At 64.0% G+C, this 57,392-nt stretch carries 46 protein-coding genes, 2 rRNA genes and 1 pseudogene (1 of these 49 running past the window's edge); 30 read left to right on the forward strand and 19 right to left on the reverse strand.

The genetic code is table 11. The features are described 5' to 3' along the window. Nucleotides 1-2,438, forward strand: a 23S ribosomal RNA gene (locus tag ACO07Z_RS12765); it begins 383 nt to the left of the window's first position. Between the two features lie 108 nt (nucleotides 2,439-2,546). Next, a 5S ribosomal RNA gene (gene rrf / locus ACO07Z_RS12770) occupies nucleotides 2,547-2,661 on the forward strand. A 647-nt stretch (nucleotides 2,662-3,308) separates the two neighbouring features. Here rrf and ACO07Z_RS12775 read toward each other — a convergent pair. The 3 genes and pseudogenes from ACO07Z_RS12775 to ACO07Z_RS12785 all read right to left on the reverse strand — a co-directional run. Beyond that, nucleotides 3,309-3,764: pseudogene (locus ACO07Z_RS12775) on the reverse strand (NAD(P)-dependent oxidoreductase); the annotation flags it as partial. Between the two features lie 129 nt (nucleotides 3,765-3,893). Next, a complete protein-coding gene (locus tag ACO07Z_RS12780; protein ID WP_421699052.1) occupies nucleotides 3,894-5,393 on the reverse strand; it encodes a tripartite tricarboxylate transporter permease in 1,500 nt (499 codons plus the stop codon). After that, nucleotides 5,393-5,851, reverse strand: a complete 459-nt coding sequence (locus ACO07Z_RS12785) for a tripartite tricarboxylate transporter TctB family protein (protein ID WP_421699053.1) — start codon at nucleotides 5,849-5,851, stop codon at nucleotides 5,393-5,395. Before ACO07Z_RS12785 ends, ACO07Z_RS12780 begins: the two co-directional genes overlap by 1 nt. 90 nt (nucleotides 5,852-5,941) lie before the next feature. On the opposite strand from ACO07Z_RS12785, the gene ACO07Z_RS12790 reads away from it, so the two are divergent. The 9 genes from ACO07Z_RS12790 (at nucleotide 5,942) to ACO07Z_RS12830 (ending at nucleotide 17,730) form a co-directional block, all read left to right on the forward strand. Further along, nucleotides 5,942-6,934, forward strand: coding sequence for a Bug family tripartite tricarboxylate transporter substrate binding protein (locus ACO07Z_RS12790; RefSeq protein ID WP_421699054.1), 993 nt, complete (start codon nucleotides 5,942-5,944; stop codon nucleotides 6,932-6,934). Nucleotides 6,935-6,953: 19 nt separating this feature from the next. Then, entirely contained in the window at nucleotides 6,954-8,291 is a 1,338-nt protein-coding gene (locus tag ACO07Z_RS12795; RefSeq protein WP_421699055.1) for an LLM class flavin-dependent oxidoreductase, read from the forward strand. A 46-nt stretch (nucleotides 8,292-8,337) separates the two neighbouring features. Continuing rightward, nucleotides 8,338-9,477 carry an ABC transporter ATP-binding protein gene (locus ACO07Z_RS12800; protein WP_421699056.1) on the forward strand — a complete coding sequence of 380 codons (1,140 nt, stop codon included), beginning with the start codon at nucleotides 8,338-8,340 and terminating at the stop codon, nucleotides 9,475-9,477. Further along, entirely contained in the window at nucleotides 9,474-11,225 is a 1,752-nt protein-coding gene (locus ACO07Z_RS12805) for an ABC transporter permease (protein ID WP_421699057.1), read from the forward strand. The genes ACO07Z_RS12800 and ACO07Z_RS12805 overlap by 4 nt, the downstream gene beginning before the upstream one ends. A 12-nt stretch (nucleotides 11,226-11,237) precedes the next feature. After that, nucleotides 11,238-12,800: an FAD-dependent oxidoreductase gene (locus tag ACO07Z_RS12810; protein WP_421699058.1), complete on the forward strand. Its 1,563-nt coding sequence runs from the start codon at nucleotides 11,238-11,240 to the stop codon at nucleotides 12,798-12,800. 20 nt (nucleotides 12,801-12,820) lie between these two features. Continuing rightward, complete coding sequence (locus ACO07Z_RS12815; RefSeq protein WP_421699059.1) at nucleotides 12,821-14,194, forward strand: LLM class flavin-dependent oxidoreductase; 1,374 nt, start codon at nucleotides 12,821-12,823, stop codon at nucleotides 14,192-14,194. 25 nt (nucleotides 14,195-14,219) lie between these two features. After that, nucleotides 14,220-15,290, forward strand: a complete 1,071-nt coding sequence (locus tag ACO07Z_RS12820; protein WP_421699060.1) for an ABC transporter substrate-binding protein — start codon at nucleotides 14,220-14,222, stop codon at nucleotides 15,288-15,290. A gap of 64 nt (nucleotides 15,291-15,354) precedes the next feature. After that, a complete protein-coding gene (locus ACO07Z_RS12825; protein ID WP_421699061.1) occupies nucleotides 15,355-16,947 on the forward strand; it encodes a rhodanese-like domain-containing protein in 1,593 nt (530 codons plus the stop codon). 18 nt (nucleotides 16,948-16,965) lie between these two features. Then, nucleotides 16,966-17,730 (forward strand): SDR family NAD(P)-dependent oxidoreductase, encoded by a 765-nt coding sequence (locus tag ACO07Z_RS12830; protein WP_421699062.1) that lies wholly within the window; start codon nucleotides 16,966-16,968, stop codon nucleotides 17,728-17,730. Nucleotides 17,731-17,964: 234 nt separating this feature from the next. Here ACO07Z_RS12830 and ACO07Z_RS12835 read toward each other — a convergent pair whose 3' ends face one another. The 4 genes from ACO07Z_RS12835 to ACO07Z_RS12850 form a co-directional block, all read right to left on the reverse strand. Then, entirely contained in the window at nucleotides 17,965-18,816 is an 852-nt protein-coding gene (locus ACO07Z_RS12835) for a carbohydrate ABC transporter permease (protein WP_244378676.1), read from the reverse strand. After that, nucleotides 18,816-19,700 carry a carbohydrate ABC transporter permease gene (locus tag ACO07Z_RS12840; protein ID WP_244378678.1) on the reverse strand — a complete coding sequence of 295 codons (885 nt, stop codon included), beginning with the start codon at nucleotides 19,698-19,700 and terminating at the stop codon, nucleotides 18,816-18,818. Before ACO07Z_RS12840 ends, ACO07Z_RS12835 begins: the two co-directional genes overlap by 1 nt. A gap of 70 nt (nucleotides 19,701-19,770) precedes the next feature. Beyond that, entirely contained in the window at nucleotides 19,771-21,030 is a 1,260-nt protein-coding gene (locus ACO07Z_RS12845; protein ID WP_421699063.1) for an ABC transporter substrate-binding protein, read from the reverse strand. Nucleotides 21,031-21,202: 172 nt separating this feature from the next. Next, nucleotides 21,203-22,258: an ABC transporter ATP-binding protein gene (locus ACO07Z_RS12850; protein WP_421699064.1), complete on the reverse strand. Its 1,056-nt coding sequence runs from the start codon at nucleotides 22,256-22,258 to the stop codon at nucleotides 21,203-21,205. A gap of 171 nt (nucleotides 22,259-22,429) precedes the next feature. Between ACO07Z_RS12850 and ACO07Z_RS12855 the strand changes: the two genes are divergently transcribed. From ACO07Z_RS12855 to ACO07Z_RS12880, 6 genes are all read left to right on the forward strand, one after another. After that, entirely contained in the window at nucleotides 22,430-22,939 is a 510-nt protein-coding gene (locus tag ACO07Z_RS12855; protein ID WP_421699065.1) for a MaoC family dehydratase, read from the forward strand. 69 nt (nucleotides 22,940-23,008) lie between these two features. Further along, complete coding sequence (locus ACO07Z_RS12860) at nucleotides 23,009-23,677, forward strand: TetR/AcrR family transcriptional regulator (RefSeq protein ID WP_421699066.1); 669 nt, start codon at nucleotides 23,009-23,011, stop codon at nucleotides 23,675-23,677. A 228-nt stretch (nucleotides 23,678-23,905) separates the two neighbouring features. Beyond that, nucleotides 23,906-25,495, forward strand: a complete 1,590-nt coding sequence (locus tag ACO07Z_RS12865; protein WP_421699067.1) for an acyl CoA:acetate/3-ketoacid CoA transferase — start codon at nucleotides 23,906-23,908, stop codon at nucleotides 25,493-25,495. Nucleotides 25,496-25,515: 20 nt separating this feature from the next. Beyond that, complete coding sequence (locus ACO07Z_RS12870) at nucleotides 25,516-26,703, forward strand: dihydrodipicolinate synthase family protein (protein WP_421699068.1); 1,188 nt, start codon at nucleotides 25,516-25,518, stop codon at nucleotides 26,701-26,703. Continuing rightward, a complete protein-coding gene (locus ACO07Z_RS12875) occupies nucleotides 26,700-27,533 on the forward strand; it encodes a shikimate dehydrogenase family protein (RefSeq protein ID WP_421699069.1) in 834 nt (277 codons plus the stop codon). The genes ACO07Z_RS12870 and ACO07Z_RS12875 overlap by 4 nt, the downstream gene beginning before the upstream one ends. Further along, complete coding sequence (locus ACO07Z_RS12880) at nucleotides 27,530-28,366, forward strand: sugar phosphate isomerase/epimerase family protein (protein ID WP_421699070.1); 837 nt, start codon at nucleotides 27,530-27,532, stop codon at nucleotides 28,364-28,366. Before ACO07Z_RS12875 ends, ACO07Z_RS12880 begins: the two co-directional genes overlap by 4 nt. A 306-nt stretch (nucleotides 28,367-28,672) precedes the next feature. Here the strand turns inward: ACO07Z_RS12880 and ACO07Z_RS12885 are convergent, their stop codons facing one another. The 4 genes from ACO07Z_RS12885 to ACO07Z_RS12900 all read right to left on the reverse strand — a co-directional run bounded on the left by ACO07Z_RS12885 (nucleotide 28,673) and on the right by ACO07Z_RS12900 (nucleotide 34,103). Continuing rightward, complete coding sequence (locus ACO07Z_RS12885; RefSeq protein WP_421699071.1) at nucleotides 28,673-29,548, reverse strand: macro domain-containing protein; 876 nt, start codon at nucleotides 29,546-29,548, stop codon at nucleotides 28,673-28,675. A 3-nt stretch (nucleotides 29,549-29,551) separates the two neighbouring features. Then, nucleotides 29,552-30,244 (reverse strand): TIR domain-containing protein, encoded by a 693-nt coding sequence (locus ACO07Z_RS12890; RefSeq protein ID WP_421699072.1) that lies wholly within the window; start codon nucleotides 30,242-30,244, stop codon nucleotides 29,552-29,554. An 18-nt stretch (nucleotides 30,245-30,262) separates the two neighbouring features. Further along, nucleotides 30,263-32,905 (reverse strand): AAA family ATPase, encoded by a 2,643-nt coding sequence (locus ACO07Z_RS12895; protein ID WP_421699073.1) that lies wholly within the window; start codon nucleotides 32,903-32,905, stop codon nucleotides 30,263-30,265. A 325-nt stretch (nucleotides 32,906-33,230) separates the two neighbouring features. Beyond that, nucleotides 33,231-34,103, reverse strand: coding sequence for an EamA family transporter (locus ACO07Z_RS12900; RefSeq protein WP_421699074.1), 873 nt, complete (start codon nucleotides 34,101-34,103; stop codon nucleotides 33,231-33,233). A 608-nt stretch (nucleotides 34,104-34,711) separates the two neighbouring features. On the opposite strand from ACO07Z_RS12900, the gene ACO07Z_RS12905 reads away from it, so the two are divergent. Beyond that, a complete protein-coding gene (locus ACO07Z_RS12905; RefSeq protein WP_421699075.1) occupies nucleotides 34,712-35,011 on the forward strand; it encodes a hypothetical protein in 300 nt (99 codons plus the stop codon). A gap of 1,322 nt (nucleotides 35,012-36,333) precedes the next feature. On the opposite strand, the gene ACO07Z_RS12910 is transcribed toward ACO07Z_RS12905, so the two are convergent. After that, nucleotides 36,334-37,194, reverse strand: coding sequence for an RHS repeat-associated core domain-containing protein (locus tag ACO07Z_RS12910; RefSeq protein WP_421699076.1), 861 nt, complete (start codon nucleotides 37,192-37,194; stop codon nucleotides 36,334-36,336). A gap of 885 nt (nucleotides 37,195-38,079) precedes the next feature. On the opposite strand from ACO07Z_RS12910, the gene ACO07Z_RS12915 reads away from it, so the two are divergent. From ACO07Z_RS12915 to ACO07Z_RS12925, 3 genes are all read left to right on the forward strand, one after another. Further along, the gene (locus ACO07Z_RS12915) at nucleotides 38,080-38,952 is read left to right on the forward strand and encodes an EamA family transporter (RefSeq protein ID WP_421699074.1); all 873 of its coding nucleotides are present in this window, start codon (nucleotides 38,080-38,082) and stop codon (nucleotides 38,950-38,952) included. A 574-nt stretch (nucleotides 38,953-39,526) separates the two neighbouring features. After that, nucleotides 39,527-40,363 (forward strand): pyrroline-5-carboxylate reductase, encoded by an 837-nt coding sequence (proC, locus tag ACO07Z_RS12920; RefSeq protein WP_421699077.1) that lies wholly within the window; start codon nucleotides 39,527-39,529, stop codon nucleotides 40,361-40,363. 37 nt (nucleotides 40,364-40,400) lie between these two features. After that, nucleotides 40,401-41,324, forward strand: a complete 924-nt coding sequence (locus ACO07Z_RS12925) for a DMT family transporter (protein ID WP_421699078.1) — start codon at nucleotides 40,401-40,403, stop codon at nucleotides 41,322-41,324. A gap of 11 nt (nucleotides 41,325-41,335) precedes the next feature. On the opposite strand, the gene ACO07Z_RS12930 is transcribed toward ACO07Z_RS12925, so the two are convergent. The 4 genes from ACO07Z_RS12930 to ACO07Z_RS12945 form a co-directional block, all read right to left on the reverse strand. Then, on the reverse strand, nucleotides 41,336-41,878 hold the full coding sequence (locus ACO07Z_RS12930) for a hypothetical protein (protein ID WP_421699079.1): 543 nt from the start codon (nucleotides 41,876-41,878) through the stop codon (nucleotides 41,336-41,338). Between the two features lie 14 nt (nucleotides 41,879-41,892). Continuing rightward, nucleotides 41,893-43,938: an FAD-dependent oxidoreductase gene (locus ACO07Z_RS12935; RefSeq protein ID WP_421699080.1), complete on the reverse strand. Its 2,046-nt coding sequence runs from the start codon at nucleotides 43,936-43,938 to the stop codon at nucleotides 41,893-41,895. A gap of 76 nt (nucleotides 43,939-44,014) precedes the next feature. Next, nucleotides 44,015-45,337, reverse strand: a complete 1,323-nt coding sequence (locus tag ACO07Z_RS12940) for an NAD(P)/FAD-dependent oxidoreductase (RefSeq protein ID WP_421699081.1) — start codon at nucleotides 45,335-45,337, stop codon at nucleotides 44,015-44,017. 39 nt (nucleotides 45,338-45,376) lie between these two features. After that, on the reverse strand, nucleotides 45,377-46,165 hold the full coding sequence (locus ACO07Z_RS12945) for an aspartate/glutamate racemase family protein (protein WP_421699082.1): 789 nt from the start codon (nucleotides 46,163-46,165) through the stop codon (nucleotides 45,377-45,379). A 216-nt stretch (nucleotides 46,166-46,381) separates the two neighbouring features. Here ACO07Z_RS12945 and ACO07Z_RS12950 point away from each other — a divergent pair, with 216 nt between their 5' ends. The 9 genes from ACO07Z_RS12950 (at nucleotide 46,382) to ACO07Z_RS12990 (ending at nucleotide 55,233) form a co-directional block, all read left to right on the forward strand. Further along, nucleotides 46,382-47,062: a GntR family transcriptional regulator gene (locus ACO07Z_RS12950; protein ID WP_421699083.1), complete on the forward strand. Its 681-nt coding sequence runs from the start codon at nucleotides 46,382-46,384 to the stop codon at nucleotides 47,060-47,062. A gap of 248 nt (nucleotides 47,063-47,310) precedes the next feature. Then, nucleotides 47,311-48,063 carry an SDR family oxidoreductase gene (locus ACO07Z_RS12955; RefSeq protein WP_421699084.1) on the forward strand — a complete coding sequence of 251 codons (753 nt, stop codon included), beginning with the start codon at nucleotides 47,311-47,313 and terminating at the stop codon, nucleotides 48,061-48,063. A 37-nt stretch (nucleotides 48,064-48,100) separates the two neighbouring features. Next, entirely contained in the window at nucleotides 48,101-49,348 is a 1,248-nt protein-coding gene (locus ACO07Z_RS12960; protein ID WP_421699085.1) for an NAD(P)/FAD-dependent oxidoreductase, read from the forward strand. Nucleotides 49,349-49,356: 8 nt separating this feature from the next. After that, nucleotides 49,357-50,253 carry an ornithine cyclodeaminase family protein gene (locus ACO07Z_RS12965; protein WP_421699086.1) on the forward strand — a complete coding sequence of 299 codons (897 nt, stop codon included), beginning with the start codon at nucleotides 49,357-49,359 and terminating at the stop codon, nucleotides 50,251-50,253. Nucleotides 50,254-50,350: 97 nt separating this feature from the next. Next, a complete protein-coding gene (locus ACO07Z_RS12970; RefSeq protein WP_421699087.1) occupies nucleotides 50,351-51,331 on the forward strand; it encodes a thiamine pyrophosphate-dependent dehydrogenase E1 component subunit alpha in 981 nt (326 codons plus the stop codon). A gap of 1 nt (nucleotide 51,332) precedes the next feature. Further along, a complete protein-coding gene (locus ACO07Z_RS12975; RefSeq protein ID WP_421699088.1) occupies nucleotides 51,333-52,307 on the forward strand; it encodes an alpha-ketoacid dehydrogenase subunit beta in 975 nt (324 codons plus the stop codon). A gap of 28 nt (nucleotides 52,308-52,335) precedes the next feature. Next, nucleotides 52,336-53,613, forward strand: a complete 1,278-nt coding sequence (locus ACO07Z_RS12980; RefSeq protein WP_421699089.1) for an acetoin dehydrogenase dihydrolipoyllysine-residue acetyltransferase subunit — start codon at nucleotides 52,336-52,338, stop codon at nucleotides 53,611-53,613. 11 nt (nucleotides 53,614-53,624) lie between these two features. After that, complete coding sequence (locus tag ACO07Z_RS12985) at nucleotides 53,625-54,338, forward strand: SDR family oxidoreductase (protein WP_421699090.1); 714 nt, start codon at nucleotides 53,625-53,627, stop codon at nucleotides 54,336-54,338. A 7-nt stretch (nucleotides 54,339-54,345) separates the two neighbouring features. Further along, complete coding sequence (locus tag ACO07Z_RS12990; protein ID WP_421699091.1) at nucleotides 54,346-55,233, forward strand: hypothetical protein; 888 nt, start codon at nucleotides 54,346-54,348, stop codon at nucleotides 55,231-55,233. Between the two features lie 72 nt (nucleotides 55,234-55,305). Here ACO07Z_RS12990 and ACO07Z_RS12995 read toward each other — a convergent pair whose 3' ends face one another. From ACO07Z_RS12995 to ACO07Z_RS13005, 3 genes are read right to left on the reverse strand one after another with little or no spacing between them, the layout of a single operon-like run. Beyond that, nucleotides 55,306-55,830, reverse strand: coding sequence for a hypothetical protein (locus tag ACO07Z_RS12995; RefSeq protein WP_421699092.1), 525 nt, complete (start codon nucleotides 55,828-55,830; stop codon nucleotides 55,306-55,308). A 27-nt stretch (nucleotides 55,831-55,857) separates the two neighbouring features. Next, a complete protein-coding gene (locus tag ACO07Z_RS13000) occupies nucleotides 55,858-56,247 on the reverse strand; it encodes a Rid family hydrolase (protein ID WP_421699093.1) in 390 nt (129 codons plus the stop codon). A 45-nt stretch (nucleotides 56,248-56,292) separates the two neighbouring features. Next, a complete protein-coding gene (locus tag ACO07Z_RS13005; RefSeq protein WP_421700809.1) occupies nucleotides 56,293-57,120 on the reverse strand; it encodes an SDR family NAD(P)-dependent oxidoreductase in 828 nt (275 codons plus the stop codon). Nucleotides 57,121-57,392 lie beyond the last annotated feature (272 nt).

Below are 57,392 nucleotides of genomic sequence, written 5' to 3' on the forward strand. Positions count from 1 at the left end.
CTTAGTGGGTGATAGCCCCGTACACGTAATGCAAGCATTCATCCTCGAGTAAGGCGGGACACGAGAAATCCTGTCTGAACATGGGGGGACCACCCTCCAAGCCTAAGTACTCCTCAGCGACCGATAGCGAACAAGTACCGTGAGGGAAAGGTGAAAAGCACCCCGACAAGGGGAGTGAAAGAGTTCCTGAAACCGGATGCCTACAAACAGTAGGAGCCCAAGGTTCGTCCTGGGTGACTGCGTACCTTTTGTATAATGGGTCAGCGACTTAGTCTGGCGAGCAAGCTTAAACCGATAGGTGTAGGCGCAGCGAAAGCGAGTCTGAACAGGGCGTTCAGTTCGTCGGATTAGACCCGAAGCCGAGTGATCTAGCCATGAGCAGGTTGAAGGTGCGGTAACACGCACTGGAGGACCGAACCGGTGCCCGTTGAAAAGGTCTCGGATGACTTGTGGCTAGGGGTGAAAGGCCAATCAAACTCGGAAATAGCTGGTTCTCCGCGAAAACTATTTAGGTAGTGCCTCGCGTGAATACTCCAGGGGGTAGAGCACTGGATGGGCTAGGGGGATTTACCATCTTACCAAACCTAACCAAACTCCGAATACCTGGAAGTACTGCGCGGGAGACAGACGGCGGGTGCTAACGTCCGTCGTCGAGAGGGAAACAACCCTGACCTACAGCTAAGGCCCCCAAGTCGTGGTTAAGTGTGAAAGGATGTGAGAGTCCGAAAACAACCAGGAGGTTGGCTTAGAAGCAGCCATCCTTTAAAGAAAGCGTAACAGCTCACTGGTCTAGGATTCTTGCGCCGAAAATGTAACGGGGCTCAAACCACGCGCCGAAGCTTAGGGTTCATCTTCGGATGAGCGGTAGCGGAGCGTTCCGTAAGCCTGCGAAGGAGGACCCGTGAGGGCCTCTGGAGGTATCGGAAGTGCGAATGCTGACATGAGTAACGACAAACAGTGTGAGAGACACTGTCGCCGAAAGTCCAAGGGTTCCTGCGTAAAGCTAATCTGCGCAGGGTTAGCCGGCCCCTAAGGCGAGGCCGAAAGGCGTAGTCGATGGGAATCAGGTGAATATTCCTGAGCCTGTGGGTAGTGACGAATCCCGTGTGTTGTCAGACGAATTGGTTCTGTTCTGGCTTCGAAGGGGTTCCAGGAAATAGCTCCCACAACATAGACCGTACCCGAAACCGACACAGGTGGACTGGTAGAGTATACCAAGGCGCTTGAGAGAACTATGCTGAAGGAACTCGGCAATTTACCTCCGTAACTTCGGGATAAGGAGGCCTCCATTCTGGGCAACCAGTGTGGAGGGGCACAGACCAGGGGGTGGCAACTGTTTAGCAAAAACACAGGGCTCTGCGAAATCGCAAGATGACGTATAGGGTCTGACGCCTGCCCGGTGCCGGAAGGTTAAGAGGAGAGGTGCAAGCTTTGAATCGAAGCCCCGGTAAACGGCGGCCGTAACTATAACGGTCCTAAGGTAGCGAAATTCCTTGTCGGGTAAGTTCCGACCTGCACGAATGGCGTAATGACTTCCCCGCTGTCTCCAGCATAGACTCAGTGAAATTGAATTCCCCGTGAAGATGCGGGGTTCCTGCGGTCAGACGGAAAGACCCCGTGCACCTTTACTGCAACTTTGCACTGGCATTCGTGTCGGTATGTGTAGGATAGGTGGTAGGCTTTGAAGCGAGGGCGCCAGCTCTCGTGGAGCCATCCTTGAAATACCACCCTTATAGATATGGATGTCTAACCGCGGTCCGTCATCCGGATCCGGGACATTGCATGGTGGGCAGTTTGACTGGGGCGGTCGCCTCCCAAAGAGTAACGGAGGCGCGCGATGGTGGGCTCAGACCGGTCGGAAATCGGTCGTCGAGTGCAATGGCATAAGCCCGCCTGACTGCGAGACTGACAAGTCGAGCAGAGACGAAAGTCGGCCATAGTGATCCGGTGGTCCCACGTGGACGGGCCATCGCTCAACGAATAAAAGGTACGCCGGGGATAACAGGCTGATGATGCCCAAGAGTCCATATCGACGGCATCGTTTGGCACCTCGATGTCGGCTCATCACATCCTGGGGCTGGAGCAGGTCCCAAGGGTTCGGCTGTTCGCCGATTAAAGTGGTACGTGAGCTGGGTTCAGAACGTCGTGAGACAGTTCGGTCCCTATCTGCCGTGGGTGTAGGAATATTGAGAGGATTTGTCCCTAGTACGAGAGGACCGGGATGAACGTACCTCTGGTGGAGCTGTTGTGGCGCCAGCCGCAGTGCAGCGTAGCTATGTACGGACGGGATAACCGCTGAAAGCATCTAAGCGGGAAACCCACCTCAAAACGAGTATTCCCTTGAGAACCGTGGAAGACGACCACGTTGATAGGCCGGGTGTGTAAGTATGGCAACATATTGAGCTTACCGGTACTAATCGTTCGATTGGCTTGATCGTTCTCATCCTCGATGGCCATCCCATCAAGGATCAAAGACATCCAAAGACCAGGCGCAAACGCGCCGACCCTAACGGGTCCTTGCTTCGCAAAATGCTGTGCTTCGCCGGCCTGGTGGCCATTGCGAGGAGCCCCAACCCGATCCCATCCCGAACTCGGCCGTTAAACTCCTCAGCGCCGATGGTACTATGTCTCAAGACCTGGGAGAGTAGGTCGCTGCCAGGCCTGCTAAGCACAGCAAAACAGCTTCTTCACACCCCAATCAAAACCCCGCCCGTGAGACATCACAGGCGGGGTTTTGCTATGGGGACGCGGCTGAACTACCGCAGCCACGCGTCCCGACCAGAGCCGGCGCGCCGACGGGCGACGAAGTGTGCCGATCGCAAAGCGACATCCGCTCGGCAGCACAACCTGCGAAAGCCGGCGGCTGCGCGACCGGCCGGTCCGCCACGGGCATCACAAGCCAGGAATTCTCAGTCGACCCCCGTCCGGTTCACCACCACGCTGAACCGAGGCGCTTCCATGCATGCGCCACTTCCGCGCCTCGTCGCCGCGCCCCCTCAGGGGGCATCCACACGATACAGATCGGCTGCGACCGGCCTTCCCGCTGTCGCGGGGTGGGGCTCTCACCGCCGCGCCTCAACACTTGGCCGTCCCGTCACCACACGCTCCGCGCCCCACCGGCCACCATCTGCAGAGGTGACAGCTCCGCACCGGCGACCGTTTCCTCTGGCTCTCGCGCCCGCGAGTGGCGGCGGGCGACACAACAAAAAGGGCGCGCCGTGGTTCACACGGCACGCCCAGTCGAGTCTTTGGGAGAGTGGCCGTCCGTTCGCGGCGGACGACCGATAGTCGGCTTATTGTTGGGCGACCTACACCGCCTTCTTGAACTTCGCCGCTTCTTCCGAGCCGCCGGTCGCGTTGCCCTTGGAATAGGAATGCGCACCGACACCCGCGAGGTTGCCGCCCTGGACGATGAGGTATTCGTCCCGGATCGCCCGGCCCTCGAAGAAGCATTCGAGGATTTCCCGCGTGCCGGCGGCGTAGCGGGTCTGGGCGGTGAGCGAGGTGCCGGACATGTGCGGCGTCATGCCGTTCCACGCCATGGTGCGCCAGGGGTGATCGGCCGGCGCCGGCTGCGGGAACCAGACATCGCCGGCATAGCCCGCGAGCGTGCCGTTCTCCAGCGCCCGGGCAATGGCGTCGCGGTCGCACAGCTTGCCGCGCGCGGTGTTGACGATATAGGCGCCGCGCTTGAACAGCTTCAGCGTCTCCTCATTCACCATATGCTCGGTCTCGGGATGCAGCGGACAGTTCAGTGTCACCACTATGTTGCAATGTCCGACGTGCCGACCGGATGTGCCTTCATCACGGTCGATGAGGCGGGCGGTTAGCAGGTCATCTCCGTTAGAGGTCTCGCAGGCGGTCGAAAAGCTTCGTTACCAATCGGCCGCTTGCTACTCGACGAACACCTCAGCGCGGCGGCGTTGCACCATCGGCACAAGGGCGAGCAGCAGAAGGGCTCCCGCAGCCAGCAGCAGGGTAAGGCTGATCGGCTTTTCGACGAAGGTCGAGATATCGCCGTGCGCCACCAGCATGGCGCGACGGAAATTCTCCTCCAGCATCGGTCCGATGATGAAGGCGAGTAGCAGCGGCGTGGGCTCGCATCCGAGCCGCGAGATGGCGTAGCCGAACAGCCCGGCCACCACGAGCACCAGCACGTCAAAGGCCGAATTGTTCACTGCGTAGGCGCCAATGCAGCAGAACAGGATGATCGCCGGGACGAGATGGCGATAGGGAATCCGCAGGATTGAGACCCAGATGGCGATCAACGGCAGATTAATGATCAGCAGCATGGCGTTGCCGATCCACATCGAGCACACCACGCCCCAGAACAGATCGGGCCGCTGCGTGACCACTTGCGGGCCGGGCGAAATGCCATGGATGGTCATCGCGCCGATCATCAGTGCCGTGACCGCGCCAGACGGCATGCCGAGCGTCAGCATCGGAACGAAGGAGGTCTGCGCCGCGGCGTTGTTCGCGCTTTCCGGCGCCGCCAACCCCTCGATCGCGCCTGTGCCGAAGCGCTCGGGCGTGCGCGAGATGCGCTTCTCCAGCATATAGGAGGTAAAGGAGGCGAGCAGTGTGCCGCTGCCGGGCAATATGCCGAGCACGGTGCCTACGCCCGTGCCGCGCAGGATCGGCAGGGCCGACGCCTTGAGGTCCGTCCATCTAGGCCAGAGCCCCGTGATCCGCGTGCGCAGCACCTCGCCGTCGCCCGGTGATTCCAGCGTGCGCAGAATCTCGGCGATGCCGAACAGACCCATGGCGAGCGGGATGAAATCGATGCCGTCACGCAGCTCCTGGATGCCGAAGGTGAAGCGCGCCTTGCTGGTCTCGACATCGGTGCCAATGAGACCGAGCGCGAGGCCGATCAGCACCATCACCAGCGCATTGAGCACCGAGCCCCGGCCCATCACCATCACGGCGGTGATGGCGAGCACCATCAGCGACACATTCTCCGCCGGGCCGAACATCAGTCCGAGTTCCGACAGCGTGCCGGCCGATCCTGCGATGAAGAAAGTCGAGACGGTGCCGGCGAAGAGCGAGCCGATGGCCGCAATCGCCAGCGCCACGCCGGCGCGACCTTGCTTCGCCATCTGGTGCCCGTCGAGGGCGGTGATGATGCCCGATGACTCGCCGGGCATGTTGACGAGTATGGCGGTGGTGGAGCCGCCATATTGCGCGCCATAATAGATGCCGGCGAGCATGATGAGCGCGCCGACGGCCGGCAGTTCGAAAGTGATCGGCAGCAATATGGCGATGGTGGTCGCCGGCCCGATTCCGGGCAGCACGCCAACCAGCGTGCCGAGCAGAACGCCGATGAGGCAGAACAGCAGGTTCTGCCAGGTGAGCGCAACATCGAAACCGAGCGCGAGGTGACCGAGCAGTTCCATCACAAGAAGGCAGGCAGCATGGGCAGCGGCAGGCCAAGACCGAGCGAGAACACTCCGCCCGCTACCGCAGAAAGCCCGCCGGCGAGCAGGGCTCGCTCGCCGATGTGGTCACCATCCTGCGCCAGCGAACTTACGAACACGGTGACGATGGCGCTGGCGATCAGCCCGATCGGCTGAATCAGCACGGCAAAGGCGAGAACGCCAAGGCCGATGGACGCCGTGCCGCGCCAGTGCAGCGGGGGTTCATCGCTCACAGCTTCGCGCCTTTGACGCGCGGTGACACAAGCCCGCGCGGCAATCGCTGCAGCGACCAAAAGCAATCCTACCGCGACAGCGCGCGGCACGAATCCCGGCCCCATACGTAGCGCGGTGCCGACCGAAAGATGGCTGCCAAACACTAGCAATATCAAGGCGAAAGCCGCAGCAAGTACCGCTACGGAAAGGTCGCGGAACAGCATGGTCGATGATCTCCAGTCAATAATCTATTTTTGCTATAGACAATTGGCTGTGTCAAACTAGCATGGCGAGACACCGGAGATGACCTCGTTATGAACCGCTCTCTTTGCACCATCCTCGCGGGTGCCGCCCTCGCCATTTCGCTCGCCACGCTTCCCGCTGCCGCGCAGGAGGTCGACCTTTCGAAATATCCCGAGCAACCGGTGCGGATCATCGTGACCTCCTCTGCCGGTGCGAGCGCGGATGCCTTGGCGCGAACCGTCGGGCGCGAGCTTGGCAAGATCTGGGGCCGGGATCCGGTGGTCGAGAATGTCCCCGGCTCGAATGGCAATATCGGGCTGGAGCAGGTCGCCAATTCCAAGCCCGACGGGCTGACCATCGCGGTCGGCGGCGACAAGGTGCCGCTCAACGCCATCTTTTACGGGCCGGAACTCAAGACCGACCTGATCAAGGACCTGTCGACGGTGACCAAGGCCGTCGCAAATCCCCAGATCCTCGTGGTGCGGCCCTCGCTGGGCGTGAAGAACCTTCTGGAATATCTCGCCTTGGCGAAGCAGAAGGACGGGACGCTGACCGTCGGGACGCCGTCCAATGGCGGCGCGCACCATATCGGCCACGAACTGCTCGGCCAGCGCACGGGCACGAAATACACCTTCATCCCCTACAAGGGCGGCGCCCCGGCGGTGACGGACCTGCTCGGCGGCCATATCGACGCGGTGATCATCACGCTTGCCGCCGTGACCGAGCATGTGCGTGCCGGCCGTCTGGTCGCCATCGGCGTGTCGACGGCCGAGCGCTCCCCAGCGCTGCCGGATGTGCCCACCTTCCAGGAACAGGGCATCAAGGATTTCGATATCGCGACCTGGCAGGGCTTCTTCGTCACCGCCAAGACCCCGCGTCCCCTGGTCGACAAGATCAACCGCGACTTCGTGAAGGCGCTCACCGCTCCCGGGGTGAAGAGCTTCCTGGAAGGACAGGGGTTCGTCGTCGTCGCGTCCAGCGCGGAAGAGGGTGACGCCGCCGTGCGCAAGGATTTTGCGGATTATGGCCGGGTCATCAAATCCGCCAACATCAAGCTCGATTGAGCCGGCGTGGGATAGCGACATGACCGCCGATACCCGCCTCCATCTCAACGTCTTTGTTCCCACCACCGGGCATCATGAAGCCTCTTGGCTTTACCCGAAGGCGCAGCCCGAGCGCCTCACCGATATCGGTTACTACCGCGAGATCGCCCGCATCGCGGAGCGCGGCACGTTCGATTCGATCTTCCTCGCCGATCAGCTCGCCATCGGCCGGAGCGTGCGTCACGTGGCGCAGGGCAAGCTGGAGCCGCTGACGCTGCTTTCCGCCATTGCCGGCTCGACCGAGCGCATCGGCCTGATCGGCACCGCGTCGACCACCTATACCGAGCCCTACAATCTCGCCCGGCAGTTCGCCTCGCTGGACCACATCAGCGGTGGACGGGCAGGTTGGAACATCGTCACTTCGTGGTCGGCCGAGGCGGCCGCCAATTTCGGCCTCGCCCAGCGCAACTCGCATAGCGACCGCTACAAGCGCGCGACCGAGTTCGTCGATGTGGTGCGCAAGCTCTGGGACAGCTGGGAAGACGACGCCCGCATCCATGACCGCACGAGCGGCATTTATGCCGACACCGACCGCATTCACGCCATCGATCATGTCGGCGAGGAATTTCGTGTGCGCGGGCCGCTGGATCTGCCGCGCCCGCCGCAGGGCCATCCGGTACTGGTGCAGGCGGGCTCGTCCGATGACGGGCGTTCCTTCGCCGCGCGTTACGCCGAGGCGATCTTCACCGCGCAGCAGGAATTGGCCGACGCGCAGGGCTTCTATGCCGATGTGAAGCGCCGCGCGCTGGCCTTTGGCCGCGATCCTGCCGCGATCAAGATACTGCCGGGCCTGTCCCCAATTCTTGGCTCGACGCAGGCCGAGGCTGATGCACTGGAGGAGGAGCTGAACGATCTCACTCTGCCGGTGGTCGGCCTGAAGCACCTGTCGCAGCGTTTCGACGGCTTCGACTTCAGCGGCTTCCCGCTCGACGAGCCGATCCCACTGGAGGCCTTCCCCCGGCCGGAGACCGTGCAGGGCGCCCAGAGCCGCTCACAAGTGATCCTTGCCCTCGTCGAGCGCGAGCGCCCGACGCTTCGCCAGCTGCTGCGCCGGCTCGCGGGTGGGCGTGGCCACAAAGTGCTGGCCGGGACGCCGACCGCGCTTGCCGACCATATCGAAAGCTGGGTCGAAAACCGCGCCGCCGATGGCTTCAACATCATGCCGGCGGTCACGCCACACGGGCTTGAGGCCTTTGTCGATGAGGTGGTGCCGATCCTTCGCCAGCGCGGACTTTTCCGCACCGACTATGTCGGCCGCACCCTGCGCGCCCATTACGGCCTCGACCGTCCGCCGAGCCGCTATGCCCGCTCGGCCTGACCGTTTTCCTGTCATCGCCTGCGTGCCTGAACTTTCGGAGATTGCCGTGCCCGCTCCCGCTCATGCCGTCGACTGGACGGAAACCGCGCCGGAAAGCCGTCCGCGCTTGGAACTGCGCGGTCTGCGCAAGAAGCTCGGCGACACCGCTGCGGTCAACGGCATCGACCTCACGGTCACCTCTGGCGAGAGCGTGGTTCTGCTCGGGCCGAGCGGCTGCGGCAAGACCACGACGCTGCGCATGGTCGCTGGGTTCATCCAGCCGGATGCCGGTGAGATCCATCTCGACGGCGTGCTCGCCTCCACTGGCTCCTTCGCCCTGCCGCCGGAGAAGCGCCACCTGGGTATGGTGTTCCAGACCTATGCGATCTGGCCGCATAAGACCGTGGCCGACAACGTCGCCTACGGACTGGAAGTTGCCGGCCGGCGCCGGACGGAGATCAAGGCCGAGGTCGCGACCGTGCTCGATCTGGTGCAGCTCGGCCCGCTCGCCAGTCGCTTCCCGGCCGAACTCTCCGGCGGCCAGCAGCAGCGCGTCGCACTGGCCCGTGCGCTGGCCACCAAGCCTTCGCTCCTGCTGCTCGACGAGCCGCTGTCGAATCTCGACGCGTCGCTGCGCGAGGAGATGAGGTTCGAGCTGCGCGCGCTGCAGACGAAGCTGGGCATCACCACGCTCTACGTCACCCATGATCAGGACGAGGCGCTGGTTCTCGCCGACCGTATCGTGGTGATGAACAAGGGGCGGATCGAGCAGGTGGGAACGCCCGAAGAGGTTTACCGCACCCCCGCGACGCGTTTCGTCGGCAGCTTCATCGGCATCGCCAATCTGCTCGATGGCGAGATTGTTGCGGTGGATCGGACGGGTGAGCGCGCGCTTGTGGCGCTCGATGCCGGTGGCCGCCTGTGGAGCCGCGCGCCAAAATCCTGGCTGGCGACCCAAGCGGCCGGCAGCCGGGCGACCGTGCTGCTGCGCCCGCAGGACATCAAGCTGGAAGCCCCTGAAAATCCCGATGCCCAACAGGCCATCGCCGCAGAATTCCTCAGCGAAACCTTCCTCGGCGGGCATTACGAGCTGAAGCTGGCGGCAGGCGAGACGCTGCTGCGCGTCCAGTCGCGGCGGCGTGGCAGCTTTCCCGACGGGCGGGCCAACATCTGGGCGCGCCCGGGCAGTGCGTGGGTGGTGGCATGAGCGAGATCAGCTTCCACGGTACTGCCCTGACTGACCGGCCTCTCGCGCAGGGCACCTCCGCCGGCAGTCGCCTGTTCCGTCGGTTCTCCGCGCTCCAGCCCGTGCGCTTTCTGGTCATCGGCCTGTCCATCGCGATCCTGTTGGCGCTCATCGCCTACCCGCTGGCGCTGCTCACCGGCTACAGCCTTATCGATGCGCAGGGCCATGTGACCTTCGACACATTCGAGAAAGCCTTCGCCCGCCGCGGCATGTGGCAGGCCACGGTGAACTCCGGCTGGCTCGTGTTGTTCGTGACCATGGGCGCCTGCGCGCTCGGCATCCCCCTCGCCTGGCTGGTGGCCCGCACAGACGCGCCCGGCAAATCGCTGATAACGCTCGCGGCCGGCATCTCTTTCGTGATCCCGACCTTCATCTCGGTGATCTCCTGGATCTTCCTTGCCGCGCCGAACTCCGGCTACCTCAACAAGATCGCCACGGGCTATCTCGGCTTCAGCGAAGCCCCGCTCAACATTATGAGCTTTGGCGGCCTCGTCTTTATCGAGATCGTCGGCGTCTACCCGCTGGTGTTCTTTGCGGTGAACGCCGCTCTGAACAACATCGACGCCAGCCATGAGCAGGCCGCCCGCATCCTCGGGGCGAACCGCTGGCGCACCATGCTCACCATCACCTTGCCCATGGTACGTCCGGCCATACTGTCCGCCGTCATCCTGGTGATGCTGGACGCCCTCTCCTCTTTCGGCGCGCCGGCCGCCATCGGCACCATGGCCAACTTCTCGGTCATCACCACCAAGATCTACGACCTGCTGAAATTCCCGCCGCAGTTCAATTACGCCGCGGCGGTGGCGATGCCGATCCTAATCGTCACCGCCATAAGCCTGCTGATCCAGAAATACGCGGTACGGGCGGAGAATTTCCGCACTCTCACAGGCAAGGCGACGCCGGAGCAGATCGTCAAGCTCGGCCATTGGCGCTGGGTGGCCGGCGGGTTCTGTCTCGTCGTGGCGCTCGTCACGGCAATCCTCCCGGTCGGCGCGCTGCTGCTCCTGTCTGTGCTCTCCTCTTTCGGCGCCCCGATCAGCCTGGAGAACCTTGTCGGCAAGCACTATGCGCTGATCTTTGACGAGAATTTCGCCGCTCGCGCCTCGATCCTGCACTCCATGCTGCTGGCCCTTGCCGCGGCGACCGTGTGCGCGACGCTTGGCCTCGTGCTTGGCTGGGTGGTGGAGCGCTTCCGCTTTTTCGGCCGGGAGTTGATCAGCTTCCTCGTGATGATCGCCTATGGGTTCCCCTCCATCGCCTATGCGGTGGGAATCCTGATGGGCTATGTCAATCTGTTCTATGGCACGCTGACGCTGATCCTCGTCGCCTATGCCGGCAAGCTGCTGCCGATTGCCTTCGTGCTGGTGCGCAACGGCATTCAGCAACTCTCCATCGATCTTGAGGAGGCCGCGCGCATCTCAGGCGCCGGTTGGCTGCGCTCGATCAAGGACGTGACCTTCCCGCTGGTGCGCGGCTCGGTCGGCATTGCCTGGGTGCTCGTCTTCTCGCTGAGCCTGCGCGAGCTCTCCATGTCAGCGATCCTGGCCCAATCGGACACGCAGGTGATGCCGACCGTGGTGCTCCAATTCATCGAGGACGGTGCGGTCGAACTTGCGGCCGCGCTGGCGGTGATCATCGTCGGCGTCAGCCTGTCGATGCTCGCCGTCATCCGTCTCTTCACAGCCAGGAAGACGGCCTCCATCAGCTAGCTGAGCGACATCATGAGCCTGAACACTTCCTCTCCCGACCGCTTTGACGAGGTCTGGGACGTTCTCGTCGTCGGTTTCGGCTTCGCCGGTGGGGCGTCGGCCATTGCCGCTCATGATGCGGGCGCGCGCGTGCTGCTGATCGAAAAGCAGCCCGATCCCGGCGGCATCTCCATCTGCGCCGGCGGCGGCATTCGCACGATCGTCGAGCCGGCAGGGGCGCGCGCCTATCTGCGCGAGACGGTCGGACCGGACGTGCCGGATGAGGTGCTGGACGCGGTGGCGCAGGGCATGGCGGGTCTGGAAGACTATTTCCGCGACCTCGCCAAGGCGAACGGCGCGGAGATCGCGGTGCACCGGCGCCCGGCCAACTACCCGTTCCCCGGCTTTGACGCCTTCGGCACCGTCGAGGTGCTCTCCATCCCCGGCTTCGACCCGCGCGCCGAATACCCGCAGGTGCGAGGCCGGCTGCGCGGACCGAACGTATTCAAGCTGGTGCACGACAATGTCCACACCCGCGGCATCGAGCTGCGGCTGAACACGGCGGCGGAGAAGCTGATCCTTGGCCGGGATGGCGAGGTGCTGGGCGCTGAAATCGTCCAGGAGGGCACGCGCAAACGCATTGCCGCCCGGCGCGGCGTTATCCTCGCCTCCGGTGGCTTCGAGGCCTCGCCGGAGCTTCAGCGCAAATATTGGCAGATCCGCCCGGTACTCCCCGTCGCTACGAGCGGCAATACCGGCGACGGCATCCGCATGGCGCAGGCCGCCGGGGCCGACCTCTGGCACATGTGGCACTTCCACGGGTCCTACGGCTTCCGCCACCCCGACCCGGCCTATCCCTACGGCCTGCGCGTCAAGAAGGTGCCGGACTGGACGCCTGGCTTGAAGGAGCCGGACGTGCGCATGTCCTGGATCGTGCTCGACCGGCAAGGCCGGCGCTTCATGAACGAGTACCAGCCCTATCTCCAGGACACCGGCCACCGCCCGCTCGACCAGTATGATGCGCAGACCCAGCGCTTCCCGCGCATCCCGGCGTTTCTCGTCGTGGATGAGGCGGGGCGCAAGCTCTATCCGCTCGGCCAGACCGTGCTGAATGATCGAACGGTCGAACCCTATGAGTGGAGCGACGACAATCTCAAAGAAGTCGGCAACGGCCTGCTGAAGCGGGCCGACAGCGTCGAGGAGCTGGCGGCCCTCATCGGAGCGGATGTCGCCACGCTCACCGACAGCCTCGCCCGATGGAATGCGTCCGTCGCGGGCGGTGAGGATCGCGATCATGCCCGCCCCTCCGGCTCGCTCTTTCCGGTGACCAACCCGCCCTTCTATGTCGGCGAATTATGGCCCGTCGTCAGCAACACCCAGGGCGGCCCCGCCCATGACGCCCGTCAGCGCGTGGTGAACGCGCATGGCGCGCCGATTCCGCGCCTCTACGAGGCCGGCGAGCTCGGTTCGATCTGGGGCTTTCTCTATCTCGGAGCCGGCAACCTCGCCGAATGCTTCGTCACCGGGCAGATCGCCGGCCGCGACGCCGCGCAGCAGAGCCCGTGGACCATTTCCGCGCAACAGACGGCCGCCTGACAGCCGCAAAGGACAGGACAATGACCAAGCAGATGGCGCTCGGCGCCTTCCTCTACCCCACCGGCCATCATGCTGCCGCCTGGCGCCACCCGGACGCACAGGCCGATGCCGGCGTGAACTTCCGCCATTACACCCAGATCGCCCGTGCGGCGGAGGCGGCGAAGTTCGACATGTTGTTCCTTGCCGACAGCGCCGGTGCGCGCGGCGAGGACTGGGGGGCGCTGGCGCGCTTCTCGACCCATTATGTTGCCCAGTTCGAGCCGCTCACCCTGCTTGCCGGCCTCGCCGCCGTCACGGAGCGCATCGGCCTCGTCGCCACCGCCTCCACCACCTATAACGAGCCGTATATTCTCGCGCGCAAATTCGCCTCCATCGACCATATCAGCGGCGGGCGCGCGGCGTGGAATCTCGTTACCTCCGCCAATGAGGCGGAAGCGCTGAATTTCGGCCGCGACCGCCTGCTCGACCACGACGAGCGTTACCGCCGCGCGGCGGAGTTCCTCGCCGTCGCCCAGGGGCTCTGGGACAGCTGGGAAGACGACGCCTTCCTGCGCGACAAGGAGAGCGGCGTCTTCTTCGACCCTGAGAAGGTGTACACGCTCGATCACCAGGGCGAGTTCTTCAAGGTGCGCGGCCCGCTCAACATTCCACGCGCGCCGCAGGGCTACCCGGTTCTGGTGCAGGCCGGCTCGTCCGAGGCGGGCAAGGAACTTGCCGCCGCCTCCGCCGAAGTCGTTTTCACCGCACAGCAGACGCTGAAGGACGCACAGGCCTTCTACGGCGACGTGAAGGCGCGGACCCGGACCCATGGCCGTTCGCCGGACGATGTGAAGATCATGCCCGGAATCTTTCCGGTGGTCGGCCGCACGGAGGCTGAGGCGAAGGCGAAGTTCGAGCAGTTGCAGAACCTCATCCACCCGGATGTGGCGCTGTCCATCCTCGAGCACCGGCTCGGCGTGCCGCTGCGCCACCTGCCGCTCGACGGCCCGCTGCCGAAGAACATTCCTCTCACCAATGCCGCGCAGAGCCGGCAGGCGCTTCTGGTGGAACTCGCCGAACGCGAGGGCCTGTCCATCCTTCAGCTTGGCCTGAGAGTCGCCGGCGCGCGTGGCCACTGGCAGGTGGTCGGCACGCCCGAGCAGGTGGCCGATGCGATGGAGGAGCGCTTCCTCAACGAAGGGGCGGACGGCTTCAACGTGATGCCGCCCTATCTGCCCGGCGGGCTCGACGATTTCATCGAACTGGTCGTGCCGGAACTGCGCCGGCGCGGCCTGTTCCGCACCGAATATGAGGGCCGCACGCTGCGCGAGCATCTCGGCCTCGCGCGCCCGGCGCGCCGTCACAAGCATCACAAACCCAGCGCGACGCCCCATGCCTCTCCGGCGGCGGCGTGAACCTATAGACTTTGGAGAAATCAAAATGCTGATCGACAAGCGCAGCCTGCTGAAAGGTGCTGCAGGACTTGCTCTCGCGGCGGCCATCGCCGCTCCGCTGACGCCCGCGCGCGCCGACTCTCTGCCGGAGCGCTTCGCGCCGCTGTATGAGGCCGCGAAAAAGGAAGGCCAGGTGGTGTTCTACACCTCCTACCGGCAGGAGACGAGCACGGCGGTGCTGGAGTTCTGGCGCAAGACGTTTCCCGACGTGAAGCTGAACATTGTCCAGAAGCAGACGCTGGACCTCATTCCCAGCATCGAGGCCGAAAAGGCGGCGGGCCGCACCAATCTCGACGTGGTGTTCATCAGCCAGCGCTTCATCCTCGAGGACTGGAAGAAGCGCGGCTACCTGACGCCCTACAAGGTCCGCGACTTCGACAAGATCGGCGGCAACTACAAGGATGCCGACGGCAACTATCTCGCCACCGCCGCGACCTTGCTCTCGGCCGCTTACAACCCCAAGGCGTTCCCCGATCCGTCCGTGCTGCCGAAGAAGATCGCCGACTTCCTCGACCCGAAGTGGAAGGGCAAGATCGTCTTCTCCGACCCGAAGTCGGCGGCCTCGCAGCTCACCTGGTTCCAGACCCTGCTGGCCCACAACATCATCACGTGGGACACCATCAAGGGTTTCGCCAAGCAGGATTTCCTGTTCACGCGCGGCAATGCGGAATCGGTGCGGCTCCTGGTCGCCGGCGAACGTGATCTGTCGCCGCTGATCTCGTCGCAGAACGTCATCACCGCCAAGGAGAAGGGCCAGAGCATCGAGGCCTATATCCTTGAGGACGGCGTCGTCACCAACGAGAACTACCTCGCCATCTTCAAGGGCGGTCCGAACCCGAACGCCGCCAAGCTGCTTATCGAGGTGCTGACCAGTGCCGAAGGGCAGGAATTGGTGGCCAATGCCGGCTCCTACATCCCCACCCATCCCGACGCCAAGATCCCGGCGGGGCTGCCGAAGCTGTCCGATCTGAAGATCATCGTCGCCGACCAGGATATTGGCGGCGAAGCCTCGCAGAAATTCCTTGAGCAGTTCGACACGGTCTTCAACCGCCAGTGACCGCCGGCCGGCCCCGTCGCGAGCGGGGCCGGCTTCCTCCCGCCTTTAGATACCAGCGTGACGCATGACCACCGCCTTTGCGCGCATCGATGCCGCTACTCTTCATGCGCGCCTGACCGCGCGCGCCGAGATCGCCCTTCTGGATGTGCGCGAGGAAGGCATCTTCGCTCAGCGCCATCTGCTCGCCGCCTCCAACACACCACTGAGCCGTCTCGAAAGGCTGGTGCCGCCGCTGGTGCCGCGCCGCGCGACTCCCATCGTGCTGGTCGATGAGGATGAGACGTTGGCCGCACGCGCCGCGCATGTGCTCGCCGCCAGCGGTTATTCGGACATCTCGATCCTTGCCGGGGGCGTGCCAAGCTGGGCCGCGGAGGGCTTCGAGCTGTTCGGGGGCGTCTATGTGCCCAGCAAGGCATTTGGCGAGGTGGTCGAAGTCACCTACGACACGCCGCATATCGACGCGCACGAGTTCGAAGCGCGCCGCAAGGCTGGCGAGAAGATCGTGCTGCTCGATAGCCGGCCGTTCGACGAGTACAACTGGATCACCATCCCCGGATCGATCGACTGCCCAAGCGGGGAACTGGTTCTGCGCGTCCGCGAAAGCGTTCCGGATGAGGATGCACTCGTAGTGGTGAATTGCGGCGGGCGTACCCGCTCGATCATCGGTGCGCAGATTCTGATCGATGCCGGCCTGCCGAACAAGGTCGTGTCGCTGAAAAACGGCACGCAGGGCTGGCATCTCGCCGGGCTCGAGGTTCAGCGTGGCGCCACCCGGGTGGCGCCACTGCCCGCGACTCCGGCTTACGCCTGGGCGCGCGAGGCGGCTGGCAGGCTGGCGGATCGTTTCGAGGTGCCGACCATCGACGCCGCAGACCTCGCCCGCTTCGAAGCCGAGGAGGACAGCACGACGCTTTATCGCTTCGATGTGCGCGATCCCGCCGAGTATCGCGCCGGTCACCGCGCGGGCTTCCGTTCGGCACCCGGGGGCCAACTTGTTCAAGCGACCGACACCTTCATCGCGGTGCGCAAGGCGCGGATCGTGCTCAGCGACAGCGATGGCGTACGCGCCCCTACCACCGCCGCGTGGTTGCGGCGCATGGGCTTCGAGAACGTGTTCGTGCTGGACGAGAACGCTCCCGTCGCGGTGGAGAGCGGCGCCGCGCCTGAGACGGTCATCGGCCTTGCGACAACGACGGCCGAATTCATCGGCCCATCCGGACTCGTGGGTCTGCTCGACCGCGGCGAGGCGGTCGTTGTCGATGTGGCCACCAGCCGTGAATACCGCGCCGGGCATATACCCGGTGCGTGGTTCGCCATTCGCGGCCGGCTTCACGAAGATGCAGCGAAGCTACCGGAATCGCCGCTTTATGTGCTGACCTCGTCGGATGGGATCATTGCGCGCCTCGCCGCGGCCGAGCTTGCCGCCGCCACCGGCAAGCCGGTGAAGGTGCTCACCGGCGGCACAGCTGCGTGGCGGACGGCGGCCAGTCCCGTCGAAACATCGCAAGAGAACCTCGCTTCCGAGACCGATGATGTGTTCCTCAAGGCTTTCGAGCGTCGCGAGAAACGCGAGGAAGCGATGCGCGACTATCTGCAATGGGAGATCGATCTCGTCGAGCAGCTGCGACGCGATGGCACCGTTCAGTTCCACCTCTGATCTGTCGAAGGACCTCTCATGAGCACCGAAACCAACCGGCCGCTCGCCGGCAAGGTCGCCCTAGTCACCGGCTCCGCCCGCCGCATCGGCCGCGAAAGCGCGCTGTTGCTGGCACGAGAGGGCGCCCATGTCATCGTCCACGCCAAGTCTTCGCGCGCCGAGATCGAGGCCGTGGCGGCAGAGATTCGCGCGGAGGGCGGCACCGCCACGCCGCTGCTCGCCGACGTCACGAAGGAAGACGAGGTTCGCGATCTCGTCGGGAAAATCGTCGACGAAACCGGCCGGCTCGATATCCTGGTCAACAATGCGGCTGTGCGTGGCGAGCGCGCGCTCGCGGATCTCGACCTCGCGACGTTCCGGGCGATCTACGCGGTGATCGTCGAGGGTGCCTTTCTCCTGACGCAGGCAGGGGTGCCCCACATGGTGCGGAACGGTTTCGGGCGCATCATCTCGATCGGCGGTGTCGCCGCCCATGCCGGCGTGTCGCACCGCGTCCATGTCGCGACCGCCAAAGCGGCACTGGTCGGCTTGACCAAGGCGGTGGCGGTTGAATTCGGCGAGCAGGGCATCACCGCCAATCTGGTGGTGCCCGGTCGCATCGGCGGGGTGCGCTCCTCAACCTCGGGCGCCGGCGGCGCCTTCCCAGGCGGCGGCTACTTGCCCGTTGGGCATGAGGGGGCGCCACGCAACGTTGCGGAGATCGTGCGCGTGCTGGCGTTGCCGACCGGCGACTTCATCACCGGCCAGACGATCCACGTGAATGGCGGAATGTACCTGCCCTGATGGCAACGGCTGGGGTGCCTTGGTGGCGCAGATTGGATTCGGACAATACCGCGCAGTTGTCTGAACTTCGATATTCATCAGTTGGTCAATGACGAAGCACCGGCTTGGCTAGCAAGCCCTCCTCCGCACAGATAGCCGCCATCTCGCAGCCGCCTTCCACCCCATGGCGGTTCATACTCTCCCGAGTGAACCTCTGCCGCTGGCACCAGATCGCTGCATTCCCGGGTGAATGACCTATGCTTTCACCGCTCCGGCCGTCAGTCCCGCCACGAAGTGCTTCTGCATCAGGAAGAACAGGCACACCGGCGGCAGGGCGGCGAAGAGCGCGGCGGAGGAAATGAGGTTCCAGGCCGTCAGCCATTCGCCCTTGAGGCCGGCGATGCCGAGCGTCAGCGGCTTGGCAGAATCGCTCTGCACCAGCACCAGCGCCCAGAAATAGTCGTTCCAGACAAAGGTGAAGATCAGCACGGCCAGTCCCGCGAGCGCCGGACGCAGCAGCGGCAGCACGATGCGGCGCAGGATCTGCATCTCGGTGGCCCCCTCGATGCGCGCCGCCTCGAACAACTCGTTGGGCAGCGAGATGATGAAGTTGCGCAGGAACAGGGTGGCGAACCCCGTCTGGAACGCGGTGTGGAACAGCACCAGCCCCCAGACGGTGTCATAGAGCCCGACCCCCAGCACCATGTTGCGCACCGGGATCATCAGGATCTGGTAGGGAATGAAATTGCCGCCGATGAACATCGCGAACAGCAAGGTGCTGCCGGGGATGCGGTATTTCGCTAGCGCGACCGCTGCCATGGTGGCGAGGATCAGCACCAGGACAACCGTGGTGCCGGTAACCGTGACGCTGTTGAGGAAGAACCCCCACATGGGCGAGGTCGCGAACATTTCGCGGTAATTATCGACCAATGCGAAGCGCGACGGCGCGCCCCAGTAATTCCCTTCCAGAAGATCCGACTGCGAGCGGATCGCCGTCATCATGATGGCGAGGAGCGGCAGCATCCACACGAGCATCGCCGCATAGAGCGCGAGCCGGTAGCCGAGGCGCACGCCGGCGGAGCGTTCAGTGACCGGGGTGGGATACATCAGGCGCCCCTCTGTTCACGACGCAGCGTGTGCCGCAGGAAGAAGGCGATGTAGACGCTCATGATGAGGAACAGCACCGTGGCGATGGCGGCGCCATAGCCAGCGCGGTAGCTGAAGATGGTGGCGTCATACATCTGATAGGCGAGGACGGTGGAGCTGCCATAGGGACCGCCCTGCGTCATGACAGCGATGAGGTCGAAATTCCGCAGCGAGCCGATCACCGTGATGATCGTCGCCACGAAGGAGACGGCGCGCAGCTGCGGCAGCACGATGTGGCGCAGCAGCGTCCAGCCGGAGGCGCCGTCAATCCGGCCCGCGGCGATCAGCTCGCCGTCAAGCTGGGAAAGCCCGGCGAGGAACAGCACCAGGCAGAAGGCGGTCTGCGCCCACAGCGCGGCGAAGACGATGCCGAAGGTGACGAAATGCTCGTCGGAGAGAATGGCGAAGGGCTCGAAGCCGAAGAACCGCATCACGATGGCGAGGATGCCGAAGGTCGGGTCGTAGAACCAGGTGAACACCACGCCGATGATGACGTTGGCCAGCACCAGCGGGATGAAGAACACGGATTTGACGATGCGCATCTCGCCGAGCGGCTGGTTGAGAAACAGCGCGAGCGCGAGCCCGAACACAGGCGCCAGAAGAAACAGCACGATCCAGATGATGTTGTTCTTCAACGAGGTGAAGAACTGCGCGTCGGCGAACAGTTCCCGGTAATTGTCTAGCCCGACGAAGGTGGCCGGGCCGGTGCCGTCCCACTCATAGAAGCTGATGGCGATGCTCTGGAGGATCGGCCAGACGATCATCATCAGGAACAGCGCCAGCGGCAGGAGCAGCAGGAGGATCGGCGTCAGCCAGGACTGGTTTCGGCGCCAGATGCGCAGCATGGGAACCTCGGGCGAGAAGGGACGGGTCGCCCCGCCGATAGGGGCCCGCCATGGCGGGCCCCGGCCGCGTTCAGTTGAAGATGCGCTTGCGGGCTGCGTCCAGCCGCTCGAGGATCGCGTCTTCGCGGTCGGGCTTGGCGAGGAACTCCTGGAAGCCCTTCATGCCGACCTGCGCCATTTCCGGGTCGGTGTCGCGGTCATAGAACTGCGACGAGCCGGCGGAATTGCGCACCTGTTCCATCTGCACCGAGGCGAAATCGTTCGGGTCGATCTGGATATCGGTGCGCGCCGGCACCACCGAGCCGCCCTTGGCGAAGGCCGAGAGGTTCTCCGGCTGGGCGAGGAAGGCGAGGAATTTCAGCGCCAGCTCCTTGTTCTTCGCGCCCTTGGGAATGCCGACGCCGTTGATCGAGACCTGCTCGATATTGGGCACGGAAGGGTCGACCGTCGGGAACGGGAAGAAGCCGATGTTTTTGCGGGCTTCCTCGGGCAGCGAGGTCAGCACATAGGGGCCGAGCAGATACATCGCCGCCTTGCCCTGCGCCAGGAACGGGATCGCTTCCTGCCAGCCATAGGAGGAGGCGTTGTCGAGAAAATAGCCCTTCTCGATCGGCACGCGCCAGGTGTCGAACACCTTCTTCATGCGCGGATCGGTGTAGCTTTCCTGCCCGTTCATCAGGCCCATGTAGAAATCGAGGCCGTTGATACGCTTGGTGAGGTAGTCGAACCACAGCGCATTGGCCCAGAGATCCCGCGTGCCGATGGTGAACGGCACGATGCCGGCCGCCTTCGCCTTCGCGGCGATCGCCATCAGCTCGTCCCATGTCTTGGGCGGCTCGACGCCGATCTTGGCGAACACTTCCTTGTTGTAGAAGAAGCCCCAGGTGTTGAAATTGGTGGGCATCATGTACTGCTTGCCGTTGTCGGTGACGGCGGCAAGGAAGGGCTCCATCGGCTTCTCAAGCTTGTTTTGCGTGTAGAAGCCGCTGATGTCGGCGAACAGGTCGCGCTTGGTGAAGGCGCGCATGCGGGCGCCGGTGAACCAGAAGGCGACATCCGGCGGGCTGGCGACCAGGAAGTTGCGGATCGAGGTCTTGTAGGATTCGACGTCGCTGTAATTGACGGTGACCTTGACGCCGGGATTGGCAGCCTCGAAATCGGCGACGATCTTGTTCATCGCCGCCTTCTGCCCGGCGCCGCTGCGATCGGTGTTGATCACCAGCGTTTCCTGGGCCGCCGCCGGCGTGGCGAAGGGGTGGAGCAGGCCGCAGGCGAGGGCGAGCGCACCCGCCCCCATGAGCAGGGCGCGACGCGGCAGGGAAAGCGTCATTGTCATTCCTCCGTTGCTGGGCCGGTTTCGATCTCGCATCCACATTTCTCGGGACGCTTCAAATGCGCGGCAAGGGTGCGGCCCATCGCTTGTCGCGTCTCATGCCAGAGAACTCTAGACTTACTTATCGATAAGTCAATTTCGGGTCACGCCAGCCTCGACCGGGCGCTGGTCAACTGATGCGGCGCCCGGTCGTGCGGTCGAACAGATGCACCTGGTCCGCATCGGGCAGGACGCGGATTTTCTCGCCCGGACGGACCGCGACGCGGCTGCGGAACAGGCAGTTGAACTCGGCACCGCCGGCGCGGACCAGCACCTCGGTCTCCGATCCCGTGGGCTCGACGACCACCACATCGGCCTCGACGCCGGCGTCGTCGATGCGGAAATGCTCGGGCCGCACGCCATAGACCGCCTCGCCCTGCGGCGCCGCCTGCCACTGCCGGCCCGCCGGAAGCATCAGCCGGTCGCCGGCGCGAAACGCGCCGTTCTCGAACTGCCCTTCGAGGAAGTTCATGCTGGGCGAGCCAATGAAGCCGGCGACGAACTGGTTGTCCGGTCGATCATACAGGTCGAGCGGCGCGCCGATCTGCTCGATCACCCCGTCGCGCATCACCACGATCTTGTCCGCCATTGTCATCGCCTCGATCTGGTCGTGGGTGACATAGACGGTGGTGGTCTTGAGCCGTTGCTGCAGTTCCTTGATTTCCGCCCGCATCGCGACGCGCAGCTTGGCGTCGAGATTGGAGAGCGGCTCGTCGAACAGGAACACCTGCGGGTCTCGGACGATGGCGCGCCCCATGGCGACGCGCTGGCGCTGGCCGCCGGAGAGCTGGCGGGGATAGCGGTCGAGCAGCGGCATGAGGCCGAGGATCTGCGCCGCCTTTTCCACACGCTGGCGGATTTCCTCTTTCGGCGCACTACGCAGCGACAGGGCGAAGGCCATGTTCTCGTAGATCGACATGTGCGGGTAGAGCGCATAGCTCTGGAACACCATGGCGATGTCGCGATCCTTCGGCGACACGTCGTTGACGAGGCGCTCGCCGATGCGGATCTCGCCAGCCGTCGCCTTTTCCAGCCCGGCGATGGTGCGCAGGAGCGTCGATTTTCCGCAGCCGGACGGGCCGACGAGGATCACAAACTCCCCGTCCGCAATGTCGACCGAGACGCCCCGCAGGATATGGGTTTCCCCGAACTTCTTGTGGACGTCGCGGATGGTCACCGATGCCATGGAGAAGGTCTCACGATCTTGGACTCGCCACCCGAGGCAGGCGTGGCACTGCGTTTCCACTGCGCCTCTTAGGCCTAGCCCGGCCGGCGCTCGTCCAAAGAGCTAGCATTGACCTTGGAGGCGGTCAATGCGAAGTTACTTATCGATAAGTAAGTTTTTCGGCGAGGGCTCATGACCGTTGACGTAACGACATCTCTTTCGCCTGCCGGCGCACTGCCGCCCGGTCTTTACGGCTATGACGACCTCTCCGAAGGCGCTTTCTTCCTCACCTCCGGCGTCACCGTCACCGAAGCCCATATCGTCGGCTATGCCGGCATCTCCGGCGATCTGTTCGACGTGCACATGGACGATACGTTTGCGCGCGAGCAGGGCTTTCCCGGCCGCATCGCCCATGGCCTGCTGGGCCTCGCCCTGATCGACGGGCTGAAGACCCGCTGCCCGGTCAGGCTGCAGGGAATCGCGACGCTGTCGTGGAACTGGTCGTTCAAGGCGCCGATCTTGATCGGCGACCGCATCGCCGCACGCTTCGATGTGCACGCTAAGCGCCCGACCCGCCGCGCCGACCGGGGCATCGTCACCTTTAACGTGAGCGTCGTGAACCAGAACGGCGAGGTGGTGCAGGAGGGGCAGACCCTGCTGATGATGGGGGGACGGAAAGCGAGCGACGCCGCATCGGCTTGACCGATTGCCGCCGCTTGCTCATCTGTTTGCAGCACGCGAACACGCCGCGTGAGGGGGAGTTATCAGCCGATGGCGCGCAAGGCCGGCGGAGAGACGGTGGCACCGAGCCGCCTGTCGATGCGCGACAACATCAAGAAGGTGGCGACCGAACTGCTCATCCGTCACGGCTATCACGGCACCAGCTTTCGCCATATCGCCGACCGGCTCGATATCACCACGACCAATATCCACTACCATTTCGGCAATAAGGAGAAGCTGGTCGAGGAGGTCGTGCGCGACTACGTCACCAGCACCTGCGCCAAACACAAGGCGATCTGGGAAGCGCCGGACCGTTCGCTGCCGCAGAAGCTGATGGACGTCGCCGTCTTCAACCGCACCCGCTACAAGGCGTTCAACCGCGGCCGTAAGAGCGGGCAGCCCTGGAGCCTGATCGGCCGGCTGCGCCTCGAAGGCGAAGTGCTGAGCCCTGGCGCGCGCGAATCACTCGCCTCCTTCACCGACAATGTGCAGGCCGCTGTCCGCGTCGCGGTGCAGATCGCCTATGACCGCGGCGAACTCGTCACCGACGCGCCGCTGGACGACATCGCCTTTCTCTTGGTGAACATCGTCAACAGCTCCTCGGTCTTCACCCAGGACGCGGGCAATTTCGAGCGGCTGGAACAGTTCTTCGAGGCTTTCTCGCGGGTGATGCTCTCCGCCTACGCGCCTGTGAGCCGACCGGACGTCGCGGCCCAGTAACCTCCGGCGCCCTCCCGGCCCGCCGCCCCGCGCGGCCGCGCCCGGCCTACATCATTCTCACCCTTGCGCCGACGAGCCGCCTTGCTGTGCCGCGCCCGCACCCGGCGCAGCACCGCCGTCGCGCAGGGGAGGGCGACTCAAGCACAGGGTTGCGGATCGCCGGTTTCTGACTTACTGATAAGTAAGTTTAGGGGCAGTTGGTGCCTTCCATCCTTCTGGAGTTCTGGGATGAAGATCCTCACGGCGTCGGCCGCAGCGGCGCTCGTGCGCGATGGCGACACGATTCTCATCGGCGGTTCGGGATCCGGCCATGCGGTGCCGGAAGCTCTCATCGCCGCCGTCGAACAGCGTTTCCTGGCGGAGCAGCAGCCGCGCCGCCTGACCACGATCCACCCCGTCGGCCTCGGCAATCGCGGGGAGGCCGGCGCGTCCCGCTTCGCCCATGAAGGCCTCATCCGCCGCGTGGTCTGCGGCACCGTGGTCGACGCGCCGCCCCTCGCCGCCATGGCGAGCCGCAACGCCATCGAGTGCTACACCCTGCCCCAGGGCGCCCTGTCCCAGCTCATCCGCGAGATCGCGGCCGGGCGGCCGGGGCTGCTGACCCATGTCGGGCTGCATACCTTCGTCGATCCGCGCCTCGCCGGCGGCAAGCAGAGTACGGCCTGCTCGGAAGATCTCGTCGAGCTGGTCACGCTGAAGGACCGCGAATGGCTGTTCTACAAGCCCTTCCCCATCGACGTCGCCTTCCTGCGTGGTACGACCGCCGACGAGGACGGCAATATCTCGATGGAGGACGAAGCAATCTTCGGCGAGATGCTCTCCATGGCGCAAGCGACGCGGCGCCTCGGCGGGCTGGTGATCGTCCAGGTCAAGCGCCTCGCGCGGCGCGGCACGCTGCCCGCCAAGACGGTGAAAATCCCCGGCATGCTGGTGGATGCCGTGGTGGTCGATGCCGAGCAGAAGCAGACCTACCAGACCTTTTTCGATCCGGCCTTCGCCGGTCAGCTGCGCATGCCGCTTGAGGGCTTTCCGCGCCTGCCGCTCGACGAGCGCAAGATCGTCGCCCGGCGTTGCGCGATGGAATTACGGCGGGGCGCCGTCTGCAACATCGGCTCGGGCATCTGCACCGGCATCGGCCTCGTCGGCGCCGAGGAGGGTCTGCTAGACGAGGTGGTGCTCACCAATGAACAGGGACTGATCGGCGGCGCGCCGGCCTCCGGGCTCGATGCGGGCGCGGCACGCAATTACTGGGCGATGATCGACCAGCCTTACCAGTTCGACTTCTATGATGGCGGCGGGCTCGACATCGCCTTCCTCTCCGCGGTGGAGGTCGACCGCGCCGGCAATGTGAACATCAGCCGATTCGCCGGCCGCGTCGTGGGCATTGGCGGCTTCGTCAACATCAGCCAGAACGCGCGCACCATGGTGTTCGGCGGCACCTTCACTGCCGGAGGCCTGAAGGTGCGGGCCGAGAATGGCGAACTCGTCATCGTCGAGGAAGGCAAGCACCGTAAATTCGTCGAGGCGGTCGAGCAGGTCGCCTATAGCGGCCCCTATGGCCGTTCGCGCGGCCAGACCACGCTGTTCGTTACCGAGCGCGCGGTGTTCCGCACCGGCGAAGACGGCATCGAACTGATCGAGATCGCGCCAGGCATCGATCTGGAGCGCGACGTGCTCGGCCAGATGGCCTTCCGGCCCCGCATCGCTCCGACGCTCAAGCGCATGGATGCGCGGCTCTTCCGTTCCGAACCCATGGGCATCGCCGCCGAGATGCCGGGCGAATGGCGCGTGCACGATCGGCTGCGCTCCGCCTCGTGAACCTCAGCAGGGAAAACGCCATGACAACCCCCGCGACGCGCCCCTCCGGCCTCGCCCTTTGCCTTCCCCGCGCTGAGGGCACGCTGGAGACCTACCGCCTCGCCGGCACGCCCTTGCGGGCGGCCGCGCCGCAGCGGCCGTTCACCCGCATCGCCTATGCCGCCGGCCATGTCGTCGTCGACCCGCGCGCGCCCTTCGACCCCGCCGTGAAGACGGTGGTCGACTGGGAGCGCACTTTGGCGTTCCGCGAGCATCTGTGGGGTCTTGGGCTCGGCATCGCCGAGGCGATGGACACCGCCCAGCGTGGCATGGGCGTGGACTGGCCGACCTCGCTGGAACTGATCCGCCGCACCAGCGCCGCCGCCGGCCGCGACCGGCTCGTGGTCTCCGGTTGCGGCACCGATCAGCTCGCGCCGGCCGAGGCCCGCACGCTCGACGATGTCATCCGCGCCTATGAGGAGCAGATCGAGGCGATCGAGGCCACCGGCAGCCGTCTCGTGCTCATGGCGTCGCGCGCGCTCGCCCGCGTCGCCAAGGGGCCCGACGATTATATCGCCGTCTATGACCGGCTGCTGCGGCAGGTCAGCCGTCCCGTCGTGCTGCACTGGCTCGGGGACATGTTCGACCCCGCTCTGGCGGGGTATTGGGGCACCCCGGATATCGCCGGCGCCATGGATGTGGTGGCCGGCATCATCGGCGCCCATGCCGGCAAGGTGGACGGCATCAAGATCTCCCTGCTGGAGGCCGCCCACGAGGTCGCGCTCCGCCGTCGCCTGCCGGAGGGCGTGCGGATGTATACAGGCGACGACTTCAACTATGTTGCGCTGATCGAGGGAGACGGCGCCCATCACTCGCACGCGCTGCTCGGCGCCTTCGATGCCATTGCCCCGGCAGCCTCCGCCGCCTTGGGCCGGCTGGCGGATGGCGATGCCGAGGGATACCGCGCCCTCCTCCAGCCGACCGAAGCGCTGTCCCGGCACCTCTTCACCGCGCCGACCCAGTTCTACAAGACCGGCGTGGTGTTCATGGCCTATCTCAACGGCCATCAGGACCATTTCATCATGGCCGGTGGGCTGGAGAGCGCACGCTCGGCCGTCCACCTCGCCGAGATCTTCCGGATGGCCGATGCGACCGGCCTGCTGGCCGATCCCGACCGGGCCGTGCGCCGCATGAAGGCGGTGATGGCGCTGCGCGGGATCGAGGGATGACGCCGGCCCTGCTTCCCGACCTCCCCGGCCTGCCGCTGCCCCTTTCCGGCGCCACGCGGGTCTACGCCATTGTGGGCGATCCGATCGCGCAGGTCGGCTCGCCTGGCCTGTTCAACGCCGCCTTCCGGCGCCGAGGCGTCGAAGCGGCCCTCGTGCCGCTGCATGTGGCGCCGGACGGCCTCGCCGACCTCCTGCGCATGTTTCGCACGACGAAGAACTTTGACGGCCTCATCGTCACCGTTCCGCACAAGGTCGCCATTGCCGCACTGATCGACGAGATCGGCCCGATGGGGCGCCGGATCGGCGCGGTGAACGCCATCCACAAGCGCGACGGCCGGCTCGTCGGCGACAATTTCGACGGCATCGGCTTCGTGCGCGGGCTGAAGGCGAAGGGCCATGGGCTCAGCGGCCGCCGTGTCCTCGTCATCGGCACCGGCGGCGCCGGCCGCGCCGTGGCGCACGCCGTTGCCGATGAACAGCCGGCGCGGCTGCGCCTGTTCGATGTTGATGCCGCGCGGGCGCGGGCAGTGGTCGCGGAGCTGAAGGCTGCCGCTCCCGGTCTCCACGCCGATGTCGGTGCGCCCGACCCGTCTGGCTTCGACGCGGTGGTCAACTGCACCTCGGTTGGCATGCGGCCGGAGGATCCGTTCCCGGTGGCAATCGACCCCCTCGGTCCCGGCACGCTCGTCGTCGACATCATCCTCAAGCCGGCGGTAACGCCGCTGCTGGAGGAAGCGGAGCGCCGCGGTTGCCTCACCCATGCCGGCGCACCCATGTTGGAGGGCCAAGTCGACGCGATCTGCGATTTCTTTGGACTGGCCGCGCCATGACGCTGACGCCACAACGCTGCGCGATCAACACGGCGACACTCGGCTATAAGGAGCCGATCGGCCGCGTCATCGACCAGGTTGCCCGCCATGGCTTTGGCGCCATCGCCCCGTGGCGGCGGGAAGTCGAGGGCGGCGACGTCGCCGCGATCGGCCGGCAGATACGCGATGCCGGCCTTGCCGTCTCCGGCTATTGCCGCAGCACGGCGATCCCTGCCGAGACGGCTGCGGCGCGGCGGGCGCAGCTGGAAGAGAACCGGCGGGCTCTGGCGGATGCCGCCACGCTGGGTGCGGCGTGTTTTGTCATCGTCGCCGGCGGGCTTGCAGGCGGCAGCCGCGACCTCGCGGATGCCCGTGCCCAGGTCGAGGAAGGGCTCGGCCATCTGCTGGTGGAGGCGCGCTCTCTCGGTGTGCCCGTCGCCGTCGAGCCACTTCACCCGATGTACGCGGCCGACCGAAGCTGCGTGAACACCCTGGCGCAGGCCCTCGATCTGTGCGCCCGTCTCGATCCCGACAATGCGGGCGGCATCGGCGTCGCGCTCGACGCCTATCACGTGTGGTGGGACCCCGACCTTGCCGCCGGAATCCGTCGCGCCGGCCGCGAGCGGCGGCTCCTCGCCTTTCACATCTGCGATTGGCTCGTCCCCACCGCCGATCTGCTGATGGATCGCGGCATGATCGGCGACGGCGTGATCGACCTCGCAACGATGCGTTTCGAGGTCGAGGCCAACGGCTTCGCCGGCTATGCCGAGATCGAGATTTTCTCAAACCGGTGGTGGTCCACCGACAGCGATGAGACGCTGCGAGTCTGCGTCGATCACTTACGCGCGTTATAGCTGAATGTCGTATGGGCTACAGAGGTGGACGTCCGACGGCAAAATCGGCACGCGCAGCGTGGCGTCTTTAGACGACGTATTACGCCATCATGCCGGCGAGCAACCAAGAAGAGAACTATGTGTTCGCTATAACCCTATGACGTATGTTGACCCCTTCTCGGACAGTGGTGAGGTCTGCTTTCGGGGTGGGCTGATCACCTTGGCTGAAACGACCGATGTGGGGCCGATTGCGGAATGGCGGCTTCCAAGCAGAAGAAGGCAGGTAGCGGACATTTGTTTGGCCAAGAGTGAGCCCTGCGTAGTCATTCAGTGAAGCCCCTGAACGAGATAATCTCGAATTTGATAGAGGTTCACGCCAAAATTCTCAGCATCCTCAGGACGTATAACGATGGATAGCCGGTTGGAGAAAACCTGATCCTTCGACCCGTCCGCAAACGACTCTGCCATGCGTTCGGCCATCTTCTTGCGCGGGTATCCAATGCGCCCACGGCCGGTGCCCATCAGCGGAACCGAGAGGTTCTTGAGCTCCCCGTGCGTACGTATGAATGTCCAAAGAGAGGAAAGTGCGTCTTCCACCTCACGGATTGTCGTGCTGGCGGTGCCTTGTGCATTCAGCCGTGACATGGCCACGAAATAGAACGTCCGACCGTGCCCCTTAACCCGAGCTACAGTGCCGATGGGATATTCGATGCCTTTGCCGGGAGCATCCGCTCGCGGTGTTCCATTCGCGTTGGCAAGATCGATCTGTAGCTGCTTATCGATATCGTCTGTGTTGGACTGAAAGAAGCGGGTCGCAACCTGTCCCTGTAAGCTGTCCGTCGCAATCAGCCCATTCGCCATGCTCGTGTCGAAGGTCGTGTTGGTGCTCACGACAACATCGTTGGTGCCAGCGAAAATGTCACCAATGCGAACCTCTACGACATAGTCGCGACCCGGCACCTTGTACGAGACGCGCGCAATCGGGCGGCGTGTGATGACCACGAACAGAGCGGCGAAGCAAATCATGGGGATGATCGCAAACTTGCTGTATTCGGCCTTCGTGTAGATGCCCAGAAAGTCGATAATCTCCATGAATAGGTACAACGCACCCACTGTCGCCAGTAGCTTTGCAAGCGCTTCACCTGACAGAAGTTCGTACCGCCAGAATGACCACGTCGCTATGGACTTGAAAAAATAGCTCATTGATTACAGGACCAACGACTTATTTATATCGCTATTGTAGTAGAATGGACCAGTTTTCTGCGCCATTAGGTGCTTTGGATGCCATTCGAGCCATGCCTTCATAGCGAATGTGATAATTTTCTCGTTGAGCGGCACGTATATTGCCAGCGCATCTCGCATCGCAGGCGGGCAGCGATCATCCTGCGACCTACTTCCATTGAGATTGATGCCAAAGATGGGAAGATTGAGCCGAATGGCTGTCTCAATCTCCCACTTAACAAACTTGTGCAGGTAGCGGGTGTTCTCGCCAATAAGGACTAGGAACAATTTCGAGTTGGCAAAGCGTTCGCGCAATTGGCGCTTGATGCTCTCTTCTTGGCTTGAGTCTCGAGCAGTGTTGAGATCGTGGGCATTGTAAATATCGAAGTTGAAGCCCTCATGCGCTGACCACGCTGTCATCAGCCGGTAGTAGTGCATGTCGTTGTCACCATCGAAGGCGATGTAAGTCTTATTACGGTATGCCATTACCAACCCCTTGGCGCGCTCGTTGCCCTGCGTAGTTATATCTTGGCCGGAACGTCTTGCAATGAGATCGATCCGCCATGCTGGTCGGAAAATCGCGCGCGCCTTTGCGCCCGAGAGTTTGTCTGGTTCCGTGAACACAGAGATACGGTGTTCTAAGGCACTCGAGAGAGATAATTGATGACGAAGCTTCACACGCTACCCGACTCTGTATTATTTATTTGGATTCATCTGAGGGCGTGCTGCCTCTGCGATCTCGCTGTCCGCTTTGAGAGCGGCGATTAGAAGCTGAAGCTCGTCGATATCCTTCGCGAACTCGTCGGGAGAAGGTACTGGCACTGTATCCGCCGCTGGATTGTCATGGCTGTGCGTGTTTGCGCGGGTCATGCCCTCATGGAAGCGGATGGCGAGCGCATGGGAGAGGTAAACATACCGTAGCAGCTGGGTCTGGATGACATCGGTGCCGCGCCGGACGATATCACGGAAAATGATCTCCTCGACCGCGCGCTCATAAGTATCACGAAGGCGCCCATACAGGTTCTTTACCGCGATTTCGTAGTCTGCCGGGCTCGTCGTATGGAGCTTCGACAGCTGCGCAGCGTCATTCTTGATTCGGCCGAGACGCTTGGCTACATTCAGCCCTTTCCACGGCATGCCGGCCGCGTCGATCTTGCCGGCCGCGCTTTTGTCGCTGAACAGCGCGACCGTGACCGGATCGATTCCCTCTGCGTCGGCTGCCCGGCAGAGCTCGTTGAAAAAGACGATGTCGTGGGTGAACACGATTACCTGCCGCTTCAAGGCCTCCTCGGCGATGCGCTCCGCCACCTTGACGCTTCGATTGCGGTCGAGCGAGGACACGGGATCGTCGATCACGATTGCACCCGACCCGTCGGTGAGAGTGACTTCGGTTAGGAAGCCGGCCAAGGCCAGAGCACGCTGCTCTCCCTCGCTGAGGATTTCCGACGTGACCTTGGTCAATTTTGTCTTCGGATCGACCTCGAATTCCGCCTTGGTCTGCCCGCTCTTGCGCGCCAGCCCGACATTGAGATGCATGATGTCGAAACGCGTGCGTTCCGCATCGAATTGCGTGACCACGGCCGTCGTCAGATGTGTATCCAGGAGTTCGTTTGCACGTTGCGTAATGCCCCTCGTCTGGACGTCCGCGAGAGCTTTCCCATACGCGCCGTCGATGATCAGTAGGCCGCGGCGTTTAATAAGCTTCGACTTGTTGGCGGAGAGTGTCCTCCGATCTTCGAGTTCGGCCTTCTCCGCTGTGAGCTTGGCCCGCTCGTCAGCATTGCTCGCCTGCGCCAACCCGTCCTTCTCGGCCTTTAGCTTGAGTGCAAACGCCTTTACTTCTTCAGACGGGACAACGAGTGCGGGAGCGGCCTCGTATGGTTCTCCGTTCAGGCGCGCGACCGCCTGATCACGCCTCGCGACTGCGGTTGCCTGAAAGCTCGCGAGCAGATCAGCCAGCCCGGCGTCGCGCTTTCGTATCTGTTCGAGCCGGTCGGGGAAGTCCGTGGCGCGGAGACATGAGAGCTCGCTCACATTGGTGAGCGCTTCGGCGACCGCCTGCTCTGCCTTCGACGCGGCGGTATCCAGAGTGTCGTCCATATACTTCTGAAAACGCTGCATACGGCTCGCGCCATCGGGCAGGAGAGGCTGTTGACACAGCACGCAGGCGGCAGGACCGGCATCCGCCACTACCACAGGGAACGACTTGCCTATGTAGGCTTTCTTAAGCGAGTAGTCGCGGGCCGCCGCCCAGAGCGCCCGCCAAGTGTCGCTCCCGACTCCGGGCAACGGTTCGTCGGTGAACAACGCGCCGGCGGCGACCGTGGCTGCTTCGCGCGCAGCAACGGCGGTGGCGCGTAGACCCGCGAGCTGCTGCAGCGCCGCATCTGAAAGCGCCGTTTCGGCTGCTGCGCATTCAGTCGCGAAGGTATCGGCCCATTTTGCGAACGCGGTAACGTCAGCGGCTGCGGCTGCGCCGGCTGACAGCGCAGCGGTGATTTCATCGAGACGCAGTTGATCAGCCTCGGCAAACACCGTCGCCGCGTCGATCTGAGCGGTGGTGGTGGACTTGCTAAGAGCCTTATCGAACCGCTGCGCTCCCGTGTCGCGCGTTGGCGTAAAGACGATTGTCGTCAAGCTGACCTTGTCGCCAACCTCTGTTGCGCGTTCCGTCTCCAACTTGTCCTTCAAGCTGAGACAGACGGTATTCAGTCGATGCGGCAGGGCGAGCCCGAACGGAAGAAAGCGAATCTGATTTCCGCCGTTGACATATAGCTCCGCAGAAGCCGTGTCGAAGACCGCCACCTGCATGAGCTGCGGTGATGCGGCTTTCCCGGGAGACCAGGAAATTGGGGTATCGCCCGTGCCGGCGTCGATAATGATCTCGGCAGTCTGCGGTCCGGCGGACGCACCGTACACGTCAGCCAGAACCTTAAGCTTGGAAGGGTTCTCCACGCGCTTGCGGCACGCGGTTCGCAGGATTCGCACGAAACCGCTCTTGCCACTGCCATTGCGGCCATACACGATCGTCAAGGCTTTCGGGCAGAAGGCAAGGGCGGCTTTCGGGACCAAGCGGTTGATGTTCTCGATGTTGGCGATCCCTTTCAGGATGATGGGCTGTTGCTTTCCGCCTCCGAAATGGGCCTTGGCGAAAGGGATCGCGGCAGGAGGAGGGCTCGCCAGACTGAAGCCTGCGGCCAATTTGACCATGGCAAGCAGTTCACCAAAGTCGGTATCTGTGAGGTCGTTGCTGATCGCGAGCCGCCGCAATGCGTCCTGCTTCCAGGACGAGAGTTTCTTTGCCCAGTCCAAGACGTCGTCGATCGGCTCCGCAGTCATTTTGATCCTCCCGAGCGACTATAAGTCTACCTGTGATTAGTGCAGGTAAACAGTTCCGCTCGGCTATTTCAATACCACGGTGATTGACCAAACCTTGGGCTCAGAACTCAAAGTCAGAAGTGAACGGTGGGACCGCACATGGAAGCAGTCACCGCGCGTGCGGTATGTCGGCTTCCAGGAGGTGGCCGTTACCAGATCAATGGCCGAGAAGCGGCGCAAAGCGGCCGTTCGCGGCGGCGTGTCGGGGAGGGGCGCTTGAGGGCAACATGGACATCGGGCGGAGGCAAACGCATAGCCAACGCTCGGGCCCGCCTCGCACCGCAACTCATTCTGCCGCGAGCACAATGACGCCCGCGATGAGAACGCCGCATCCCGCCAACCGCCACGTCTCCACCTCCTCCTTGAGGATCAGCATTCCCATCAGCGCGCCCACCATCATCGACATCTCGCGCATCGGTGCGACCAGAACGAGCGAGGCGCCAGTTTGGAGAGCGGCGAGGATGAGGATGTAGGATAGAGGCGAGAGCAGGCCCACGCCGACGGCGATCCACCAAAAACCACGCATGCGCTCCAGCGCCCGGCGCGGGTTGGCAGCGATGAGCGGCAGGAGCAGGAAGAAGCGCAGCAGGTTCGAGAACCAGTCGAGGACGACAGGGGCGATGCCGAGCGCCTTCACGGCATTGGCATCGACCACGGTATAGGAAGCGATCAGCCCGCCGGTGGCCGTGCCCCAGCCGATGCCGGCCTTCCCGTCCGGCAGCCGGAAGGCCGCGAGGTTGCCGCGCGTGGCGATCAAACCGATGCCGGTAACGATGAGCGCAAGCCCGACAAGCCCCAGCCCGGTCAGCGGCTCGCCCAGAAGCATCACTGCTCCAAGAGTTGACAGCATGGGCCCGGTGCCGCGCGCCACGGGATAGACGACCGACAGATCCGCCACCTGATAGCCGCGCTGCAGGCAGAGGCTATAGGCGAGATGGATCAGTCCGCTTAGCAGCACGAAGGCGCTGCCCTGCCATGTCCAGCTGATGGCACCATCGGCCAGCAGATACAGCACCCAGGGCGCATAGGCGACGCAGGCGATGAGATTATAGGCAAAGACGAACGCCAGCCCTACCGACGCAGCGCGCTTGGCAAGCAAGTTCCATGAGGCATGAATGAAGGAGGCAAGGATGACGAGAAGCAGCGAGGCGAGTGTCATGAGATCCCCTTGGGCGCACCATGCGCCGGTTGATCTCGACGTCTCCTCCTCTGGGCTTTTGCCCCTTGGGTGCAGCCGCGGAACTCCCGCGGTCTCCGCAACGCTCGGTCCTGCGAAGGCGCGGCCTTCCGGATCCCTAGTTGCCACTCGATCGATGCGCGACGATAGCCGGAGGGGAGCCCAGCGATCAAGCCGCTCCGCGCAACGGACAGAAGATGGGTTCAGGCCGATCCCCGCCGAAAAACCCTCGACTGTCGTTGTTGGCCATCAAATCAATTCTGCAGGGTTTGTCGCTCACTTCCGCAGGGTGTCGGTGACGGCCACATGGGGAGAGACGTAGCCCGCCGCAAAACACCTGTTTTCGGTTGGCATGAGGCTCTCTCTGCCTGGTATCGCCCGCTGGCGCGACGCGTCTCTGGAGGCATCGCCATCAACTCTCCGCCGGCCATGACAAATGGCAGTCAGCTCCTGGGCTGAGGCGCGCACCGCGTAGCGGCGGTGCTGCGCCACCTCAAGAGTTGATCGCGCGGCGTGTGCTAATGGCTGACCCAGCGGAGCGCTGTGCACGGGTCAAACGGCTGGTCTGACGCGTTTGAGTTCCGGACACCATGGACCTTGTGTCGCGGGAGACGGTGGTTCTTGTGGCCATGCTCCGTTGGGGCGCCGTGGTGATCACCAAGACGCTGAAGGAGACGGGCTACCGCGTCTGTGAGGGCGCCTCGCGAACCGGCGGGTTCGCGTCGATCGACGAGGCGCAGGAATGGTTTGAGAAGGGGCATCGGCGGATGATGGCCGAGGGCTGGGTACGGCTGGCCGGAAAGAACAATGGTGGGCCGCCGGCAGCGACAGTCATGCTGCAATGGACTCGCGCCACCCAGATTGCGATATCACGCACCGACGCGATTTAGTGTAGCCGATCTGGCACCGGGTGCGCTGCGCGTTCCGACCGCGACCCGCTTGCTCTGTTAGATTGCACTCCCCGCCGCGCGCTCAAGCGCCCGCTGGGCCGCCTCCAGCCGCTCCCACGACGCACGGCTCGCCCTACCTACGGCAAGCCGCTCCTGAATCGGAACCGCGGCCCTGCGAGCCGTGTGGAGCGCGAAGGAATGGTCCTCTAGCGCGGACTCAAGATCGGAAAGAATGTTGCGTAGGGTGTCGGGAGTGATCATGGGTCGCCCTCCTGTGCTGGTGGAACCGAACACCGCCGCCCAAAGGCGATCCTACTGCACTGCCCTACGCCACGGCGCCCCCTACATCGCTCCACGATCAGCGTTGCCCAAGTTGTCCGGCAATCTCAGCGCCGCTGACGTCGCGGCTCTCGACGATCCGTCGGCCAAGGCAGACGAGGCTAATATCTCCCTCAACCAGGTCAGCGCCACCCGGTCACCCCTGCGATCGACACCGCGTCGGTGGGCGCAGCGCTGGAAAAGGTTCGGCTGCTCCGCAGCGAGGACAAACGCCGTCAACGCCACAACGATCGCCCTGCCTTCATTTGGACCGCGCTGCTGAATTGTCCAGGCCTATCCCGTCCTTACATCCTGTCGACTACCGCCGGCGAGCATTCCTTTAAATGAAACGCTAATCTTTTGGGACAACGTCATTACTCATCAATGTAATCATTTCAACCAAATTATCTTGCCCGTACGATACATGAAGCGAATAATTCGTGAGGTCAAATCGGTCCCATGACTTTCCCGATTTGGTAGGCGCCCCGAGACGATTTTGCACCTCATGAGAGTTCCAACCAATACCAACTTCCAATCTGTCAGACAGGTTACTTTTTTTGGATACAAATATCGTTGTAATTATCTTTTCTTCTTCGCATTGAAACTCAAAGCCATGCTTCTCGCAGACGTAAAAGTACAGATGCTTAGGCAGATCCCTTGATACACTTTTTTTGAACTTATAGTTTTTAAATGGCTCATCGTTGAGAATTGTTTCAATTAGCGCTCCAATGTATTCTTGAAGCATATTTCTGTTGGTTCTCATATTTAATACTTACTCTTTTGAGAATCGCGTTCAGCCAACCCGCTATCGAGCGCAGCGCGGTCGCGTTTGGCAGCTTTGCCGCGGCCCAATGAGTCTAATTCTTGACGCTCTTTGTTGTTGCGCCCTCCGTAAGTGGAACTTTTACGTTGGTGCACCGCTTTCGGAGAGGCGACTGCAGGTGTATCTAGCCTTAGTTGAGCTTCCTCTGGCTTTGATAGCCGTCGCCCCAACTCTCTTTCTGTTACGATTTTTTGCGCAGCAAAAGATGGCTGGTGGTCCATATGAAGGGGCTCAGTCTCACCATACGCCTTTTTTGCTTTAATAGAGAACCATAGGAGCCTGCGTCACCTGGTTTGACTGCGCGGACATCGTCGACTTTTTTACCTAAGCCGAGCGCATCTGCGATTTTTCCCCCTAAAGTTCGCGCCCCCTTTATGCCTGCGGTCGCTCCGCCCGGTACACCAGGTACCGCTGTCGCAATGGTATCGATGGTTGCACCTGCGGCATCAATGGACGCAGATATGTAGTTCCCTTGGCTCCAATTCTCGGCGGCATTGGCCCATCCGTAAGCAGCATTAGATGCATCCCAAAACCTTTCAATTATATGCCCACTTGGATCGCTCTTGTTGATCGGATCGTTGTCGGCATAGGCGTAGCGGTTGGTGCCGACGCCGGGCTCGATTGGGTCGAGCGTGTCGGGGGAGAGGAAACGGCCGATCACCGGGTCGTAATAGCGGGCGTGGAGATAGAGTAGGCCCGTCTCCGGGTCGTGGCGCTCGCCGATGAAGCCACGCGGCTCGGCCGGGGCGGCGGGTGAGCAGCCGGGGACGGCCGGGGCTTCCGCCTGCGTCCGGTCGCCATGGGGGCGATAGGCGGAGCGGCTGGCGACGCAGCCGGTGGCGTCCGTGGTGAGCTTGACGCTGTTGAGATGGTCGCGATGCAGGAACACCGGCGCTGTTGGCCCGCCGGCATCCGGCGTCACCAACTGCGCGTCGGCATGAACATCCAGCCGCCACGCGGTCTTCGCCGTCCAGGCGGCGGGCGTGCCCTCGCAGACATAGGAGGTGACCCGCTCGATATCGCCGGTAACGGTGAGCGTCACCTTGTCGGGGGCGGGCGCGGCTAGCGCCTTGGCGCACTACCCGATCGCGGATGCCAAGGAGCTTCGGTATGGTTTGAGATCAGAAAAATGACGTCAGATGGCCGGAAACCAAACCCCTCGGACAGCGGGATTGCCAATGTTTGGAAGCACATGGTCAGCTTCGAGAGTTTTGACGTCTATATCTTTCTGTATGCTTGAAAATTCTCGCTCGCCGAAAAGCGGGAAAATTACATCTCGAATCATAGCCTCAGCTTCGCTTTGATTGCTTGCCGTTACTCCGCACCCTAGATTCAGGGGCGAGCTATTCCCATTTGAAGAAAAGGTAACCCAGCAACGATGAAGGCTCATCTCGTCCCACCAGACTCACTACGTGCATCAGACGCTAGTGCACGCGAGGGGCGCGTCGCAACGGGAATGTGCCGAAAAAGGGGCAGGAAGTTTTGGCGGGCATATGGTACCTGTTGCGGCGAAGGTCGGCGCGGATGGTCCATTGGCTTCAGTCCGACCTATTCCAAAGGCCCCGAAAACAGGTGTTTTGCGGCGGGCTACGTCTCTCCCCATGTGGCCGTCACCGACACCCTGCGGAAGTGAGCGACAAACCCTGCAGAATTGATTTGATGGCCAACAACGACAGTCGAGGGTTTTTCGGCGGGGATCGGCCTGAACCCATCTTCTGTCCGTTGCGCGGAGCGGCTTGATCGCTGGGCTCCCCTCCGGCTATCGTCGCGCATCGATCGAGTGGCAACTAGGGATCCGGAAGGCCGCGCCTTCGCAGGACCGAGCGTTGCGGAGACCGCGGGAGTTCCGCGGCTGCACCCAAGGGGCAAAAGCCCAGAGGAGGAGACGTCGAGATCAACCGGCGCATGGTGCGCCCAAGGGGATCTCATGACACTCGCCTCGCTGCTTCTCGTCATCCTTGCCTCCTTCATTCATGCCTCATGGAACTTGCTTGCCAAGCGCGCTGCGTCGGTAGGGCTGGCGTTCGTCTTTGCCTATAATCTCATCGCCTGCGTCGCCTATGCGCCCTGGGTGCTGTATCTGCTGGCCGATGGTGCCATCAGCTGGACATGGCAGGGCAGCGCCTTCGTGCTGCTAAGCGGACTGATCCATCTCGCCTATAGCCTCTGCCTGCAGCGCGGCTATCAGGTGGCGGATCTGTCGGTCGTCTATCCCGTGGCGCGCGGCACCGGGCCCATGCTGTCAACTCTTGGAGCAGTGATGCTTCTGGGCGAGCCGCTGACCGGGCTGGGGCTTGTCGGGCTTGCGCTCATCGTTACCGGCATCGGTTTGATCGCCACGCGCGGCAACCTCGCGGCCTTCCGGCTGCCGGACGGGAAGGCCGGCATCGGCTGGGGCACGGCCACCGGCGGGCTGATCGCTTCCTATACCGTGGTCGATGCCAATGCCGTGAAGGCGCTCGGCATCGCCCCTGTCGTCCTCGACTGGTTCTCGAACCTGCTGCGCTTCTTCCTGCTCCTGCCGCTCATCGCTGCCAACCCGCGCCGGGCGCTGGAGCGCATGCGTGGTTTTTGGTGGATCGCCGTCGGCGTGGGCCTGCTCTCGCCTCTATCCTACATCCTCATCCTCGCCGCTCTCCAAACTGGCGCCTCGCTCGTTCTGGTCGCACCGATGCGCGAGATGTCGATGATGGTGGGCGCGCTGATGGGAATGCTGATCCTCAAGGAGGAGGTGGAGACGTGGCGGTTGGCGGGATGCGGCGTTCTCATCGCGGGCGTCATTGTGCTCGCGGCAGAATGAGTTGCGGTGCGAGGCGGGCCCGAGCGTTGGCTATGCGTTTGCCTCCGCCCGATGTCCATGTTGCCCTCAAGCGCCCCTCCCCGACACGCCGCCGCGAACGGCCGCTTTGCGCCGCTTCTCGGCCATTGATCTGGTAACGGCCGCGCGCCCAATGCGGACATTCGCGAGGTGGGGCACGTCGGCAGCTTTGCGCCAGCTGCGGACGTTCGATGCCTGCCCTAATGCCACTCCCGGGAGATCATTTCCGCGGGATGATGATTGCGAGAACGTCACTGCGGACGGTCGGACGCGCCCTGCGCCGGGCTTCGCACGATGCGGCCCCGGCATCGACAAGCGCATGGATCTTGGTGGTAAGGCCGCCGCATGAGCGACCCATGCAACGTGATCGCTCATCTCTTATTGAGGTTGGCGGTACTAGAATAGGGAATATCGATCAGGCGTCGGTCAAAGCATGCGCGCGCAGTATCGACCGACCGCCGTCCGTTGGTGACACTGATCTCCCACCGATCACCCTCGCGCACGAAGAATTTTTGTTATAACAAATGTCATATGACGAAAGTGGAGCGACGGTGGTATGGCGGCGCAGGTGAACGTCGACGTTCTTCTCATTGGCTGTGGCAACATGGGGCACGCGATGGCCGCGGGCTGGCTGACGGACAGCGGCGTCATCGCCGTGCGGGTGATCGAGCCGACCGAATCGCTGCGCAGGCGTGCTGCAGCCATCGGCGCCATCGCTTGCGCCAGCATCGAGCAGATCTCGACATCGCCGACACCAGCGGTCGTGGTGCTTGCGGTGAAGCCCCAGCAGATGGACACCGTCCTGTCCGAAGTCCGGCGCTTCGCAGAAGCGGGGGCACTGGTGCTGTCGGTGGCTGCCGGCGTAGGGCTGCGCCGCATGGAAGCGTCGTTGGGGCCTGGGGCAGCCGTCATCCGCTGCATGCCGAATACGCCGGCCGCCATCGGGGCCGGCATGATGGTCTGCGGCCCGAATAGGTGGGTCTCGAACGATCAGCGCGCACTTGCGCAGCGCCTGCTGTCCGTCAGCGGACGGGTATGCTTCATCGACGACGAGGCATTGATGGACGCGGTCACTGCGGTTTCGGGTTCCGGCCCGGCCTATGTCTTCCACGTCATCGATTGTCTGGAGCGCGCCGGCATTGCCGAGGGCCTGCCGGGCGATCTTGCCCGCGAGCTGGCGCTGCAGACGGTCTATGGCGCCGGCCGGCTGGCCCGCGAGGGCGACACCGATCCGGCCACCCTGCGTCAGCAAGTTACCAGCCCCAACGGCACGACCGCCGCCGCGCTTGCCGAGCTGATGGGGCCTTCCGGCGTCGACCCGGTGATCGGCCGCGCCGTTCATGCCGCTCGTCGCCGCTCGGCGGAGCTTGGCGGCGGCCAAGGGCCGGTGTAGCTCTCTCCTCCCTCGCTCCTACGCTCCCTGGCGGTCCATGCTGTCCCTGTTCAACCGCCTGATAAGCCCGACCAACGCCCATGCGTTCTGGATCGGCATCCTCTTCATGGTGCTGGGCAATTTTCTCTTCGCCCTCAACGACACGATGGGAAAGATCCTGGTTGGCACCTTCGCGGTCAGCCAGGTTCTGGCGATCCGCTCCGTCGGTGCCTTCCTGGTGCTGGGGCCCATGCTGTGGGCGGGGCGCAGTATTGGACGGGTGGATCGCCCCTGGCTGCAGCTCGTGCGGGTCGGCGTGGCGACGGGCGATACCGCCCTATTCTACGCCGCTGTCGCCTATCTCCCGCTGGCGGAGGTCTTCACCTTCTACATGGCCGGCCCGATCTATGTCGCCGCCATGTCCAGCTTCCTGCCGGGAGGCGGGGTCGGCTGGCGCCGCTGGCTGGCCATTCTCGCCGGGTTTGGCGGTGTGGTGATCGCGCTCGGCCCTTCCGTCGCGGTGTACTCGCCGGGCATCCTCTACGCGCTCGCCGGCAGCTTCTGCTATGCGGGCGCCTTGATGATGAACAAGGTGCTGGTGAAAACCAGCGATACCTCACTGGCCACGCTCCAGGCGCTGGGGGCGCTCATCGGCGGCGGTATGTTCGCCATCTTCCAGTGGACGCCGCCGAGTGCCATGGATATCGGCCTCTTGCTGCTGCTCGGCGTCGTCGCCTGCCTGGCGCATCTCATGATCAGCCGCTCGGTCAAGCTCACCCCGGTCAGCGTGCTGGCCCCGTTCCAGTACTCGCTGCTGCTGTGGGGCGTGGGCTTCGGCCTTGTGGTGTTCGGGGACGTGCCCAACGAGCGCACCCTGCTGGGCGCCGCTATCATCACCATGGCCGGTCTGTTCCTGCTCTACAGCGAATCGCGGTCGCGCCGGCGGATGCGGGTGGACGCGCTGATAAAGGACTTTCCCTGACAAGCGCCGCCTTATTCCCCGGCGCTCCGGGCGGCGAGGTTGCGGAAATAGATCACCTCGATCTCGCGCAGCACCGCCTTGGGTTCGTCTTCATAGCGTTCGGAAAAGGTACCCGCATCGCTCTCAACCGTGATCGCCCAGTGGCCGCGATGCGGGTTTAGGGCGCAGGCGGGGAAGTTCATGTGGTGGTGCCAGTGCACGCCCCGGGCGTCGATTTCGCGCAGGCGCTTGAGCAGCGCCGAGCCGGCCACCTCGGCCGGGTCGGCCGTCCGTGCCGCGCCCTCGTCGAGAATGTCGTCGCCATGCAGCATCTTCACAAAGACCTTATCGACCTCCGGAAACCCCTCCGACGGGGCGATATAGGCGACATGCGCGTCATCGTCCTCGACCACGATGGCGTAAAGCTCGCCATAGGGATTGAAGGCGCAGCCGGGCGAGAGGACGTGCGAATGCCATTTCGTGCCGGCGGCGACGAAGCCCTCGACCAGCGGCAGGCACTGCTCGAGCGCGATCACGCGGTAGGTGATGTCGCCATGGGTCAAGATCTCGGTCATGGCCGGGCCTCGTCTCACAGGGGATGGGTCAGCCGCGCCGCGTCGAGCATGGCGGCATGGAGATTGCGCGAGGACCAGGCGTCGCCGACCTTGTAGAGCACGAAACGGCCCTCGGCATTGCTGACAATGGCCTGCTCGCGAGCATCGGCAAGCGCCCGCAGATCCACCTCGCCGCGATTGCGCGAGAGCGGCTTCAGCGCGGTGTAGACGTCGTCATTGGGCAGCGTGCCACTGTCGCCGATCACCAGATCGACCGGGATGTCGCGGCGCTTCTCGCTATAGGTGTTCTCCACCGTGGCGATCAGTCCGTTGCCGGCGCGGCGCAGGGCGACGAGGCGGGTGTCGGTCTCGATCGCGACGTCGTGCTTGTAGAGCTCGGTCATGTGGGCACCGAGATTGGTGCCGCCGATCTCGCGGCCGAACTCACGGTCGGGCGTGACGATGTGCACCCGCGCGCCCTTCGCGGCGGCGAATTCCGCCGTGGAGGCGACCGAGGCGGTGCCGTTCTCGTCCGCGATCAGCACCGAGCCGGGGACCGCTGTCTGGCCGGAGAGCACCTCCCAGGCGGATACGGCAAACTCCAGCCCTTCGAATCGGCCGAGATTGGGTAAGCCGCCGGTGGCGATGATCACCGCATCCGGCGCTTCTGCCAGCACATCCTCAGCCTCGGCATAGGTATTGAGACGCAGATCGACCTTGAGGATCTCCATCTGCCGCGCAAGCCAGGCGGTAATGCCGGAAATCTCCCGCCGCCATGTCGCCTTGGCCGCCAGCAGCAACTGGCCGCCGAGCTCGCTCGCCGCCTCGAACAGCACGACCTCATGGCCGCGCCGCGCACTGACCCGCGCCGCCTCCAAGCCAGCAGGGCCGCCGCCGACGACCACCACCTTCTTCTTCACCGCCGCAGGGCGAACCACCTGCGGAATCGTCGCCTCCCGCGAGGTGGCGACATTATGGGCGCAGAGGGCGTCAATTCCGCGAATGGCGCGGTCCACGCAATAACCGACGCCGACGCAGGGGCGGATGTTCTCCTCCTCCCCCGCCCTCAGCTTGTTCGCGTAATGCGGATCGGCGATGAAGGCGCGGGTCATGCCGACCATGTCCACCGCCCCGCTCTTCAGCGCGTGCTCGGCGGTGGCGGCGTCCGTCATGCGGGTCGCGTGAAATATCTTCACCTGTCCCTGCACCTCGTCGCGGATCGCCTTGGCGAGGGGCAGCCAGGCGGCGGAGGGTACCCACATGGTCGGCCAGATGCGCGCTTCCGATTTGTAGTCGGAGGCCTGGCCGCCCACCACCGAGATGAAGTCGATGAGACCCGAGCCGGCATAAGTGCTGGCGATGGTGAGGCAATGATCCTGCGTCAGCCCGCCCTTCAGCATTTCGTCGCCCGGCATGCGGATGCCGATCACGTAATCGTCGCCGAGACGGCGACGCACCGCTTCGAGGATTTCGAGACCGAAGCGCATGCGGTTCGCCAGCGGACCGCCATAGCCGTCGGTGCGGTGGTTCATCGCCGGCGACCAGAACTGCTCGATCAGCGTGCCGGCCTGGCAGGAAATCTCAACGCCATCGACATCGCCCTCGCGCACCCGCGTCGCCGCCGCGACATAGTTTTCGATGGTGCGCCTTATGTCGTGATCTTCCATCGTCGCCGGAAAGGTGCCGTGGATGATCTCGCGCAAAGGCGAGGGCGAGAAGGTCGGCAGCCAGTTGGTCAGGTCCCAACGCTCGCGCCTTCCGCCGTGGGTTAGTTGCACGGTGCAATGGGCGCCATGTTCATGGATCGCCGCCGCCATCCGGCGAAACTGCGGGATGACCTTGTCCACCGAACCATTGATCTGGCCGTAATAGAAGGAGTTCTCGGCCGAGACGGCGGTGGCGCCGCCGAACTGGGTCAGCCCGATGCCGCCCTTGGCCTTTTCCGCCTGATAGGCGATGTAGCGGTCAGTGATATCGCCGGCGAGGACATAGCCGGGCTCGTGGCTGGTGGAGAGAAAGCGGTTGCGGATCGTGAGGTTACGGATCTGCAACGGCTGAAACAGCACGTCATAGGCGGCCATGGTGCGCTCCGATGGGGCCAGGTGGTAGAAAGCGCCGCCGCCGTGCGCGCTCCGGGGCGCGGGCGGGACGTTCGTCTCAGCTCAGGCCGAGCCGATCCTTGGCCCGGTAGAAGGGGAAGACAAGGCGGGCGGCCCGCACCTTCAGCGCCCAGAGGGGCACATCGCGGCGCTGCTCGATCACTGAGACCGGGACATCGTCAAGGCTGCGTGTGCCGGCGGCGAACTCGCCGACCACCCGTCCGAGATTCTGCGCCAGATTGACTCCGCGGGTGGAGAAGCCGACCACCGCAAACACTTCCTTGCCGAGGCGCTGCACGTGCGGCAGGTAGGCGTCGGTGACGGCGCAGTAGCCCTCCCAGTAATCCTCGATCTCGGCATCCGATTCGGTCAGTTGCGGAAACAGCTGGCGCATGCGGTTGCGCGCATGGGCGACCCCGTAAGCCTGCTTGTTGCCGAAAGCGAACACGGCGCCGCCGGAGATCAGTCGGTCGGTATCATCAAGCCGGCCAAATCCGCCGGATTTGCGAAGGTCGGTGAAGCACTCGCCGCCCGGCAAAATCGACGCGCGCAATTCCGGCCGCAGGGGCCGGGTGGCGGCATGATAGAGATAGACCGGCACCACCGAGCGCTGCACCTGCGGCAGGAAATCGCCGGTATAGGCATTGGTGGCGACGATGACGCGCCGCGCGCGCACCCAGCCCGGGCCGGCCTTGACGGTGACCACTCCGGCGCTTTCCTCAATGCCGTCCACCGGGCTGCGCTCGAAGATGCGCACGCCCTCTTGCGTCGCCGCACGGCCGAGCCCGATGGTCAGCCCATAGGGATTGACGGTGCCGCCGGTCGGATTGAGCCAGCCGCCAATATAGCCGGCGGCGCCGAGGCGGGACGCGACGTCGCCCGGCGCGAGCCAGGTGACATCGGCGCCCCAGGACTTCCACTCTTCGAACACCTTCCGGATCTTCGCGAGCGAGACGTCCGAATGCGCCGGCTGCACCCAGCCGTGCTGAACGGCGGAACAGTTGATCTGGTAGCTGTCGATCTGCCGGAACACGGCGCCCGCTCCACCGAGCACCAGCTCGGAAAGCGCCGTCCCCTTCTTCCGGCCGATCATCGCTTCGACAGCGGAGGGCGTGATCGGGCCCGGAAAGTGAGGCACATTATAGCCGCCATTGCGGCCCGACGCCCCGCTGCCAACGATGCCGGCCTCCAGCAGAACGACCTTCTGACCCGCCTTTGCGGCGGCCAGCGCGACGTTGAGCCCGCAGAACCCGGCCCCGACCACCACGATGTCGGCGCTCTCCTCGCCGGCCAGGGCGGGATAGGTGAGCACGGGCTCCTTCAACGTCCGCTTCCAGACGACGCCTTCAAGTTTACTGTCGATAGGACTGGCCAGCGACATGAGGTGGCACCTGCTCTCGGACGCTCTGGAGTGTGGGGTTCAGATGAGCGACAGGCTTCGCCGCGCCTGGTCGAGCGCTTCGCGCGGCGGCGGCCTCAGTTGCAGCCGCGTGCTCTTCACCGTGCCGAGCTTCATCGCCATGTCGGTCATGGTTTCGAGGTATTTGAGCGCGACGGTCGAGGAATCCACCACGGGAACCCCAGTGCCCGGGACCTCGGTGTAGCTGGCCATGCGCAGCAGCGGGCCGTAATAGGCGCAGCCGATCAGGATCACGTCCGCGCCGTCCGCGATGCAGGCTTTCGCCACCTCCTCGACGCGCGGAATGAAGGAGGCATAGGGATCGGAAACCGCGCCGAGCAGCAATTCCGCGTCGGATTCGGGCATGATGGTCCGCACCGGACGGACGATCGCGCGATCGCGCAGGCCATAGGCCAGAAGGTCGTTCTCGATGGCGACCGTGGTCTTCTGCGACACGGTGACGATGGCCAGCCGCTTGCCCATAGCGAGGGCCGCCAGCATGGACTGTTCGCTGACCGAGCCTACGGGTACGGAGAGCACCTCGCGCGCTTCCCACAGCGGGTCGTTCCAGCAGCCGAGGAAGATTCCGTCGAACCCATCCGTCTCGGCCTTCAGCGCTGCTTCGACGATGTGCACGGAATTGATGTGCTCGGCATAGGCGGAGCGCACGAAATTGCCGCTCTTCGGCAGGAAGCGGAACTCAAGCTTAGTGCCGACATTCAGGGCCGGGCGAACGGCCGCGTCCAGTTTCTCCCACAGCGGTGACAGCGCGCCATTGAACGTGGTGGGGTGGATCCAACAGAGCTTCATGAGACCACATCCTCATGGGAATGACGGACGCCGCGCGACCGTCCTTGGCAATGACTGGAGTAAAGCGTAATATGTTATAAAAGTTTTGCAACAGCGAGTGCAGCCTGCCGACCCATCCGGATGGCCCGCCTCGTCCATCCGGTGTGGCACTAGTTATGAGTTTGGCGAGCTTGATGCATATCATGACAACCGAGGAAACCGGCCAGGGACGCACCAATGGTTGAGGCGCTTTCGAACTTCTCCCCCTTCCAGCGCACAGAGACACTCGGCGTGCGTGTGCGCGACCAGTTGCGGCATGCCATCATGGCTGGGCTGTTCAAACCGGGAGAGAAACTGACCCTGCGCGCGGTCGCCGGTTCGCTCGGCGTCAGCCTGACACCGGCGCGCGAGGCACTGTTCAATCTGGCCGCCGAAGGCGTGCTTGAATTGGGAATCAACGGCTCGATCTATATTCCCCGTCTGGACGAAGAGAAGATCCACGAGCTTGTCAAGATTCGCTGCTCACTGGAAAGCCTCGCCGCCCGCGAGGCGACGCCAAACTTCTCCCGCGACGACATCATCACGATAAGCGCCATCAACGATCGGTTGATCGAGTCGAATCGGGAAAAGAACTACACGTTGCTAACCGAGCTTAACTGGAGCTTTCATTTCACCATCTATGAAGCTGCCCGCATGCCGCTGCTGGTGAAGATGATCGAGAGCTGCTGGCTGCGGACAGGCTCCTATATCAAGTCCATCTATCCCGGCTTTTCCAACACGGATGACGGCATCCTCAACCACATCGCCATCATCCGCGCCATCCGCGAAGGCAACCCTCAGGCCGTGGCCGACGCGATTGCCCACGATATCGAATTCTCATCGCAGGCCTTCCTCAACGCGGTGCGCGAGGAGGAGTGAGCCGAACGCGGTCTAACGCAGTCTGTGGACCCAGCGCTGGCGCTCCGCCCCGCCCTACTTCTCGGCGATGTTGCCAGAGCGTCCGGCGCCTTGCGCCGGGTGCCTCGGCAAGACATGTCTGGCTTCCTTCCCAGCACCCTTCCGCTCTCGCGGCGCGCCGGTGCCGCACTCCGCAGTCGCCCCTTGACGGCAGATTGATATAACAAATAACATCCTTTCACATAGGGTTCGTGAAGGGATGATCGCCAATGCTTGAGAAGGGAATGCGGGCACTCGTCACCGGCGGCAGCGGCGGTCTCGGTTCTGCCATGGTCCGAATGCTCGCCGGCCACGGTGTCCATGCTATCGCGCTGTCTAACGACCGGGCGAAGCTTGACGCGCTCAAGGGCCTGGAAAATGTCGAGACCGTCTTCATGGACGTGACCGATTCCGAGGCGATGAAGAGCACGTTCTCCGACCAGCAGATCGACATCCTGATCAACGCCGCCGGCGTGCTGGGCGTGACGGGCACGCTCTATTCGGTGCCCACCGCCTCGGCCCAGCGCATCCTCGACGTCAATGTGATGGGCATCCACAACGCGCTCTCCGCCACCGTGCCGGGCATGGTGGAGCGCAATCACGGCCACATCGTCAATTTCGGCTCGCTCGCCGGCCCCTATCCTTCGGCCGGCCAGCCGATGTACAGCGCCTCCAAGGGCGCGGTGCATAATATGAGCGCCAATCTGCGCATGGAACTGTTCGGCACCGATGTGCGGGTCACCGAGATCCGCCCCGGCCGCGTGCGCACTGGTATGCATGCCGAGATGTTCGACGGCGATCATACGAAGTCCGACGCCCTGCTCTACGACCCCTATGAATGCCTGCAGGCGACCGACATTGCCGATGCGATCGAATATGTGCTCGGCACGCCGCCACATGTGTGCGTCTCGCAGATCGAGGTGGTGCCGACCCATCAGGTCGTCGGTGGAACCCGGATGTACAACCGCCAGCTCGGCAAGTGAGCGAAGGCGGATCCGCAGAGCGCGACTGGAGAACGCCATGCCGGCATCGGATGAGCAGAACATAGCCGTCATCGGCGCGGGCATTGTCGGCATCTCCTCCGCCCTCTACCTCCAGAAGGCCGGGTTCGCCGTCACCCTGATCGACCGCGACGAGCCCGGCCATGGCGCGACCTTCGGCAATGCGGCGGCGCTGGCGCCGCATGCCTTCGTGCCGATCAACAGCCCGTCCATTCCCCGCCGACTGCTGCCGCTGCTGTTCGCCTCCGGCTCGCCGCTGAGTATCGACTGGGGCTATGCGCCGCGCATGCTGCCCTGGCTGCTGTCGTTCCTCTCCCACTGCACCCCGGCGGAAGTGACGCGCATCGCGCAGGCGATGCACGCGCTGCTGTCGCGCAATCTCGATTACGCGTGGCCGCTGTTCCGCGAAAGCGGGGCGGACCGGCTGATGCGCGGCGGCGGCTATCTCCATCTCTATGAAAGCGAGTCCGCCTACCGCGCTAGCGCCGGCGAGGTCGCGCTCTACAAGCAGCTCGCTGGCGATGTCGAGGAGATCGACGCCGCCGAGATCCGCCGGCTGGAGCCCAATCTGGCGCAGGTGTTCGTGCGGGCGTTGTATTTCCATTCGGCGCTGCACTATCTCAGCACGGTCGATGTCTGCGCCACGCTGGTGAAGCATTTCTGCGCCCAGGGCGGGCGCTTCCTGCGCGACGAGGTGCGCACGCTGGAGGCCCGACTGGACGGGCGGATCCGCGTCGCCGGCACCCAGGAAAGCGTCTACGACCAGGCCGTCCTCGCCGCCGGTGCGCAGGCGCGCCGGCTGTTCGGTAGTGCGGTGGAGAAGCTGCCGCTGGAGACGGAGCGCGGCTACCACATCATGTTCGGCGGGCAGGCCGGCATCATCAGCCGCACCTGTTCCAGCGCCACGGCCGGCTTCGCCATGACGCCGATGGCCACGGGCCTTCGCTGCGCGGGAATGGTGGAGCTTGCCGGCCTCGACAAGGCGCCGAACCCGGCCTGCCACGCCTATCTCGACCGCACGGCCAAGCGCTTCCTGCCCGGCATTACCGAAAGCCCGTCATCGAGCTGGATGGGCTTTCGCCCCTCCATGCCGGATGCGCTGCCGGTGATCGGGCGTTCCGCCCGCTCGGCGAACATCATCCTCGCTTTCGGACATCAGCATGTCGGCATGTCGAGCGGCTGCGTGACAGGCGCCATCGTCGCCGACATCGCCGCCGGCCGGACGCCGCCAATCGACATCACCCCCTTCTCGCCCGCCCGTTTCTAGAGGATGCGATGCTCCCCTATTACGACCGAGACCAGATCGCCGCCGTGCTCGACATCGATGCGTTGATCGGCGCGATGGAGAAGGCCCTCGTCGCCTTCTCCACCGGCGCCTCGATCCAGCCTGTGCGGATGCGAGTGCTGGATGAAGATGCTGGCGGCGATATGTGCCTGATGCCGGCGGTAACGGATGTCTTCGCCGTCAAGTTGGTCGGCAATTATCCTCGCAACCACGACCGGAACCTACCGAGCCACAATGCGGTGGTGATCGTGTTCGATCGCTGGACTGGCATCCCCAAGGCGGTTCTGGACGGTACCTACATCACGCAAATGCGCACCTCCGCCGTGTCGGCCATGGCGGCGCGCCGCCTGGCGGCTCCGGAGGCGAAAGTGCTCACCATCATCGGCAACGGCATTCAGGCGCGCGGCCATTACGAGACCATGCGGCGCATCCGCGATTTTCAGGAGATTCGTGTCTGGGCCCGCAATTCTGAAAAGGCCCAAGCCTTTGCCGCCGAGATCGGCGCGACCGCCTATGCCAGCGCCGAGGAGGCCGTGCGCGGCGCCGATGTGGTTGCCACCACCACCTCCGCGCGCGATCCCGTCGTGAAGGGCGAGTGGCTCAAGCCCGGCGCCCATGTCAGTGCCGTCGGCTGGAACGGGCTTGACGGGCGCGAGCTTGACGATGCGGTGATGGCCAATCTGCTCCTGGTGGAATCGCGGGAGGCAGCAAGCCAGGAATCCGGCAACATCCTGCTCTCGGGGGCGACCATCCATGCCGAGCTGGGCGAGGTGCTAGCCGATCGGGCGGAAGTCGACGTGACAAAGACCACCGTCTTCATATCCGTCGGCATCGCCACCGAAGACGCCTTCGCTGCCAGTCTGGTGCTCGACGCGCTGGGCGCTTGAACTTCTCCCCATCGCCACGCTCCGGCGTCGACTTGTCTTTAAAAATGTTACAACATATATCGTGTAACGATGCCGTGTCGGCATCGGAGGTGCGCAGATGAAGAATTCGCCTTCCCTCGACGAACAGCTCGAGATGCATCGCAAGATGATAATCGTGCGCCGGCTGGAGGAGCGGCTCGGCGAACTCCATAAGGCCGGGAAGACGCGCGGACCCATCCATCGCTGCGACGGCCAGGAAGCTATCGGCATCGGCGCCACCGCCGTGCTCGGCACGAGCGATTTCGTCACCAGCACCCATCGCGGCCACGCCCACTACATCGGCAAGGGCGTCGATATCCGCGGCGTGGCCGCCGAGATCCTCGGCCGCGCCACCGGCACTTGCGGCGGACGAGCCGGGCATATGCTGATCGGCGATCGGGACAGGGGCATGATCGGCGGCAATGCCATCGTCGGCGGCTCCATCCCGGCGGCCGCCGGCATGGCGCTGTCGATCCAGGTCCGCGGGACCGCCGATGTCGCCATGTGCTTCTTCGGCGACGGCGCCGCGCAGACCGGCATCTGCCATGAATCGATGAACATGGCCGGGCTGTGGAAGCTGCCGCTGGTGTTCATCCTCGAACACAACCAGTTCGGCCTCACCGTCCACCACACGGTCCAGTCGCCGGTGCCCGATCTCAGCGTCCGCGCCGCCGGTTACGCCATGCCGACCGAGATCGTGGACGGCAATGACACGGTGGCCATGTACCGCGCCGCCGCAACCGCCGTGGAGCGCGCGCGTCGCGGTGAAGGGCCGACCCTGATCGAGGCCAAGACGTACCGGATGCAGGGTTTTTCCACCTCCGACATGGGCGGCTACCAGAGCGAGGCGGACCTTGCCGAATGGAGCCGGCGCGATCCCCTCCTGGTCAGCCGCCGCGCCCTGGCCGATTCCATTAGCGCCGAACAGATCGACGCCGTCGAAGCGGGGGCCATCGCCGAAGTCGACGCGGCGGTCGAGGACGCGCTCGCCGCTCCGCTGCCGACCTTCGAGGTGTTTACCCGGAGCTCCCCCTACGCCACCGCGCCGGAGGCCGTCTGACATGGCGATGATGCGATATGGCGAAGCTCTGAATCAGGCGCTTCGCGAGGAAATGCAGCGAGACACGAGCGTGTTCCTGTTCGGCGAGGACATCGGCCGCTATGGCGGCGTGTTCAAGGTCACCAAGGGGCTGATGGACGAGTTCGGCGAAAGCCGGGTGCGCGACACGCCGATCTCCGAGCAGGCTCTGGCCGCCATGGCGGTCACCGCCTCCATGACCGGCACGCGGCCGGTGCTGGAGATCATGTATGCCGACTTCATGCCGCTCGTGCTCGACGCACTCATTAACCAGGCTTCGATCTACGAATATCTCTGGCAGAACGTGACCATGCCCTTCGTTCTCCGCACGCAGGGCGGCGGCGGCGCGGGGGCGGGGGCGCAGCATTCCAAGAGCCTCGACTCCCTCGTCGCCCACATTCCGGGCATCAAGGTGGTGGCGCCGGTCACGCCCGCCGACGCCAAGGGCCTGCTGAAATCGGCCATTCGCGACAGCCAGCCCGTCGTCTTCCTCGAGCACAAGCTGCTCTACAACCTGCGCGACGAGGTGTCCGACGATCCCGACCTTCTGGTACCGATCGGCAAGGCGAAGACGGTGAGGAAGGGCGCGGATGTGTCGATCTTCGCGACCTCCCGCATGGTGTTGGAGAGCCAGAAGGCGGCCGAACTGCTCGCGCAGGATGGCATTTCCGCCGAGGTGATCGATCTGCGCACCCTGCGCCCGCTCGATGTCGATGCCATCACCGCCTCCATCGCCAGGACCCATCATGCGGTCGTGGTGAACGAGGGGTGGCGCTTCTGCGGCTATGCCGCCGAACTCTCCGCCACGATCATGGACTTCGCCTTCGACGCGCTCGACGCCCCGGTGGCGCGGGTTACGCTGCCGGACATGCCGATGCCCTATGCCGAGCCGCTGGAACTCTCCGTTCTGCCGAACGCCGCGCGCATCGCCGATGCGGCGCGCGCCACGCTGAAGTGAGAGTTGCCATGAAGGGGAGGACATTGCCGTGACCGATATCACCGTCGTCGGCGCTGGCGGCGAATACATGGAATCCGTCGTCGTCGTCGCCTGGCACAAGAAGCCTGGCGACAGCGTCAAGGCGGGCGAGCTCGTTGTCACCGTCGAGACGGCCAAGGCGGCCACAGAGATCGAGGCCCCCGTTTCCGGCATTCTCGCCGACGTCCGGGCGCTGATCGGCGAAGAGGTGGCGGTGGGTGCGGTTCTTGCCACTATCCGAGATGGCGGCGTCCGGGACGCGGTGACGCCGGCGCCCGCGAACGTCGCTCCGGCTCCCTCCGTCCCGTCGCCCCCCAAATCTCACCCGGACTCCGGCGGATCGGCGCGGATCATCGCCTCGCCGCTCGCCCGGCGCGTCGCGGCGAGTCGCGGGATCGACCTTTCGGCGATCGTTCCCTCAAGTCCGTCGGGCCGCATAAAGCTGCGTGACGTTGACGGCTACTCCGACAGGTACCGGGTTTCCAAGGGCGTGCCTGCCGAAGCTGTGACATCCGTCGCTGCGGCTGGCGGCCTTCACCTCGCGCGCCGTGGTAGCGGAGCCGGAACGCCGTTCGTGTTCCTGCACGGCTTCGGCGCAGACGGCTTCTCTTGGCAGCCTCTCGTCGCGACACTCGGCGCAGAGCCGACTTGCATCCTGGTGGACCTGCCCGGCCATGGGCGTTCACCGGCGGCGCCCGAGGCGACGAGCCTCGAGGATCTCGCTGCCGCCGTCGCGCGGTCGCTCGCGCAGGTCGGCATCGAGACGTGCCATCTCGTCGGGCATTCGCTCGGCGGGGGCGTCGCCATCGCTCTCGCGGAAGCCGGGCATGTGGACGTGCGGTCGCTTACGCTGATCGCGCCGGCGGGCCTCGGGCCGGAGATCGACGGCGACTTCCTCCGTGGCTTCTGCCGCGCCACCCGCGCGGAAAGCCTGCGACCTTGGCTGCTGCGTCTGGTCGCGGACGCCTCTATCGTGTCACCCGGCTATGTCCAGTCGGCGCTGAAGGCGCGCAGCGACGAGATGCGGCAGGCGCAGGCGACTCTCGCTGATAGGCTATTCCCGGATGGCACACAGGCGGGAGAGATGCGTGCCGCCCGCCGCCGCGTTGGTGCTCCCCAGAAGATCATCTGGGGCGAATGCGATCGCGTCATCCCGATGCGCCACGCCCTCGGCATCGGGCCGGACGCCGCCCTCCATTTCCTGCCTAATGTCGGGCACATGCCTCACATCGAGGCCCCGGCGATGGTCGCGCGATTGATTCTTCAGAACGCACGCAGCGCCGACTGACGGAGCACGATATGAAGCCGACGGCGATCGTGACAGGCGCAACCGGCGGCATCGGTCGCGTCGTCGTGGCGGAGCTTGCGCAGGCGGGTTACGCCATTCTCGCCTTGGGCACCAATGCGCGCACGCTCGCGGAACTCGCCGGCCTCACGGGCTGCCGCACCCTTGCGCTCGACATCGGCGACGCCGCTGCAGTCATGGCGGCGCTGAAAGACGAGAGGGCCGACGTCCTGATCCATGGCGCCGGCATTCTCGGTCCCCAGATCGCCCTCCACGAAACGCCGCCCGAGACGGCCGAAAGGCTGGTAGCGATCAATATACTCGGGACCGTCAATGTCCTGCGCGCCATGGTGCCCGTCATGAAGGCGGCCGATGCCGGCACCATCGTGCTGCTAGGCTCGATCTGCGGCACCGTGCCCGGCACCGGTCCGGCGCTCTACAGCGCCACCAAGGCGGCCATGCACGCCATGTCGGCCAATCTGCGCGTGAATCTGCGCGACAGCCATATCCGCGTCAGCGAAATCCTGCTCGGTCGGGTGCAAACCGGCATTCACGACCAGCTCGGCGCCGACGAGGAGTTCTACGACGGTTATGAATGCCTCACCCCCGCCGCGGTCGCCGCGACGATCCTGCATATCCTGAACAGTCCCGACTTTGTCGATCTCAGCACCATCGAGATGCTCCCGACCCGACAGGTGGTCGGCGGTGCGCTTTTTTCCAAGGGATAACAGTCACATGGCCTCGCTTTCCTTCACCCTGCATGGGGTCGCGCACGAGATCGAGCTCTTTCCCGACCTGGCCCCGGTGACGATCGGCAAAGTGATTGCCAACCTGCCGGCAACGCTCGACATCCACTGTGCCAAGATCGCGGGGCAGCATATTTTCTGGCACGCGCCAGTGGTGGCCGACATCGAGAAGCCGGCGGATATCCTCACCCTTCCTGCCGGGACATTCCTTTACTGGCCGGAACGCCAGTTCCTTGAGCTGATCTACGGCGAGTTGCAGGCCGAAAAGGCACAGGTCTCGGTGCTCGGGCGGCTCACCGGCGATATTGGCTGGCTGAAGGATTTCGGCCGCCGCGTCGTTGAAAACCACGGACAGGAGCCGCTGACCGCCCAGCTCTCGGCCCACGAAGATGCGCTAACTCTCGCCCTGCCGGAGAAGCCCTTCACGTCGCGGGGGCTGAACGCCCTGCGCGCTGCCCGCAAGGCCATGTGGCAGGCGCCGCCGGAAGAGATGTACGGGCTGCTGCGCCGGCAGGGCATGATGATCCCCTACGGCCCGCTCGCCATGGCCGAGGGCGAGCTGCGCAAGCTGCATGAGCTGATCTGGCGGCTGCGCCGTCCCGACTACGGCATCGGCACGCAGGAGCGCGCCGGTGTGCTGGCCTTCCTCATCGACGCCTTCAATGCCCGCATCGACGGCTTCTGCGCCCTGCATGCCACCGGCAAGGTCCTCGACGACGCCAAGTCCCTGCTTGGCGAGCCCGCCGACATCGACGACGTGATCGAGGAACTGGTGCTGTTCACCGGCCGTGCCGCTGCGTGGCTGGACACCTTCATCCCCTGGAACGCCCTCAACGAGGCGACCCGGGCCGCCCTTGCCCGACAGGATCTGCGCTGAGCCCACGCTCTCCTGCCGAGCGAGAACGGGCGTCCCCTCGCGGGGGCGCCCGTTTCCATTGCTGCCTTGCGCTCAGTTGAGGCCGAAATAGAGCCGCTCGATGCGGTTCAGCACCTGCGAGGGCTCGTCGGCATAGTCGCGGATCGTCGGCTCGCGACCGTCGATCTCGACGAAGAGCCGCCACTTGCCCGCCGACCGGTTCAGCCCGCAGGCGGGGAACATCATGTGATGATGCCAGTGGGTGCCCGCCTTCGCCGCCGCCTCGATCAGGGCGAGAAGATCCTCGTCGGCCTCCGACAGGTTGGCGCCCGCCGGCTTTTCGGCGAGAGCGTCGGCCCCGTGCAGGAGTGGGAGCAACTGCTTGTTCACCGCCGTCGGCTTATCGTCGTAAAACGCACACAACGCCCGCTTCGCATCCGTCAGTTCCAGCAGGAACGTGTAGGCGCCCGGCTTCGGGCTGAAGGTGCAGCCGGGTGCCAGCACGTGAAAGTGCCAGGCCTCGCGGCTTTCATGGGCGGCGGTCGCGGCAGCGACGATGCCCGCCTCATCGACGACGTCAAAGTTGAAAGGCAGTGCTTGGTGGCACGACTGGCACATGGGAAGTCTCCGTCCGCTCGCAGCCGCTCATTCGCATCCGATGACGGCAATGGCCGAGATCTCGACCAGCACGCCGGGCACCGGGAAAGCCACGACCAGCGCCGCATTGGTCGGCAGGATATCGCCAAAGATCACGCCGAGCTCCGGGGCGACCTCCTTGAAGACCTCCGGGGATGTCACATAGGTCGTGATCTGCACGATGTCCTTCAGTGAGCCACCAGCAGCCGTAAGCGGCATTTCGAAGTTCTTGATGATCTGACGCACCTGCCCGACGGCATCCTCCGGCATCTTCCCGGCGGGATAGTCCATGCCGATGGTGCCGGAAATATACAGGGTGTCGCCCACCTTCACCGCACGGGAATAGCCGTAGAGCTTCTCGAACTGCGAGCCGGAAGAGATGTTCTGACGTTTTACCATGAGACTTCCATACATTATGGCCCTCGACGAGGACCGTCCGAGAGATCACGCGTCTGGCTTCGGCGCCATGAGAAAGCCATTGGCCAGCCAGCCGCCATCGACGGCGAGATGATGGCCAGTGGTCATGCCGGCCTCGTCGCTGACGAGGAAACCGCAGGCGGCGGCGATCTCTTCCGGCTCCGCAATGCGGCGCAAGGGCGTGCGGCGCGAGACGGCATCGACATCGTAGATACCGCGATCGATCAGCCCCTGAACCATCGGGGTTCGGGTGCCGGTGGGCGCCACGCTGTTGACCCGAATGCCGAGAGGTCCCCACTCGACAGCCAGGGAATTGGTGAGGTTGACCACGCCGCCTTTGGACGCACAGTAGGCGGTGCGGTTCGGAGCGCCCTGGAATCCATAGACCGAGCTGATGTTGACGATGGAACCGCTCCCGGCCTTCGCCATGTGGCGGGCGGCTGCCTGGCAGACAATCCATGTGCCGACGAGATTGACCTCGATCACCTTGCGGAAAACGTCGATCCGCGCCTCAAGGGCCGGCTCGACGACCACGACGCCAGCGGAGTTCACCACCGCATCGATGCCGCCGAAGGCAGCCGCCATGTCATCCGCCACGGCCGCCATCGCCGCCCCGTCGGTGACGGAGGCGGCGCGGCTCAAGGCTTCGTGTCCCGTGGGCAGCTCGCGCAATGTGGTGGCCAGTGCATTGGCGTCGATATCCACGAGGAACAGGCGCGCGCCCTCGCGCGTGAAGAAGCGCGCGGCGGCCATCCCGATTCCATTTCCTGCCCCGGTTATGAGAACCCTTCGTCCCACGTGACGCTGCATTCGTGCCTCCATATAATTATATAACAAATTACATAATCGGTTCATCGGCAAGGCCAAAGCTGAAGCTCGGCGCAGCGTCGACCCTTGGCACGGGCGGGAGGATGCGAGGTGTTATGGCAGAAAAGCGTTTGTATATCAAATGAATAAAGGAAATCAGCGACGAGCGGCAAGGCGGTTAAATCTCCATTTGACAGAAGGTCCAAGATTTATACGATATAACAAAAAAGCGACTAAGAGCCTGACCGTCCGCTTCCATCGACATCATTCAGGCCTTTCGGCTTCCACAAAGGGGAACATCTCATGACTTTAGCTCGTGT

This window comes from Ancylobacter sp. (assembly GCF_965229075.1).
GTDB lineage: Bacteria > Pseudomonadota > Alphaproteobacteria > Rhizobiales > Xanthobacteraceae > Ancylobacter.

What these genes read in the sequence shown, in the direction of transcription:
- ACO07Z_RS12780 (WP_421699052.1), bottom strand. Translation starts at nt 5,393, where the DNA reads ATGGAACTGCTCGGTCACCTCGCGCTCGGTTTCGATGTTGCGCTCACC.
- ACO07Z_RS12785 (WP_421699053.1), bottom strand. Translation starts at nt 5,851, where the DNA reads ATGCTGTTCCGCGACCTTTCCGTAGCGGTACTTGCTGCGGCTTTCGCC.
- ACO07Z_RS12790 (WP_421699054.1), top strand. Translation starts at nt 5,942, where the DNA reads ATGAACCGCTCTCTTTGCACCATCCTCGCGGGTGCCGCCCTCGCCATT.
- ACO07Z_RS12795 (WP_421699055.1), top strand. Translation starts at nt 6,954, where the DNA reads ATGACCGCCGATACCCGCCTCCATCTCAACGTCTTTGTTCCCACCACC.
- ACO07Z_RS12805 (WP_421699057.1), top strand. Translation starts at nt 9,474, where the DNA reads ATGAGCGAGATCAGCTTCCACGGTACTGCCCTGACTGACCGGCCTCTC.
- ACO07Z_RS12810 (WP_421699058.1), top strand. Translation starts at nt 11,238, where the DNA reads ATGAGCCTGAACACTTCCTCTCCCGACCGCTTTGACGAGGTCTGGGAC.
- ACO07Z_RS12815 (WP_421699059.1), top strand. Translation starts at nt 12,821, where the DNA reads ATGACCAAGCAGATGGCGCTCGGCGCCTTCCTCTACCCCACCGGCCAT.
- ACO07Z_RS12820 (WP_421699060.1), top strand. Translation starts at nt 14,220, where the DNA reads ATGCTGATCGACAAGCGCAGCCTGCTGAAAGGTGCTGCAGGACTTGCT.
- ACO07Z_RS12825 (WP_421699061.1), top strand. Translation starts at nt 15,355, where the DNA reads ATGACCACCGCCTTTGCGCGCATCGATGCCGCTACTCTTCATGCGCGC.
- ACO07Z_RS12830 (WP_421699062.1), top strand. Translation starts at nt 16,966, where the DNA reads ATGAGCACCGAAACCAACCGGCCGCTCGCCGGCAAGGTCGCCCTAGTC.
- ACO07Z_RS12835 (WP_244378676.1), bottom strand. Translation starts at nt 18,816, where the DNA reads ATGTATCCCACCCCGGTCACTGAACGCTCCGCCGGCGTGCGCCTCGGC.
- ACO07Z_RS12840 (WP_244378678.1), bottom strand. Translation starts at nt 19,700, where the DNA reads ATGCTGCGCATCTGGCGCCGAAACCAGTCCTGGCTGACGCCGATCCTC.
- ACO07Z_RS12845 (WP_421699063.1), bottom strand. Translation starts at nt 21,030, where the DNA reads ATGACGCTTTCCCTGCCGCGTCGCGCCCTGCTCATGGGGGCGGGTGCG.
- ACO07Z_RS12850 (WP_421699064.1), bottom strand. Translation starts at nt 22,258, where the DNA reads ATGGCATCGGTGACCATCCGCGACGTCCACAAGAAGTTCGGGGAAACC.
- ACO07Z_RS12855 (WP_421699065.1), top strand. Translation starts at nt 22,430, where the DNA reads ATGACCGTTGACGTAACGACATCTCTTTCGCCTGCCGGCGCACTGCCG.
- ACO07Z_RS12860 (WP_421699066.1), top strand. Translation starts at nt 23,009, where the DNA reads ATGGCGCGCAAGGCCGGCGGAGAGACGGTGGCACCGAGCCGCCTGTCG.
- ACO07Z_RS12865 (WP_421699067.1), top strand. Translation starts at nt 23,906, where the DNA reads ATGAAGATCCTCACGGCGTCGGCCGCAGCGGCGCTCGTGCGCGATGGC.
- ACO07Z_RS12870 (WP_421699068.1), top strand. Translation starts at nt 25,516, where the DNA reads ATGACAACCCCCGCGACGCGCCCCTCCGGCCTCGCCCTTTGCCTTCCC.
- ACO07Z_RS12875 (WP_421699069.1), top strand. Translation starts at nt 26,700, where the DNA reads ATGACGCCGGCCCTGCTTCCCGACCTCCCCGGCCTGCCGCTGCCCCTT.
- ACO07Z_RS12880 (WP_421699070.1), top strand. Translation starts at nt 27,530, where the DNA reads ATGACGCTGACGCCACAACGCTGCGCGATCAACACGGCGACACTCGGC.
- ACO07Z_RS12885 (WP_421699071.1), bottom strand. Translation starts at nt 29,548, where the DNA reads ATGAGCTATTTTTTCAAGTCCATAGCGACGTGGTCATTCTGGCGGTAC.
- ACO07Z_RS12895 (WP_421699073.1), bottom strand. Translation starts at nt 32,905, where the DNA reads ATGACTGCGGAGCCGATCGACGACGTCTTGGACTGGGCAAAGAAACTC.
- ACO07Z_RS12900 (WP_421699074.1), bottom strand. Translation starts at nt 34,103, where the DNA reads ATGACACTCGCCTCGCTGCTTCTCGTCATCCTTGCCTCCTTCATTCAT.
- ACO07Z_RS12905 (WP_421699075.1), top strand. Translation starts at nt 34,712, where the DNA reads ATGGACCTTGTGTCGCGGGAGACGGTGGTTCTTGTGGCCATGCTCCGT.
- ACO07Z_RS12915 (WP_421699074.1), top strand. Translation starts at nt 38,080, where the DNA reads ATGACACTCGCCTCGCTGCTTCTCGTCATCCTTGCCTCCTTCATTCAT.
- proC (WP_421699077.1), top strand. Translation starts at nt 39,527, where the DNA reads ATGGCGGCGCAGGTGAACGTCGACGTTCTTCTCATTGGCTGTGGCAAC.
- ACO07Z_RS12925 (WP_421699078.1), top strand. Translation starts at nt 40,401, where the DNA reads ATGCTGTCCCTGTTCAACCGCCTGATAAGCCCGACCAACGCCCATGCG.
- ACO07Z_RS12930 (WP_421699079.1), bottom strand. Translation starts at nt 41,878, where the DNA reads ATGACCGAGATCTTGACCCATGGCGACATCACCTACCGCGTGATCGCG.
- ACO07Z_RS12935 (WP_421699080.1), bottom strand. Translation starts at nt 43,938, where the DNA reads ATGGCCGCCTATGACGTGCTGTTTCAGCCGTTGCAGATCCGTAACCTC.
- ACO07Z_RS12940 (WP_421699081.1), bottom strand. Translation starts at nt 45,337, where the DNA reads ATGTCGCTGGCCAGTCCTATCGACAGTAAACTTGAAGGCGTCGTCTGG.
- ACO07Z_RS12945 (WP_421699082.1), bottom strand. Translation starts at nt 46,165, where the DNA reads ATGAAGCTCTGTTGGATCCACCCCACCACGTTCAATGGCGCGCTGTCA.
- ACO07Z_RS12950 (WP_421699083.1), top strand. Translation starts at nt 46,382, where the DNA reads ATGGTTGAGGCGCTTTCGAACTTCTCCCCCTTCCAGCGCACAGAGACA.
- ACO07Z_RS12955 (WP_421699084.1), top strand. Translation starts at nt 47,311, where the DNA reads ATGCTTGAGAAGGGAATGCGGGCACTCGTCACCGGCGGCAGCGGCGGT.
- ACO07Z_RS12960 (WP_421699085.1), top strand. Translation starts at nt 48,101, where the DNA reads ATGCCGGCATCGGATGAGCAGAACATAGCCGTCATCGGCGCGGGCATT.
- ACO07Z_RS12965 (WP_421699086.1), top strand. Translation starts at nt 49,357, where the DNA reads ATGCTCCCCTATTACGACCGAGACCAGATCGCCGCCGTGCTCGACATC.
- ACO07Z_RS12970 (WP_421699087.1), top strand. Translation starts at nt 50,351, where the DNA reads ATGAAGAATTCGCCTTCCCTCGACGAACAGCTCGAGATGCATCGCAAG.
- ACO07Z_RS12975 (WP_421699088.1), top strand. Translation starts at nt 51,333, where the DNA reads ATGGCGATGATGCGATATGGCGAAGCTCTGAATCAGGCGCTTCGCGAG.
- ACO07Z_RS12985 (WP_421699090.1), top strand. Translation starts at nt 53,625, where the DNA reads ATGAAGCCGACGGCGATCGTGACAGGCGCAACCGGCGGCATCGGTCGC.
- ACO07Z_RS12990 (WP_421699091.1), top strand. Translation starts at nt 54,346, where the DNA reads ATGGCCTCGCTTTCCTTCACCCTGCATGGGGTCGCGCACGAGATCGAG.
- ACO07Z_RS12995 (WP_421699092.1), bottom strand. Translation starts at nt 55,830, where the DNA reads ATGTGCCAGTCGTGCCACCAAGCACTGCCTTTCAACTTTGACGTCGTC.
- ACO07Z_RS13000 (WP_421699093.1), bottom strand. Translation starts at nt 56,247, where the DNA reads ATGGTAAAACGTCAGAACATCTCTTCCGGCTCGCAGTTCGAGAAGCTC.
- ACO07Z_RS13005 (WP_421700809.1), bottom strand. Translation starts at nt 57,120, where the DNA reads ATGAACCGATTATGTAATTTGTTATATAATTATATGGAGGCACGAATG.